This window comes from Serratia proteamaculans (genome assembly GCF_004684015.1).
In the GTDB taxonomy this organism is placed as follows: Bacteria; Pseudomonadota; Gammaproteobacteria; order Enterobacterales; family Enterobacteriaceae; genus Serratia; species Serratia proteamaculans_F.
Map to the genome: position 1 here is coordinate 1 of NZ_SRIA01000015.1, position 56,914 is coordinate 56,914.

Annotated in this window: 50 protein-coding genes; 19 read left to right on the top strand and 31 right to left on the bottom strand. The window is 57.2% G+C overall.

Features of this window, described 5'->3' with window-relative positions; all coding sequences use genetic code 11:
- Positions 1 to 123 precede the first annotated feature (123 nt).
- The 3 genes from E5C26_RS10330 (at position 124) to cspE (ending at position 2,166) form a co-directional block, all read left to right on the top strand.
- Positions 124 to 867 carry a DUF3658 domain-containing protein gene (locus tag E5C26_RS10330; RefSeq protein WP_135316216.1) on the top strand — a complete coding sequence of 248 codons (744 nt, stop codon included), beginning with the start codon at positions 124 to 126 and terminating at the stop codon, positions 865 to 867.
- A 125-nt stretch (positions 868 to 992) separates the two neighbouring features.
- Positions 993 to 1,637 carry a Qnr family pentapeptide repeat protein gene (locus tag E5C26_RS10335; RefSeq protein WP_135316217.1) on the top strand — a complete coding sequence of 215 codons (645 nt, stop codon included), beginning with the start codon at positions 993 to 995 and terminating at the stop codon, positions 1,635 to 1,637.
- A 316-nt stretch (positions 1,638 to 1,953) separates the two neighbouring features.
- Positions 1,954 to 2,166: a transcription antiterminator/RNA stability regulator CspE gene (gene cspE / locus E5C26_RS10340; RefSeq protein ID WP_012006483.1), complete on the top strand. Its 213-nt coding sequence runs from the start codon at positions 1,954 to 1,956 to the stop codon at positions 2,164 to 2,166.
- A gap of 393 nt (positions 2,167 to 2,559) precedes the next feature.
- Here the strand turns inward: cspE and E5C26_RS10345 are convergent, their stop codons facing one another.
- Positions 2,560 to 3,237 carry an isochorismatase family protein gene (locus E5C26_RS10345; RefSeq protein WP_135316218.1) on the bottom strand — a complete coding sequence of 226 codons (678 nt, stop codon included), beginning with the start codon at positions 3,235 to 3,237 and terminating at the stop codon, positions 2,560 to 2,562.
- A gap of 268 nt (positions 3,238 to 3,505) precedes the next feature.
- Between E5C26_RS10345 and E5C26_RS10350 the strand changes: the two genes are divergently transcribed.
- Positions 3,506 to 3,934 carry a universal stress protein gene (locus E5C26_RS10350; protein ID WP_135316219.1) on the top strand — a complete coding sequence of 143 codons (429 nt, stop codon included), beginning with the start codon at positions 3,506 to 3,508 and terminating at the stop codon, positions 3,932 to 3,934.
- A gap of 324 nt (positions 3,935 to 4,258) precedes the next feature.
- Positions 4,259 to 5,014, top strand: coding sequence for an SDR family NAD(P)-dependent oxidoreductase (locus E5C26_RS10355; RefSeq protein ID WP_012006485.1), 756 nt, complete (start codon positions 4,259 to 4,261; stop codon positions 5,012 to 5,014).
- A gap of 47 nt (positions 5,015 to 5,061) precedes the next feature.
- On the opposite strand, the gene E5C26_RS10360 is transcribed toward E5C26_RS10355, so the two are convergent.
- Genes E5C26_RS10360 through puuD form a run of 4 tightly spaced genes read right to left on the bottom strand, consistent with a single transcriptional unit; the run spans position 5,062 to position 9,181 of the window.
- A complete protein-coding gene (locus E5C26_RS10360) occupies positions 5,062 to 6,342 on the bottom strand; it encodes an NAD(P)/FAD-dependent oxidoreductase (RefSeq protein ID WP_135316220.1) in 1,281 nt (426 codons plus the stop codon).
- A gap of 11 nt (positions 6,343 to 6,353) precedes the next feature.
- Positions 6,354 to 7,850 carry an aldehyde dehydrogenase PuuC gene (puuC, locus tag E5C26_RS10365; RefSeq protein WP_135316221.1) on the bottom strand — a complete coding sequence of 499 codons (1,497 nt, stop codon included), beginning with the start codon at positions 7,848 to 7,850 and terminating at the stop codon, positions 6,354 to 6,356.
- 15 nt (positions 7,851 to 7,865) lie between these two features.
- Entirely contained in the window at positions 7,866 to 8,423 is a 558-nt protein-coding gene (gene puuR / locus E5C26_RS10370; protein WP_085116363.1) for an HTH-type transcriptional regulator PuuR, read from the bottom strand.
- Positions 8,420 to 9,181, bottom strand: a complete 762-nt coding sequence (gene puuD / locus E5C26_RS10375) for a gamma-glutamyl-gamma-aminobutyrate hydrolase (RefSeq protein ID WP_135316222.1) — start codon at positions 9,179 to 9,181, stop codon at positions 8,420 to 8,422. Before puuD ends, puuR begins: the two co-directional genes overlap by 4 nt.
- Positions 9,182 to 9,424: 243 nt before the next feature.
- Between puuD and E5C26_RS10380 the strand changes: the two genes are divergently transcribed.
- From E5C26_RS10380 to E5C26_RS10405, 5 genes are all read left to right on the top strand, one after another.
- A complete protein-coding gene (locus E5C26_RS10380; RefSeq protein ID WP_135316223.1) occupies positions 9,425 to 10,843 on the top strand; it encodes a glutamine synthetase family protein in 1,419 nt (472 codons plus the stop codon).
- Positions 10,844 to 11,159: 316 nt separating this feature from the next.
- Positions 11,160 to 12,530, top strand: a complete 1,371-nt coding sequence (locus E5C26_RS10390; protein WP_135316225.1) for an APC family permease — start codon at positions 11,160 to 11,162, stop codon at positions 12,528 to 12,530.
- A gap of 223 nt (positions 12,531 to 12,753) precedes the next feature.
- Entirely contained in the window at positions 12,754 to 13,647 is an 894-nt protein-coding gene (yddG, locus tag E5C26_RS10395; RefSeq protein ID WP_135316226.1) for an aromatic amino acid DMT transporter YddG, read from the top strand.
- A gap of 72 nt (positions 13,648 to 13,719) precedes the next feature.
- Positions 13,720 to 13,992, top strand: coding sequence for a hypothetical protein (locus tag E5C26_RS10400; protein ID WP_135316227.1), 273 nt, complete (start codon positions 13,720 to 13,722; stop codon positions 13,990 to 13,992).
- Between the two features lie 395 nt (positions 13,993 to 14,387).
- Complete coding sequence (locus E5C26_RS10405; protein ID WP_135316228.1) at positions 14,388 to 15,269, top strand: nucleoside-specific channel-forming protein Tsx; 882 nt, start codon at positions 14,388 to 14,390, stop codon at positions 15,267 to 15,269.
- A 55-nt stretch (positions 15,270 to 15,324) separates the two neighbouring features.
- Here the strand turns inward: E5C26_RS10405 and E5C26_RS10410 are convergent, their stop codons facing one another.
- Positions 15,325 to 15,504, bottom strand: a complete 180-nt coding sequence (locus E5C26_RS10410; RefSeq protein ID WP_017892577.1) for a hypothetical protein — start codon at positions 15,502 to 15,504, stop codon at positions 15,325 to 15,327.
- 438 nt (positions 15,505 to 15,942) lie between these two features.
- On the opposite strand from E5C26_RS10410, the gene E5C26_RS10415 reads away from it, so the two are divergent.
- Positions 15,943 to 16,473, top strand: coding sequence for a chorismate mutase (locus tag E5C26_RS10415; protein ID WP_135316229.1), 531 nt, complete (start codon positions 15,943 to 15,945; stop codon positions 16,471 to 16,473).
- A 9-nt stretch (positions 16,474 to 16,482) separates the two neighbouring features.
- On the opposite strand, the gene E5C26_RS10420 is transcribed toward E5C26_RS10415, so the two are convergent.
- The 4 genes from E5C26_RS10420 to hutC form a co-directional block, all read right to left on the bottom strand.
- The gene (locus E5C26_RS10420) at positions 16,483 to 18,018 is read right to left on the bottom strand and encodes a serine hydrolase domain-containing protein (RefSeq protein WP_135316230.1); all 1,536 of its coding nucleotides are present in this window, start codon (positions 18,016 to 18,018) and stop codon (positions 16,483 to 16,485) included.
- Between the two features lie 272 nt (positions 18,019 to 18,290).
- Complete coding sequence (gene hutG / locus E5C26_RS10425; RefSeq protein WP_135316231.1) at positions 18,291 to 19,094, bottom strand: N-formylglutamate deformylase; 804 nt, start codon at positions 19,092 to 19,094, stop codon at positions 18,291 to 18,293.
- A complete protein-coding gene (hutI, locus tag E5C26_RS10430; RefSeq protein ID WP_135316232.1) occupies positions 19,091 to 20,314 on the bottom strand; it encodes an imidazolonepropionase in 1,224 nt (407 codons plus the stop codon). The genes hutG and hutI overlap by 4 nt, the downstream gene beginning before the upstream one ends.
- A 158-nt stretch (positions 20,315 to 20,472) precedes the next feature.
- The gene (gene hutC, locus E5C26_RS10435; RefSeq protein WP_135316233.1) at positions 20,473 to 21,228 is read right to left on the bottom strand and encodes a histidine utilization repressor; all 756 of its coding nucleotides are present in this window, start codon (positions 21,226 to 21,228) and stop codon (positions 20,473 to 20,475) included.
- 177 nt (positions 21,229 to 21,405) lie between these two features.
- Between hutC and E5C26_RS10440 the strand changes: the two genes are divergently transcribed.
- The 3 genes from E5C26_RS10440 to E5C26_RS10450 all read left to right on the top strand — a co-directional run bounded on the left by E5C26_RS10440 (position 21,406) and on the right by E5C26_RS10450 (position 24,408).
- Positions 21,406 to 22,776: a formimidoylglutamate deiminase gene (locus E5C26_RS10440; RefSeq protein ID WP_135316234.1), complete on the top strand. Its 1,371-nt coding sequence runs from the start codon at positions 21,406 to 21,408 to the stop codon at positions 22,774 to 22,776.
- Complete coding sequence (locus E5C26_RS10445) at positions 22,776 to 23,339, top strand: HutD/Ves family protein (RefSeq protein WP_135316326.1); 564 nt, start codon at positions 22,776 to 22,778, stop codon at positions 23,337 to 23,339. Before E5C26_RS10440 ends, E5C26_RS10445 begins: the two co-directional genes overlap by 1 nt.
- A 67-nt stretch (positions 23,340 to 23,406) precedes the next feature.
- Positions 23,407 to 24,408, top strand: coding sequence for a LacI family DNA-binding transcriptional regulator (locus tag E5C26_RS10450; protein ID WP_135316235.1), 1,002 nt, complete (start codon positions 23,407 to 23,409; stop codon positions 24,406 to 24,408).
- A 52-nt stretch (positions 24,409 to 24,460) separates the two neighbouring features.
- Here the strand turns inward: E5C26_RS10450 and E5C26_RS10455 are convergent, their stop codons facing one another.
- The 11 genes from E5C26_RS10455 to galB all read right to left on the bottom strand — a co-directional run bounded on the left by E5C26_RS10455 (position 24,461) and on the right by galB (position 36,286).
- Positions 24,461 to 25,903: a glycoside hydrolase family 32 protein gene (locus tag E5C26_RS10455; protein WP_135316236.1), complete on the bottom strand. Its 1,443-nt coding sequence runs from the start codon at positions 25,901 to 25,903 to the stop codon at positions 24,461 to 24,463.
- The gene (locus E5C26_RS10460; protein ID WP_135316237.1) at positions 25,900 to 27,159 is read right to left on the bottom strand and encodes an MFS transporter; all 1,260 of its coding nucleotides are present in this window, start codon (positions 27,157 to 27,159) and stop codon (positions 25,900 to 25,902) included. The genes E5C26_RS10455 and E5C26_RS10460 overlap by 4 nt, the downstream gene beginning before the upstream one ends.
- A gap of 173 nt (positions 27,160 to 27,332) precedes the next feature.
- Positions 27,333 to 28,643: an MFS transporter gene (locus E5C26_RS10465; protein WP_135316238.1), complete on the bottom strand. Its 1,311-nt coding sequence runs from the start codon at positions 28,641 to 28,643 to the stop codon at positions 27,333 to 27,335.
- 140 nt (positions 28,644 to 28,783) lie between these two features.
- Positions 28,784 to 30,082 carry a c-type cytochrome gene (locus E5C26_RS10470; RefSeq protein ID WP_135316239.1) on the bottom strand — a complete coding sequence of 433 codons (1,299 nt, stop codon included), beginning with the start codon at positions 30,080 to 30,082 and terminating at the stop codon, positions 28,784 to 28,786.
- Positions 30,079 to 31,695: a GMC family oxidoreductase gene (locus tag E5C26_RS10475; protein WP_135316240.1), complete on the bottom strand. Its 1,617-nt coding sequence runs from the start codon at positions 31,693 to 31,695 to the stop codon at positions 30,079 to 30,081. Before E5C26_RS10475 ends, E5C26_RS10470 begins: the two co-directional genes overlap by 4 nt.
- On the bottom strand, positions 31,688 to 32,209 hold the full coding sequence (locus E5C26_RS10480; RefSeq protein WP_135316241.1) for a sugar dehydrogenase complex small subunit: 522 nt from the start codon (positions 32,207 to 32,209) through the stop codon (positions 31,688 to 31,690). Before E5C26_RS10480 ends, E5C26_RS10475 begins: the two co-directional genes overlap by 8 nt.
- Before the next feature lie 33 nt (positions 32,210 to 32,242).
- Complete coding sequence (locus tag E5C26_RS10485) at positions 32,243 to 32,698, bottom strand: GlcG/HbpS family heme-binding protein (RefSeq protein ID WP_409513904.1); 456 nt, start codon at positions 32,696 to 32,698, stop codon at positions 32,243 to 32,245.
- Positions 32,699 to 32,841: 143 nt separating this feature from the next.
- Positions 32,842 to 33,729, bottom strand: a complete 888-nt coding sequence (locus tag E5C26_RS10490) for a DUF1932 domain-containing protein (protein ID WP_135316242.1) — start codon at positions 33,727 to 33,729, stop codon at positions 32,842 to 32,844.
- 13 nt (positions 33,730 to 33,742) lie between these two features.
- The gene (locus tag E5C26_RS10495; RefSeq protein ID WP_135316243.1) at positions 33,743 to 34,834 is read right to left on the bottom strand and encodes a 4-oxalomesaconate tautomerase; all 1,092 of its coding nucleotides are present in this window, start codon (positions 34,832 to 34,834) and stop codon (positions 33,743 to 33,745) included.
- Between the two features lies 1 nt (position 34,835).
- Positions 34,836 to 35,549 carry a 4-carboxy-4-hydroxy-2-oxoadipate aldolase/oxaloacetate decarboxylase gene (locus E5C26_RS10500; protein WP_135316244.1) on the bottom strand — a complete coding sequence of 238 codons (714 nt, stop codon included), beginning with the start codon at positions 35,547 to 35,549 and terminating at the stop codon, positions 34,836 to 34,838.
- Positions 35,546 to 36,286: a 4-oxalmesaconate hydratase gene (gene galB, locus E5C26_RS10505; RefSeq protein ID WP_135316245.1), complete on the bottom strand. Its 741-nt coding sequence runs from the start codon at positions 36,284 to 36,286 to the stop codon at positions 35,546 to 35,548. Before galB ends, E5C26_RS10500 begins: the two co-directional genes overlap by 4 nt.
- Positions 36,287 to 36,414: 128 nt before the next feature.
- Between galB and E5C26_RS10510 the strand changes: the two genes are divergently transcribed.
- Complete coding sequence (locus tag E5C26_RS10510) at positions 36,415 to 37,635, top strand: LysR family transcriptional regulator (protein ID WP_135316246.1); 1,221 nt, start codon at positions 36,415 to 36,417, stop codon at positions 37,633 to 37,635.
- On the opposite strand, the gene aroQ is transcribed toward E5C26_RS10510, so the two are convergent.
- From aroQ to E5C26_RS10555, 9 genes are all read right to left on the bottom strand, one after another.
- The gene (gene aroQ / locus E5C26_RS10515) at positions 37,632 to 38,060 is read right to left on the bottom strand and encodes a type II 3-dehydroquinate dehydratase (protein WP_135316328.1); all 429 of its coding nucleotides are present in this window, start codon (positions 38,058 to 38,060) and stop codon (positions 37,632 to 37,634) included. The two genes, E5C26_RS10510 and aroQ, sit on opposite strands and share 4 nt — an antisense overlap.
- Positions 38,023 to 38,901: an amidohydrolase family protein gene (locus E5C26_RS10520; protein ID WP_135316247.1), complete on the bottom strand. Its 879-nt coding sequence runs from the start codon at positions 38,899 to 38,901 to the stop codon at positions 38,023 to 38,025. The genes aroQ and E5C26_RS10520 overlap by 38 nt, the downstream gene beginning before the upstream one ends.
- Entirely contained in the window at positions 38,898 to 40,160 is a 1,263-nt protein-coding gene (locus E5C26_RS10525; RefSeq protein ID WP_135316248.1) for a gallate dioxygenase, read from the bottom strand. The genes E5C26_RS10520 and E5C26_RS10525 overlap by 4 nt, the downstream gene beginning before the upstream one ends.
- Before the next feature lie 24 nt (positions 40,161 to 40,184).
- Positions 40,185 to 41,564, bottom strand: a complete 1,380-nt coding sequence (locus E5C26_RS10530) for an MFS transporter (RefSeq protein WP_135316249.1) — start codon at positions 41,562 to 41,564, stop codon at positions 40,185 to 40,187.
- Between the two features lie 298 nt (positions 41,565 to 41,862).
- The gene (locus E5C26_RS10535; RefSeq protein ID WP_135316250.1) at positions 41,863 to 43,509 is read right to left on the bottom strand and encodes an HAL/PAL/TAL family ammonia-lyase; all 1,647 of its coding nucleotides are present in this window, start codon (positions 43,507 to 43,509) and stop codon (positions 41,863 to 41,865) included.
- A 50-nt stretch (positions 43,510 to 43,559) separates the two neighbouring features.
- Positions 43,560 to 44,903 carry an MFS transporter gene (locus tag E5C26_RS10540; RefSeq protein ID WP_206194257.1) on the bottom strand — a complete coding sequence of 448 codons (1,344 nt, stop codon included), beginning with the start codon at positions 44,901 to 44,903 and terminating at the stop codon, positions 43,560 to 43,562.
- Positions 44,903 to 46,555: a urocanate hydratase gene (locus E5C26_RS10545; protein WP_135316251.1), complete on the bottom strand. Its 1,653-nt coding sequence runs from the start codon at positions 46,553 to 46,555 to the stop codon at positions 44,903 to 44,905. Before E5C26_RS10545 ends, E5C26_RS10540 begins: the two co-directional genes overlap by 1 nt.
- The gene (locus E5C26_RS10550; protein ID WP_135316252.1) at positions 46,552 to 47,643 is read right to left on the bottom strand and encodes a DUF917 domain-containing protein; all 1,092 of its coding nucleotides are present in this window, start codon (positions 47,641 to 47,643) and stop codon (positions 46,552 to 46,554) included. Before E5C26_RS10550 ends, E5C26_RS10545 begins: the two co-directional genes overlap by 4 nt.
- A 214-nt stretch (positions 47,644 to 47,857) precedes the next feature.
- Positions 47,858 to 48,754 (bottom strand): LysR family transcriptional regulator, encoded by an 897-nt coding sequence (locus tag E5C26_RS10555; protein ID WP_135316253.1) that lies wholly within the window; start codon positions 48,752 to 48,754, stop codon positions 47,858 to 47,860.
- A 174-nt stretch (positions 48,755 to 48,928) separates the two neighbouring features.
- Between E5C26_RS10555 and E5C26_RS10560 the strand changes: the two genes are divergently transcribed.
- On the top strand, positions 48,929 to 50,308 hold the full coding sequence (locus E5C26_RS10560; RefSeq protein ID WP_135316254.1) for a dihydroorotase: 1,380 nt from the start codon (positions 48,929 to 48,931) through the stop codon (positions 50,306 to 50,308).
- Positions 50,305 to 51,555, top strand: coding sequence for a Zn-dependent hydrolase (locus E5C26_RS10565; RefSeq protein ID WP_135316255.1), 1,251 nt, complete (start codon positions 50,305 to 50,307; stop codon positions 51,553 to 51,555). Before E5C26_RS10560 ends, E5C26_RS10565 begins: the two co-directional genes overlap by 4 nt.
- A 124-nt stretch (positions 51,556 to 51,679) precedes the next feature.
- Here the strand turns inward: E5C26_RS10565 and pckA are convergent, their stop codons facing one another.
- Positions 51,680 to 53,299 carry a phosphoenolpyruvate carboxykinase (ATP) gene (gene pckA, locus E5C26_RS10570; protein ID WP_135316256.1) on the bottom strand — a complete coding sequence of 540 codons (1,620 nt, stop codon included), beginning with the start codon at positions 53,297 to 53,299 and terminating at the stop codon, positions 51,680 to 51,682.
- A gap of 489 nt (positions 53,300 to 53,788) precedes the next feature.
- On the opposite strand from pckA, the gene E5C26_RS10575 reads away from it, so the two are divergent.
- Positions 53,789 to 55,132: a 2-hydroxycarboxylate transporter family protein gene (locus E5C26_RS10575; RefSeq protein WP_135316257.1), complete on the top strand. Its 1,344-nt coding sequence runs from the start codon at positions 53,789 to 53,791 to the stop codon at positions 55,130 to 55,132.
- Between the two features lie 297 nt (positions 55,133 to 55,429).
- Positions 55,430 to 56,860 carry a serralysin family metalloprotease gene (locus tag E5C26_RS10580; protein ID WP_135316258.1) on the top strand — a complete coding sequence of 477 codons (1,431 nt, stop codon included), beginning with the start codon at positions 55,430 to 55,432 and terminating at the stop codon, positions 56,858 to 56,860.
- Positions 56,861 to 56,914 lie beyond the last annotated feature (54 nt).

The window sequence follows — 56,914 nt, forward strand, 5'->3', positions numbered from 1 at the left end:
CCAGGGCGGTTTTTTTGTGCCCTTCATCCGGACAAATTCGGATTTTTTGTCTAGTGAGCGTGTGGAAAAGTTGGCAAAATTCACCTCAGGATTATTTTAGGGAATAGGCGGAGGAGAGCATTGATGAAGGATGTGCATATCGCACTTTCGGGCGGCTGCGTGCGGTTGGCTTACCCAGGAGAAAACGTTCTGGATTTCACCGATAACCTGTCATTTGGGCCGTTGTGCTCACTGGATGACGCGCAAGGTCTGCAGGATCGAACTCGTTGGTTCCAAGAGCTGCATCACTCTGTTCACGCCCCCGAATGGGACACTTCATCACAGCGTCTGACGGCGATGGAAAACCTGAAAATGCAACTGGCCACGGTCAGTGGGCAGGTAACCCTGTGGGTTGGTGACAATCCCGATGAACAATTGATGTTGCGCGCGCTGTTGCCTTTGCTGGCTGAAAGTGCTGTTTTTGTGGTTAACGTCACCGAACTTGCCGGACGTGATGCCACCGGCTGTTGCCCGATTGAAACGCTCGAACCTTTGTGGATCCGGCGGCGTGAATTGACAGCGGAAGACAGAGCGACGCTCATCGCCGATTGGCACCGTTTGTTGAAGGACAACGCGCCGGTGCGTATCTATACGCAGGGAGAAATACAGGGGAAAACCCAGGATTTCCACGACCCGCTATTATTGCAGCATTGCCCGAGCGACTATACCCAAGGTTCCAGAGTGGTGGGCAACGCGATGGCGAATTCGCCCTACGGAGTCGGCGATACCTTTCTGAACTTCCGGCTGTACGCGCTAATAGAACAGGGCGTATTGCAGGCGCAGACTGGCGGGGTAAACATGAACCGCCTTCAGGTGCGGCAGGCTTGACTACGCTTACCCCTGATGTGTTTTTTGTGCTGTGAGCCGGAAAAAAGCGGGCAAAGCGTTTTTCTCCGGCCGCCAGATCTGCTTATAATGCGTCACTGACTGTACAAATACACAGGTGTGTCGCGATGGGACTGATGTTGGATGGCGAAAAGATTGCTCGTAACCGCTTCACCGGCGAAAAAATTGAAAAAGGCAGCTTTATCAACTGCGATTTTTCGGGCACCGACCTGACCGGTACCGAATTTATCGACTGTCAGTTTTACGACCGCGAGAGCCGGCAGGGGGGGGATTTCAGCCGTGCGCTGCTGAAGGATGCCAGTTTCAGAAACTGTGACCTGTCGATGGCGGACTTCAGAAACGCCGATGCATTAGGGATCGAAATCCGTGAGTGTCGCGCGCAGGGCGCAGATTTTCGCGGCACCAGCTTTATGAATATGATCACCCCGCGCACCTGGTTTTGCAGCGCGTACATCACCAAAAGCAATCTGAGCTACGCCAATTTTTCGAAAGTGGTGCTGGAGAAGTGCGAGTTGTGGGAAAACCGCTGGAACAGTGCGCAGATCCTGGGGGCGACTTTTAGCGGTTCAGATCTCTCCGGTGGAGAGTTTGCGTCGTTTGATTGGCGTGCCGCCAACTTTACCCACTGTGACCTGACCAACTCCGAACTGGGTGAGCTGGATTTGCGCAGCACCGATCTGCAGGGTGTGAAGCTGGATAGCGACCAGGTGTTTCAGATGATGGAGCGGCTGGGTATTGCGATTATCGGCTAAGCTTTTTAGCACTATGGGGCCGTTAGGCCCTTACAGGGCGCGGCGAAGGAGACTGCGGTGGTTAAATAATAAATGATGTGTATAAATATAATAATAAATATTCCTTGCTTAAATAAATCCCTCGTGTATAAATAGCGTCATCGGTTTGTAGTACAGACCTTATGAAAGCAGTTTTAGTAAAGCAGTTCTCAGTATTAGTGATATCCCATAGATACCTCTTCTTCCGCGAATTTCCTTCTCTAGTGCCCAAGTAAGTTTCCAATAAAAACAGACCTCAATCGCCTAATGGCGTCTCAAAAATATAAAGGAAATATCTATGTCTACTAAAATGACTGGTTTGGTAAAATGGTTTGATGCAGGTAAAGGTTTTGGCTTTATCTCCCCGGCAGACGGCAGCAAAGACGTGTTCGTGCACTTCTCCGCTATCCAGAGCAATGATTTCAAAACGCTTGATGAAGGTCAGCGCGTTGAATTCACTATCGAAAACGGTCAGAAGGGTCCTTCTGCCGGCAACGTAGTAGTTTTATAATTTATAGGTAGTGTTTTATTTCTTACGATAGCGAAGAAGGTGTAAACCGGAGCAGATAAGAAATAAAAGAATCACCTGAATAAACTCCGGGGTGACCCGGAGTTTATTTGAAAATATTTAAATCTGGTAAGTTTCAATAATGGATATTATTGGCAACAGCAAAAGAGATTGGCGTCGTAATAATAACGGCTGCGATTGAGTCTATTTTTCTGTTGTGAAAAAGTTGTGCTTAGGCTGCGTAAGGTTGGAGTGTTGGACGGACGCTTACGCCATAACATGGCAGTCGGGAAAGTGACCGACAAACATTGATGACCCTGGCCTGTGCCGGGGTTTTTTTATGCCTGCCATTCAACAGACCCAAGGGGAAACTGGCCTGTTGAACGGTTGTCGTTATCAGCGTTGGGAATCCAGCACCTCATTATTTTTCACGACGTCTTGCGCTTTTACATAGCTTTCAATCAGTAATTGATACGCCGGGAAAATTTTAGTATAGACCTCGGCCCATTGTTGCGCATCTTCGCGATTCCAGCTGCCCTGAAGTTCAGAGGCTACGCCGGCGGTATCGATCGGCACTATGCCGGCCTGCACGACACGGGCCAGAGTAATTTCCTGCGCCATTTTTGAATAGGTGCCTGAGGCATCGATGACGGCAAAGACCTTATAGCCCTCGGCGACGGCACTGATTGACGGGAAAGCCATGCAGACGCTGGTAATGGTACCGGCGATAATCAAAGTTTTACGCCCGGTCGCCTTGACCGCTGCGACGAAATCCGGGTTATCCCAGGCATTGATTTCCCCTTTGCGGGCAACATACTGTGCGTGCGGCGCATTCTGATGGATCTCTGGGATCAGCGGGCCGTTGGGGCCCTGTGGCACCGAGGCCGTAGTAATCACCGGCAATTTGCTTAGGGTAGCGATACTGGCCAGTGCGGCAGCACGGGCGCGAAGTTCGGTCATTGGCATATCAGCGACGGTCTGGAATAGGCCGCTCTGGTGGTCGATCAACAGCATGACGGCGTCATTAGCATCAATAACAGGACGCTGACCATTGAAGTTTGCGGGAGTGCTCATCGTTATATTCCTCTGTCATCGCTAGGTGTGGGTATCAAGTAAGGTTTAAGAACCAAGAATTAACCCCGGTTATGGCCTTTAGTTTAGGGAGCGTGGGAATTTCCGGTAGATGGGAAAGACAGGATGCATCGTTCCATCTGCGGAACGCTGGTACAGGTAGGCGATAATTTCACCGCTGAACTAAACTTAAGTTGCCTGATATACAGGCGAATCGCCCCTGGCAGGGAACGCTATCCTGTTTACTGGCTCGACGCGGAGGGCCGTCATCATGACTTATCAACATATCGTGGTTGCCACCGATCTCGGTGAAGATGCCGAGTTGCTGCTGGACAAAGGCGCCGAGTTGGCCAGGGCGCTGAATGCCCGGTTATCCCTGATCTATATCGATATTCACCATACCGGCTATTACGCTGATTTGGGCGTGGGTGAATACAGCTACACCGACCGTACTTTTTCCGAACGCGTGAAAAATATGCTCAATGCCATCAAAGACCAATCGTCCTACCCGGTTGAAGAGGTGATTATCGGGCGTGGCGAACTGATGGAGGAATTAAACCGAACGGCAAAAGACAAAGGCTTCGACCTGATTGTCTTCGGCCATCATCATGATATCTGGAGCCGGTGGGTGTCGTCGGCACGGCAGGCGATCAATAACCTGCAGGTCGATCTGCTGGTGGTTCCGATTGAGAAAAAATAAGCCTGCCCGCGGCTGCATCACTCGGTGGCCCGGATTTTGATCCTCGTGGCTAATCGGTAAACGGTGATACAGGCCAGTGACTGAACTTATTGAATGCTGATAGTACGGTCGGTAAATAGTTACCTTAATGAATTTTATCATTCTCATCAAAGAGTTGGCCTAATTCCGATAAAGCCTGTCCTGACACATTGAATTTGCAGTGAATACCTCTTTTTGATTAGTAAACCGCACATTTTGACTGTCCCTCTGTGTCCATGAGTTTTATTCTCAGACTCAATTAGTATTTGTATGATTTATAAAATACATTCACATGGAGGAGTTCTTATGCGTTTCGACAATAAAGTGGTCATCATCACCGGGGCAGGCAATGGGATGGGGGAAGCGGCAGCACGCCGGTTTTCCGCTGAGGGCGCTACCGTGGTGCTGGCAGACTGGGCGAAAGAAGCGGTAGACAAAGTGGCGGCCTCGCTGCCGAAAGGCAAGGCACTGGCGGTGCATATCGACGTTTCTGACCACGTCGCGGTTGAGAAAATGATGAATGAAGTGGCGGAAAAACTGGGCCGCATCGACGTGCTGTTGAACAATGCCGGCGTACACGTGGCGGGCAGCGTGCTGGAAACCAGCGTGGCTGACTGGCGCCGCATCGCTGGGGTAGACATCGACGGCGTGGTGTTCTGTTCCAAGTTTGCCATGCCCTATCTGCTGAAAACCAAAGGCTGCATCGTTAACACCGCTTCGGTTTCTGGCCTGGGTGGCGACTGGGGCGCGGCATATTACTGCGCGGCGAAAGGGGCGGTGGTAAACCTGACGCGTGCCATGGCGCTGGATCACGGCGGTGACGGCGTGCGGGTCAACTCGGTGTGCCCGAGCCTGGTGAAAACCAATATGACCAATGGCTGGCCGCAGGAGATCCGCGACAAATTCAACGAACGCATTGCGCTGGGGCGTGCGGCAGAGCCGGAAGAAGTGGCTGCGGTGATGGCGTTCCTGGCCAGCGACGACGCCAGCTTTATCAACGGTGCCAATATCCCGGTTGACGGTGGGGCGACCGCCTCAGACGGCCAACCGAAGATTGTTTAAGCGTTAATCATCAGGCCCGGCAAGGCTAAGCGCCGGGCCTGTCACGGTTACACCCCAATCCGATCGCGCAGTTGGTAGTAAGCTGCGCCAATGGCGGTAAACGGGATTTGCAGGTTGCGGCCGCCAAAGAACGGCAGGTGCGGCAGCTTGGCAAAGGCATCGAAGCGTTCCGCATCGCCCTGCATCAACTCGGCAATCAACTTGCCCGCCAGGTGGGTACAGGTCACGCCGTGGCCACTGTAGCCCTGCATGTAATAGACGTTATTTTCCAGTCGGCCGAACTGTGGCATGCGCGACAGCGTCAGCAGGAAATTGCCGGTCCAGCGATAGTCGATATTCACCCCTTTCAACTGTGGGAAGGTTTTCAGCAGTTTGGGGCGGATCAGGTTGTCAATATCATCCGGATCGCGGGCGCCGTACACCACGCCACCGCCGTACAGCAGGCGGTTATCGCCGGTGATACGGTAATAATCCAGCAGATAGTTACAGTCTTCGACGCAGTAATTCTTTGGGATTAGCGATTGTGCCACTTCCGCTGCCAGCGGCTCGGTGGCCACCACCTGAGTGCCGCACGGCATGCTGCGTCTGGCCAGCCTTGGCTCCAGCTTATCACCCAGATAGGCGTTACCGGCCACAATCACATAGCGTGCCTTCACCTGGCCCTTGGCGGTACTGACGATGGCCGGTTCGCCATGGCGAATATTAGTGACGGCAGATTGTTCGAATATCTGCCCACCTTGCTGGCGAATGGCTTCGGCTTCACCGAGTGCCAGATTCAACGGATGTATATGGCCGCCGCTGTTGTCCAGCAGTGCCCCGACGTAGCGCTCGCTGTTGACCTCCTGACGGATGCGCCCGGCGTCCAGCAGTTCAAGCTGAGTATTGCCGTAGCGTTCCCAGTTTTGTTTTTGTTCTATCAGCGCATGAAATTGCCGGTTGTTTAGCGCGGCGAAAATACCGCCAGGGCGATAGTCACATTCGATGGCGTACTTTTGGATACGGCTGCGAATGATCTCTGCGCCTTCAAACATCATGCTGCCCAGAACGCGGGCGCTTTCGGCCCCGTAGCGTTGTTCAATCACGTCAATATCGCGGCTGTAGGAGTTGACCAGTTGGCCGCCATTACGGCCGCTGGCGCCGAAACCGATGCGTGCAGACTCCAGCAGCACCACGTTATAGCCGGCCTCCACCAGGAACAGCGCGGAAGACAAACCGGTGTAACCACCGCCGACAATGCAGACGTCGCATTCGATAGAGTCATTTAACTGCGGGTAGGGCGCGTGGCTGTTGGCCGAGGCCGCATAATAGCTTTTTACATGTTCAGTCATGATATCTGCCCTTATTCCAGCGAAATCCAGGTGGTTTTCAGTTCGGTGAATTTTTCCAGCGCGTGAAGCGATTTGTCGCGGCCGTTGCCACTTTGCTTGTAGCCGCCGAAAGGCACCGTCATATCGCCGTCGTTGTAGTTATTGACGAACACCGTCCCGGCTTTTAAGCGGCGAGCCAGCCGGTGGGCACGAGACAGGTCACGCGTCCAGATGGCGGCGCCCAGACCGTAGTCGCTGTCGTTGGCCAACTGCATCGCCTGTTGTTCACCGCTAAAACTGGTGACGGCCAATACCGGGCCGAATATCTCATCGCGCGCTACGCCCATGGTGTTATCCACCTGGGTAAGAATGGTCGGGCCGAGATAACCCGCGTGGCCGCCCTGCGGATGCTCACGGCCGTCGAGGAACAGCGCAGCGCCCTGGCTCAGGCCCTGTTCGATATAGTCAGCCACTTTCTCGCAGTGACCCTGATCGATCAGCGTGCCCATCACCGTCGCCGGATCGAGCGGATCGCCTGGGGTGAAAGCCGCCGCATGTCGCCGCAGCGCCTGTAAGAACTCTTGCTGAATACTCTCTTCCACCAACAATCGGGTGCCGGCAATGCACACCTGGCCCTGGTTATAGAAGATGCCGGCGGCGGCACTCTGCGCGGCCTTGTCCAGATCCGGGCAGTCGGCAAAGATAATATTGGCGCTCTTGCCGCCGGCCTCCAGCCACACCCGTTTCATATTGGATTGACCGGCGTAGATCATCAGTTGCTTGGCGACCTGGGTCGAACCGGTAAAGGTCAGGGCGTCGACGTCGTTGTGCAGCGCCAGCGCCTTGCCGGCATCGTGACCGTAGCCAGGGACAATATTCAGCACGCCGTCCGGCAACCCGGCCAACTGCGCCAGTTTGCCCAGATAGATGGCGGTCAGCGGAGACTTTTCAGAGGGTTTAAGGATCACGCTGTTACCGCTAGCCAGCGCCGGGCCGAGTTTCCAGCAGGCCAATAACAGCGGGAAGTTCCATGGCACGATGGCGCCAACCACGCCGATAGGCTCGCGTTCAATCAGCGCCAGCGCATCACCGCCGGTGGGGGCGATTTCGCCATAAACCTTGTCGACCGCTTCGGCATACCAGCGCAGGCAGCGGATGGCACCGGGCACGTCGTCGCGCAGGCTATGGCGTATCGGTTTGCCGGTATCCAGCGTTTCCAGCAACGCCAGTTCTTCGTGATGTTGCTCCATCAGGTTGGCCAATTGCAGCAGGGTGGCTTTGCGCTGCGCCGGGGCCGCTCTGGACCAGTCGCCGCGCTCAAACACTTCACGCGCCGCGCTGACCGCCAGATCGATATCGACGCTGCAGCCCCGAGCCACCTGAGTCAACTCACGTTGTCCGGCAGGATCCTCCACGGCAAAGGTTTGGCCTTCGGCGGCCTGCTGATAGCGGCCATTGATAAACAGTCGGTTCTCAATCTTCAGGGCTTGCGCCCGGTGTTGCCAATACTGCAAATGGTGGAAGTCCATACCTTGCTCCGTTGATCAGAATGTCGTCGGCGTATGGGCGCTGATAATCCGGCAAATCCGCGCCGACGTGTTGCTGAAACTGTGGGGAATGCCGGTGTTGATGGCGTAGCTTTGGCCGGCCAGCAGGTGATAGGCCTGCCCGTTGACCTGCAGTACCACTTCGCCTTCCAGCAGGGTGCCGATCTCTTCCCCCTGATGCTTGATACGTTCGCCGGTAGTGGTACCCGGTTCATAGGTTTCGATCATCATCGCCAGGGTGCGATTAGGGTCGCCGTTGTGGATCAACTTCATCGACACCCCCTGGCTGCCAATCTCAATCAGATCCTGGCTGTCGATAACAATCTGTGGTTCATCCGGGATTTCCGGTTCGGCGAAAAATGCCGACAGTGACAGCCCATACACCGTCAGCAGTTTTTGCAGGGTACTGATGGCCGGGCTGACCTTGTCCTGCTCAATGGTGCTGATGGCGCTGTGGGTTAATCCAGACAGTTCGGCCGCGCGGCGCTGTGACAATCCCAGTTGCTGGCGGATTTGCGACAGACGTTTTCCCGGTGCCAAGCTGACATCGCTCATGGGCGTTTTTCCTTTTGATAGTTCCGGCAGGCACTGATAAAGCCTTCAAACAGCAGACGAGACAGGGCGTACTCTTCACTGTTCCATTCCGGGTGCCATTGCACACCCAGCGCAAAAGGCTGGTCGCGCAGACTGATGGCTTCCACCAATCCGTCGGCGGCGTGGGCCTCGATGCGTACGTCGGGGCCGAGGGTTTTCGCGCCCTGACCATGCAGTGAGTTGACCCAGAATCGGTTGCAATCCGGTATCAGTTGCGTGAGTAAGCCCCCTTCCTGAACGATGACTTCGTGAGCGGGGGCGTATTGTTGTTCCAGCGGCAGGTCGTGATCTTCACGGTGCTCCAGCAGCTCGGGTAACTCAAACAGCCGGCGGTGCAGGGTGCCCTGGCTGGCGACCACCATTTCCTGCATGCCGCGGCAAATGGCGAAAAGGGGAATGCGCCTGTCGAGCGAGTGGCGGATCAGCGCCAGGCTCAATTCATCTCGCCCAGGATCGGCGTCAGGCTCATCGCCGTTTTCACCATAAAGGTGCGGCTGCACATTACTGGGGCTACCCGGAAGCAAAATCCCGTCGAGGTGCCCCAGCAATTCTTCCAGCAGTTTCGGTTCCGCCAGCGCGTGTGGCAGGGCGATTGGCAACCCTCCTGCAGCGATGACGGCATTTAGGTACTTTTCTTGCAAGGTCTGAGTGAGGTGCTCGTTTAACCTATACCTGCACATCACTACGCCGACCACTGGTCTGTTAAATATATTGCCCATGCTATCCCCTTGGTATGTTCGAAATTATGAACGATAAGCTTCTCCACTGCCGTTTTCGTTCAATATTTTATAAATCTAGCAGTCAAATGGGCAATATTCAAACTCAAAGTAACACTTGCAAAACAATTTTGTTGCATCTATGTTTCATTGGTGGACATTATATTGAGCAAGATGGTCAAAAAACATCGACGGTAATCAATAAGTGTGAGAACCACAGACAAAAACATACATGGCGGGTGAATCATGCAGACCAACATAGTAGAAGTGGAAAACTTTGTTCAGCATCATGAAGAAAAGCGAAGTAGCGCGTTCCAGCGTGAAGTGAAGAACTACCTGGAGCGTTATCCATTAACTCAGCACGTTGACGTTCTGCTGACGGATCTTAACGGCAGCTTCCGCGGCAAGCGTATCCCGGTCGGCGGGCTGAGCAAGCTGGAGAAGGGCTGCTACTTCCCGGCGTCGGTGTTTGCGATGGATATTCTCGGCAATGTGGTTGAAGAGGCAGGGCTGGGGCAGGAGCTGGGTGAACCGGACCATATCTGCGTGCCGGTACTGGGCACCCTGACGCCGTCGGCGGCGGATCCGCAATATATCGGCCAGGTGTTGCTCACCATGCTCGATGAAGATGGTACTCCCTTTGACGTTGAACCGCGCAATGTGCTGAACCGAGTGTGGCAGCGTTTGCGTCAGCGCGGGCTATCCCCCGTAGTAGCGGTAGAGTTGGAGTTCTATCTCATCGATCGCCAGCGCGATGCGGAAGGCTATCTGCAGCCGCCGTGCGCCCCGGGCACTCAAGAGCGTAATACTCAGAGCCAGGTTTACTCGGTCGATAACCTTAACCACTTTGCCGATGTGCTGAGCGATATTGACGAACTGGCGCGCATGCAGGGCCTGCCGGCCGACGGTGCGGTGGCGGAAGCCTCGCCTGGCCAGTTTGAGGTCAACCTGCACCATACCGACAATGTCCTGCAGGCCTGTGACCATGCGCTGGCGTTAAAACGTCTGATCCGTATGGTGGCGGAAAACCACAACATGCAGGCCACCTTTATGGCCAAGCCGTATGAGGAGCACGCCGGTAGCGGTATGCACGTCCATATCAGCATGTTGGACAGAAAGGGTAACAACGTACTGGCAGACGACGACGGTGAAGACTCCGCGCTGCTGAAACAGGCGCTGGCCGGGATGATTGCCCTGATGCCTTCTTCTATTGCCTTACTGGCACCGAACGTTAATGCCTATCGTCGCTTCCAGCCGGGTATGTACGTGCCGACCCAGGCGTCCTGGGGCCATAACAACCGCACTGTAGCGCTGCGCATTCCCTGTGGCGACCGTGACAGTCATCGCGTGGAGTATCGCGTAGCCGGTGCGGACGCCAACCCTTATCTGGTGATGGCGACCATTCTGGCAGGTATTGTCTACGGCCTGGAAACCACGCTGCCGCTGCAAGAGCCGGTGACCGGCAACGGGCTGGAGCAGGAGGGGCTGCCGTTCCCGATCCGCCAAAGCGATGCGCTGTATGAATTTGAGCACCAGCCAGTACTGAACGCCTTGCTGGGCGAAAGATTCAGTCATGTTTACCTGGCTTGTAAAACGGATGAACTGGTGCAGTTTGAGCGCCTGATCACCGAAACCGAAATCGAGTGGATGCTGAAAAACGCCTGACCCGCTCGTGCCAATCCTACCGCGCGCGTTTAGCGCATTCCGCCGGCTATCCTGTGGCCAGCGAAGCTACGCGCAGCGGTAAAGCATTGCTTCCACTTTGGCGTACAGGACGCCGGTGAGGAAAGAACCATGACAGCTATAACTGTTTCATCCGTCTGTGCCGGCCGTGGCCTGCACCGCAGTGAATACGGGCCATCCACTGGCCAGGTTTTTTTGTCTTTACATCGAACTTCCCGCCGCCTGAGCAGCAGTTTCCCCGCGGCCTCTCTGAATGACGTTAAACGGTTACCAGCAGAGGACAAAGAGGGGAAGAGCCATGACGACTAATGTGACTGACGTTAATGAGGCGGCCAAGCCGCAACTGCGTAAAAGCCTGAAGCTGTGGCAGGTGGTGATGATGGGCCTGGCCTATCTGACGCCAATGACGGTGTTCGACACCTTTGGTATTGTTTCCGGGCTGACCGACGGCCACGTACCGGCCTCCTATATACTGGCGCTGGCCGGTGTGCTGTTTACCGCCATCAGCTACGGCAAGCTGGTGCGCCAGTTCCCGACTGCCGGTTCAGCCTACACCTACGCACAGAAAGCCATTAATCCGCACGTCGGTTTTCTGGTGGGCTGGTCTTCGCTGCTCGACTACCTGTTTTTGCCGATGATCAACACCCTGTTGGCGAAGATTTACCTGACCGCGCTGTTCCCTGAAGTGGCGCCGTGGATATGGGTGGTGGGCTTTGTGATTATCATTACCGCCATCAACCTGAAAAGCGTCAATCTGGTGGCCAACTTTAATACCCTGTTCGTACTGGCCCAGGTGGCGATCATTGTGGTGTTTATCTACCTGGTGGTGCGCGGCCTGCACAACGGTGAAGGCCTGGGGACGGTGTGGAGCCTGCAACCCTTCGTCAGTGAGAATGCACATTTGCTGCCGATTATCACCGGCGCGACTATTTTGTGTTTCTCGTTCCTCGGTTTTGACGCGGTGACCACACTGTGCGAGGAAACGCCCGATGCCGCCAGGGTGATCCCGCGCGCTATCTTCCTGACCGCGCTGTACGGTGGGGTGATTTTCATCAGTGTGTCGTTCTTTATCCAACTGTTTTTCCCTTCTATTCAACGCTTTCATCAGCCGGATGCGGCACTGCCGGAAATTGCGCTGTACGTGGGCGGCAAGCTGTTCCAGTCGATTTTCCTGTGCGTCACCTTTATCAACACCCTGGCATCGGGCCTGGCGTCGCATGCCAGCGTTTCACGGCTGTTGTATGTGATGGGGCGCGATAACGTGTTCCCGGAAAAGTATTTCGGCTATATCCACCCGAAATGGCGCACGCCATCACTTAACGTGTTGTTGGTGGGGCTGGTGGCACTGTCTGCGTTGTCTTTCGACCTGGTCACGGCGACCGCATTGATCAACTTTGGTGCGCTGGTGGCTTTCACCTTCGTTAATCTGTCGGTGATCAGTCATTTCTATATTCGCGAGGGGCGTAACAAGAGCTGGAAGGATCGCTTCAACTACCTGTTCCTGCCATTGGTCGGGGCGTTAACGGTCGGCGTGTTGTGGTTAAACCTGGAAAAAAGCTCGCTGACCATGGGGCTGATCTGGGCGGTAATGGGCTTTGGTTACCTGGCGTATCTCACCCGGCGTTTCCGCCAGCCGCCACCGCAGCTGGAAAGACAACCGCAGCAATAAGGCTATTGATAAACCCACGCAAGAGATAAATCGGTAGGGGTCGAACATGTTCGACCCGATTTAACCCATTGATTATGTTATAGGGCGTAGCATGCAGCGCCCCTACCATGAAACAACGGCGTATATTGTCAGCCGTCTGAGGCGGGGTTTCCCGCCTTTCTTTTTTTCCTTTCGGGCAGTAGAGTGAAAATCCTGATAAAAAATAACCGATTGGATCACCTCCATGTCTTCACTGCCCGTTTCGTATAAAGCCACCTTGCTCGGTCTGCTGGCGATCCTGCTGTGGAGCAGTGTGGTTGGCCTGATCCGTAGCGTCAGCGAAGGGTTGGGGCCGATTGGCGGGGCCGCGATGATCTACAGCGTCAGCGCGGTTTTTCTGTTGCTGGCGTTACGGTTGCCGAATCTGCGTCATTTTCCGCGCGCCTACCTGATCCTCGGCAGTCTGTTGTTTGTCAGCTATGAGATCTGCCTGTCGCTGTCGTTGGGCTATGCCAACACCCGCTTGCAGGCCATCGAAGTAGGGATGATCAACTACCTCTGGCCCTGTTTCACCGTGCTGATGGCGCTGGTGTTCAACGGACAAAAGGCCAAATGGTGGCTACTGCCCGGACTATTACTGTCGTTGTTCGGTATTGGCTGGATCATGAGCGGCGAGGGCGGCTGGTCACCGGCGCAAATGCTGGCGAATGTGCACAGCAATCCACTGAGTTATTCGCTGGCCTTCGGCGGCGCGATCATTTGGGCGTTATATTGCAACTTGACCAAGAAAATTGCCCAGGGCCATAACGGCGTGGTGGTGTTTATTACCCTGACCGCCGTCGCGCTGTGGGTTAAGTATGCCTTCAGCAGCGAAAGCGGTATGCAATTCACCCTGCCAGTGACGCTGACGTTACTCTGTGCCGGCATGGCGATGGGGGCGGGGTACGCGGCGTGGAATGTGGGTATTTTGCACGGCAATATGACGCTGCTGGCAACGGTGTCTTACTTTACGCCGGTGCTGTCGGCGGTGTTTGCCGCCCTGGTATTGAATACCGCACTGACCGCCAGCTTCTGGCAGGGTGTGCTGATGGTGACTCTGGGGTCGTTAATCTGTTGGCGGGCAACCCGAGGAAACTAACGGAAATTATCCGCCGGCTGCGCAATGTTGAACTAGAATCTAACTAGCGATTATGCATGAAGGAACATACCCATGAGAGACGATATCCAATTCATTCAGCAGCCGGTAATAGACGACGAAAGTTTTATGCGCGGTGATACCGTGCGTCTGACCACCGCCAATCTGCGCCATGAATACCAGCTTGATGTCAACATTCTGCGCCGGGAAGGCAAACTGATTTTCGGCTCGGTGATCGCCGCCGCGCCGAAGGTGGATATTCCACCGAAAGAGTGGGAGATTGAGCCGGGGCAAGAGGTGGTATTCCGTCAGGAAAATATCGCCAAAGCGATACCTTCGATTAGCTGAATCCTGGCAAGCGTTCCGCCGTATCCTCCGTTTTCCTCAGCAGCATTCATAAGAAATGCCGGTGCTTAAAACACCGGCTTTTTCATTTCTGCGACAAACCCGGTAACTTTTTGTGTTGAGCACAATTGGCACAGAAACTGCTTTAAAAATCACCGTGCATGACAAAAATCACAGCGAACGTGAATTTTCATGAAACATAATTTGACAAATGTGAACGCAATCGATTACCTATTCGCGAAATGCATAACTGGATCACAGATTCTTACACCCAGTGATTTCTATAATGCGCGCGTCGCCGAAGAAGTTTGTAAGCGGAGGCAACGCCAGGTGTCGTCAGACTCATTGTCATCTTTTCTAACGGGCAGGAAATGGCCCTTTAAGCATGTGGTAATAAAATGAAAAAAATAGCTCTCGCAGCAGGTATCCTGCTCGCAGCGTCATACAGCGCATCTTCAATGGCTGATAGCAAAGACAGCCAATACGTCTCGGATTGGTGGCACCAGAGCGTTAACGTGGTGGGCAGCTACCACACTCGTTTCGGACCTCAGTTGAACAACGATGTTTACCTGGAGTACGAAGCCTTCGCTAAAAAAGATTGGTTTGATTTCTACGGCTACGTCGATGTGCCTAAATTCTTCGGCGTGGGCAACACCCCGGACCGCGGTATCTGGGACAAGGGCTCACCGATGTTTATGGAGATTGAACCTCGTTTCTCCATCGACAAACTGACCGGTACCGATCTGAGCTTTGGTCCATTTAAAGAATGGTACTTCGCCAACAACTACATCTATGACCTGGGCCACGACACCGACGGCCGTCAGAACACCTGGTACATGGGTCTGGGCACCGATATCGAGACCGGCCTGCCGATGAGCCTGTCGATGAACATCTATGCCAAATACCAGTGGGAAAACTACCAGGCTGCCAACGAAAACAGCTGGGATGGTTACCGCTTCAAGGTGAAATACTTTGTGCCGCTGACCCAACTGTGGGGCGGCAATCTGAGCTACATTGGCTTTACCAACTTTGATTTTGGTTCCGATCTGGGCAAAGACAGCAACTGGACTGACGGCACTGGCAAACAGGTTCGCACCAGCAACTCGATCGCTTCCAGCCATATTCTGGCGCTGAACTACGATCACTGGCACTACTCCTTCGTGGCGCGTTATTTCCATAACGGTGGTCAATGGCAGGATGGGGCAGATATTGGTACTCCACAGGGTCCAATCAAATCTACCGGCTGGGGCTACTACCTGGTCGCCGGTTATAACTTCTGATTTTCCGTGGTATCAGAAACAGAAAACCCCGCTTTGGCGGGGTTTTTTTTCGTCATCACTGCGCTTGTTCACCGGGTAAATGTCGCACCGGCATAAATAATCGTCCTTTGATTACGTGGCATTCATTATCAATCCAACTGATGATTTGTTCACGGCTCACGCCTTCGGATTGCGCGTAGCGGTGAAGATCGCCATTAAAGTGCTGCGTGATATATTCCATGAGGGTCATTTGCATGTCTTTTGCTCCTGAACGCCCACCCGTCGCCAACTGGCTACCGCGGGAGGTTAAGGTTTCTCAGACGCTGAATTTAAAGTATTGGCAACCAAAGCTCAACAAAAAGCAACGTTTTGGTGTATTTGATGTCTACTTTGTAGCAAAAAAGAGTCCCGCACGGAAAGGCGGGAAATAGTCCGAATTATCATTCTTAATGATAATAAATGATTTGAGGTGCGACGAAAAAGAGCAAGCTAACTCTTTTTTGCGACACAGCCAAACTACTGCAAGGCTTATTTCGCTGCAAGAAAAATCTTAGCTAAAAATTCGGTTTTATCGAATAGTTTTGCGCTGGAATAATTTTTCGACGGGTTGGTTAACCCCAGGGGTTGTTGTCTGCGTTATCGGTGAACTATATTTGCCGTTTGCCGAGTTTTTCGCAGAGATAAGGAAATTGTCATGTTCAGGACGTTATTGATTGCCTGTTGTCTGGTCAGCTTTTCCGCGCTGGCAGACGGCGGTGCCACTCTCGGTGAGTTGGTTAATCAGCGGTTGGCTTATATGAAGGACGTTGCCGGGTACAAGGCGCAACAGCATTTGCCGATCGAGGATTTGGCTCAGGAATCTAAAGTGTTGGCCAGCACGCAAGCCGAGGCAGAACGCCTGGGGTTGGATCCGCTTTCGGTGCGGCCGTTTATTGTGGCGCAAATGGATGCCGCCAAGGCGATTCAGTACCGTTTTCGCGCAGACTGGCTGGCACAACCGGAAAGTGGCTGGCAGCCACGTCCGCTCGATAGTGTGCGGCCGCAAATTGCCGAACTCAGCAGCCGCATTTTACAGCGGCTGGCGCAGCAGTTGAAAACCGGCCCACTGACCGAAACCGCCCGCGACAGTTTCATTGATGCCCTAACGCAGACTAACCTCAGTGATGCCGACAAGCAGCGTCTGTTTACTGCCTTACTGGCCGTTCGGGCCGGTAAAACGGGGTGACCACCTGAATTAGTCGCCACCGGCCCCGCTACGCTGAAAGGTCAGCACCCGGCTACGATTGGCGATCAAGTCCACGCTGTAACCGCGAAAATACAGGCAAAAACGTTTCTGCCACGGGCCGTCACTGCTTTCGACCAGCATGCGGCCCTGACCCAGTGAGCTGATAGTACCGTGCTGCGCTGCGGGGCCAACGCCGATGTGTACCTGGTCACCGCAAATTTCAAAGGCGGTGCGGTATTGCGGGTGATACCACAAGCCCTGCACATGTTTCAGGCACTCGCGGTTGGCCGTAACCGGCAGGAAACGGCGCTCCACGTGGCAGACTTCCCCCTCAACCGCTTCACCGGTCCATTTCAGCCGTATCGGCATATGGGCGGAAAGCGAGACTGCGTAGCCGTCATCGGCCTGATACAGCGGTTCATCGCTCCCCATATAGGCGACATTGCCATCTTTCACTTCCAGCCAGTAGGGATCGGCCACCGTGGTGTAAATGCCATCGGGAATGGTGTTGCTGCGTTGCGGCAGTGTTTCGCCCAGCAAAGCGGCCATCACCTGTAATGCCATGCCAAAACTGTCGCAGTCCTCACGGTTAGCCACCAGCGCGACGCCGGCTTGTCGATCGGGCGCCAGCAGGAAATAGGTCTTGTAACCGGCGTGGGAACCGCCGTGCCCCAGCAGACGATGTTTGCCGAGTGGGGTTTGCGCCAGCCCCAAGCCGTAAGCGCTGAGTTGGCCCTGATTGAGATGACGTGGGGCGCTCAGTTGCGCCAGTACGCCGCGCCCCGGCCCCCGATCGGCCAGCAGCGTTTGCAACCAGCGGGTGAGGGCATTGGCGCTGCCGGTCAGACTGCCGGAGGCGGAGAGATGCAGGCCGGCGCTGGCCAGTTGCCAACCCTGTTTTGAACGCCAGTAACCGGGGGTTAACCCCGGCACCACGTCAAACCAGCTCTCTGGCGCCCGTAGTTGCACTTTAAGCGGCTGGGCGATGTGTTGCTGCACCAGTTGGTCAAAGTCATACCCCTTGGCTTGCAGTGCCGCCTCAACCAACCGGTAGCCGGTATTGGTATAGGTTATTTCGCTGCCGGCCGGATAGTTCAGCCCGCCAAGCCCCTGAAGGAACTGCATCACCGGCTGCGCTTCGCTGCGGGCATGTACCGAAATGCCCAGCAGCCCGAGGGTTTCACGCACGTCAGGCAGCCCACTGGTCATGTCCAGCGCCTGACCGACGGTAACGTCCGCCAGCGGGGCCTGTAGCTCAGGCAGCAAGTCGCCAAGGCGGTCATCCAGGCTCAGGGCGTTGTCGGTGGCGTTCAGTGCCAGCGCGGCGAAAATATGCTTGGTCACCGATGCGTAACGCACCACGCTGTCGGCGGTAAAAGGGGTGTTTTGTGCCAGATCGGCCAGACCGGCGCTGGCGCACGCCTGGATTTGTGTGGCGTCAAACAGGGTAATCGCGCCACCGGGTGCGCCGTCGTGCTGCCAGTCAGCCAGCAGCCGCTCGGCGACTGCCTGTGCGGCGCGCCAGTTTAGTGGGATTTCAGACATACATCGCCTCCAGAGTGAGTTTCTGATTGGTGCCTCAGCGGGCTTTTCGCCAGATTGTCGCGTACCGCGAAATCCATGGGCCGCTGTTTCGTGCGCTGTTCCGACCAGATTGAGGCATTTTTCGTCAAAACTGCGATGCAGTACGCAAATCGAAATGACAGCAGAAAAGAAGGCAAGATGTATGCCACAAAATTAGCGGACTAATGAGCGTATTTCGGCAGGCGTGGCGATGACGGGGCAGTGGTGCTGCCCCGTATCGGGAAAGAACAGGTCTAGCGGGACTGACCGCCCCAGGAAAGCAGGCTGTCGATCATTTGTTTCAGCAGGCGTTGCAGTGAGGCGGCGCGCTGCGGATCAAAGGCAAAGGGGTACTGCTCGGACATGTAGTTCACCTGCGCCAACTCCAGTTGGATCGCGTGCTGCTGCTGGTGTGGTTGACCATAAGCGCGGGTGATATAACCGCCCTTGAAACGGCCGTTAAGCACGTGGGTGAACTGCTGCTGTTGTTCACAACAGGCAACCAGACGATCGCTCAGCGCCGGGGCGCAGCTTTCGCCGCCGTTGGTGCCCAGATTGAGATCCGGCAGTTTACCGTCGAATAAACGTGGGATCACCGAGGCGATAGAGTGCGCGTCAAACAGCAGCGCGTAGCCGTGTTTAGCCTTTAACCGCGCCAGTTCGTCTTGCAGCTGCTGGTGGTACGGCTGCCAGATCTGCTGCAGATAGCCGGCCCGCTCCTGGTCAGAAGGCGCCTTGCCCGGCAGAAAGCTCGGGCGGCCGTCAAACAGCACGTCCGGATAAAGGCCGGTGGTGGCGGTGGTATACAGCGGCTTATCGTCTGCCGGGCGGTTCAGGTCAATGACAAAGCGCGAATAATTGCCGACCAGCACGCTGGCACCCATCACACGGGCAAAGTCATATAACTGCGGGATATGCCAGTCGGTATCGGGCAGAGGTCGTGCATCCTCGGTTAAACCGGCCTCAACCGCCGGAGTAAGCCGGGTTCCGGCGTGGGGTATGCTGATCAGCAGCGGCAGGCTGCCGGCGTGGAAATCAAAAGGATCGCGAATGGTCATTGACGTATGTCTCCTCGGAAAATCACCGTACAGGGCAGTTGTCCACCCAACCAATAAGCCAGTTCAGCCGGTCGCGACAGCGGCCAGTGAATAAAGTCGGCCACCTTGCCGGTTTCCAGCGTACCGTGGCTCGCCTGCAGGCCGAGCGCTTTCGCCGCGTGGATGGTTACGCCCGCCAGAGCTTCTTCCGGCGTCAGGCGGAACAGCGTGCAGGCCATGTTGATCATCAGGCGCAGCGACAGTGCCGGAGAGGTGCCAGGGTTGGCGTCGCTGGCAATCGCCATCGCCACGTTGTGTTTACGGAATAAATCAATCGGTGGGCATTGGGTTTCGCGCAACAGGTAGTAAGCGCCCGGCAGCAGCACCGCAACGGTACCGGCGTCGCCCATCGCCCGGGCATCCTGTTCGGTGGCATATTCCAGGTGATCGGCGGAAAGCGCATGGTGCTGCGCCGCCAATTCGCTGCCTCCCAGAGCGGAAAGCTGTTCGGCATGCAGTTTCACCGGCAGTCCGGCGGCTTCTGCGGCGGCAAACACTCGCGCCACCTGTGCCGGTGAGAACGCCAGATGTTCACAAAAGGCGTCAACCGCGTCAGCCAGCCCGGCGGCGGCAGCCTGAGGAATAATGGTGTTGCACACCAAATCGATATAGTCGTCGGCCCGGTTGGCATATTCCGGCGGCAGTGCGTGCGCCGCCAGGCAGGTGGTTTTCACCTCTACCGGCAGCAGTTCGCCCAGTCGACGCGCTACGCGCAGCATTTTCAGTTCGCTTTCCGGCGTCAGTCCATAACCGGATTTGATCTCCACGCAGGTCACGCCTTCTGCCAGCAGAGGGCGTAGCCGGAACAGCGCCTGTTCCAGCAACTGCTCTTCGTCCGCGTCGCGGGTGGCTTTGACCGTGGAGATGATGCCGCCGCCTTGAGCTGCGATCTCGGCATAGCTCACGCCGTTCAGGCGTTGTTCGAACTCTGCGCTGCGGTTGCCGCCGAACACCAGGTGGGTATGGCAGTCGACAAAGCCCGGCGTGATGATGCCGCCGTCGAATTTTACCTTTTCATCTGCGGTCAGCGTTGCCGGCAGCTCCGCATACTCACCCAGCCAGACGATTTTGCCGTCACGCACGGCGATCGCGCCGTTGCTGAGGGTGTGATACTTGCCGTCGCGCATGGTGACGATGTCGGCCCCGTGCCACAGGCTGTCGCAATGGATCTCAGAAGTCATGGCTATTCTCCGCCGGAGCCTTGGCTCCCACATGGTTGTATATACAATTAAAAACAACCTAGCGCATTCATCGAGTTGTCACAAGAGGCGGGATAAAAATTTGTTATCGGGATGTGATCGTTGTGGAAGGACGGGTGCCAAAGCAGCACCCGCAGGGCTCAGACTTCGCTGGTGAAACGGCCAAACAGCTGATAGCGACTGCCGGGGTACAGCAGGCGCGCCGAGGTCACCACGGTTTTGCCGGACCAGGTGCGGCGATGGATCAGCAGGCCGGGTTCGTGGTCTTCCAGTTGCAGCAGTTCGCGCTCCTGGTGGGTTGGCACCACGGCTTCCACGATGTGCTCGCCTGCGGTCAGCGGGGCGGCCTGCGTCAGGTAGATATAAGGCGTGACGCGATCGAAATCCTGCAGCATGTAGTCGGGGGCTATCAGGGGATTGACGCAGCGGTCTTCCACCTGCACCGGCAGGTCGTTTTCATAATGCACGATTTGCGAATAAAACAGCAGCTGGCCGGGTTGAATGCCCAGCGCCAGCGCTTCTTCTTCACTGGCCGGACGGGCCTTTAACTGTAGGATCTTGCTGCTGTGACGGTGGCCACGGGCGGCGATTTCGTCGGCGATATTATGCACTTCCAGCAGGGCGGTGTGCGCTTTGGCTTCGGCGACAAAGGTGCCCACGCCCTGCATGCGGATCAGGAAACCTTCGGTGGTCAGTTCGCGCAGCGCACGGTTGATGGTCATGCGACTGACGCCAAGCTCGGCCACCAGTTCACTTTCCGAGGGGACACGTTGGTGCGGCAACCAGTGGCCGGCACGGATTTGGTTTACGATCGCCTGCTTGACCCGTTGATAGATCGGGGCGGGGGTATCGCTCATTGCGGCAGCCAGTTGCAGCACGGTCTGTTGATCAACCAAGACGTTAACCTCGTCAAATAAAAAAATAATAACACCAGTTTACTGTTGGTGTCGGCGTATGTATATGTATATACAACTAAGGGCCGGTTCGCCACAGCAATGCGATGGACCAGTGCATTTTTCGGATGCGCGATTATCGCGCGTTATTAGCCGTTACACTAACAGTGGAATACTGCCATGCCTGCTTATTTTGCCTCACGCGCTCTGCTCCCTGAAGGCTGGACGCATAACGTTCGGCTGGACGTTAATGCGCAAGGTCACCTGACCCAGGTGACTGCCGATGCCGATCCTGAAGGCTGCACCCGACTGCACGGTGACGTAGTGCCGGGTATGCCGAACCTTCACTCTCACGCCTTTCAGCGTGCGATGGCCGGGCTGGCGGAGGTGGCGGGCAATCCGCAGGACAGTTTCTGGACCTGGCGCGATCTGATGTACCGTCTGGTACAGCGGCTGACGCCGGAGCAGGTCGAGGTGATCGCCCGCCAACTGTATATCGAAATGCTGAAAGGCGGATACACCCAGGTGGCGGAGTTCCACTATCTGCATCACGGTGCTGACGGCAATCCTTATGCCGATCGCGGCGAAATGACCGGGCGGCTCAGTCAGGCGGCGGCGCAGGCGGGGATCGGTATGACGCTGTTGCCGGTGCTGTACAGTTACGCCGGGTTCGGCGGTCAGCCCGCCCAGCCAGGGCAAAAACGTTTTATTCAGGATGCGGACAGCTATCTGGAACAGCAGCAGGTGATCGCGCGGCAGTTGGTAGAGCAGCCCCTGCAGAACCAGGGCTTGTGCTTTCACTCGCTGCGTGCGGTGGAACTGGGCCAGATGCAGCAGATCCTGGCGGCATCCGATCAAGCGCTGCCGGTGCATATCCATATCGCCGAGCAGCAAAAAGAGGTCAACGACTGCCTGGCCTGGAGCGGTCGCCGGCCGGTGGCCTGGTTGTATGAGCATCTGCCGGTGGATAGCCGCTGGTGTCTGGTGCATGCGACCCATCTTGACCGCGACGAGCTCGAGCAGTTGGCGCGCAGCAAGGCAGTGGCGGGCCTGTGCCTGACCACCGAAGCCAATCTGGGTGACGGTATTTTCCCCGGTGACGCCTATCTGCAGCATCAGGGGCGTTGGGGCATAGGTTCCGACAGCCATGTGTCGCTCAATGTGGTAGAGGAGCTGCGCTGGTTCGAATACGGTCAGCGCCTGCGTGACCAGCGTCGTAACCGCCTGACCACGCCGGAGCAGCCTGCGGTGGCTGACGTGCTTTACCAGCAAGCTTTGCAGGGTGGGGCGCAGGCCTGTGGCGCACCGATCGGTCGTTTGCAAAGCGGCTACCGTGCCGACTGGCTGGTGCTGGACGGTGACGATCCTTACCTGGCCGCCGCGCCGGATGCCTCCATTCTCAATCGCTGGTTGTTTGCCGGGGGTAAAGAACAAATTCGCGACGTGTTTGTCGGTGGTCGTCAGGTCATTGACCAGGGGCGCCACGCATTGCAGCAACAGAGCAGTGCCGAGTTCCTGCAGGTGCTGAAAACCTTCCAGCAGGAGGCATGATGAGCCTGACGCGTTTTGATTTTGCTGCGCTGCCGGTCACGCCGTGGCGCAATGGCGGCGGGGAAACCCGCGAAATCGCCTGCTGGCCGTCGGGGGCAGAGGATTTTGACTGGCGTGCCAGCATCGCCACCATCGCGCAGGACGGCCCGTTTTCGGCGTTCAGCGGCATAGATCGCTCTATCACGCTGCTGGAAGGTGACGGTGTCCACCTGTTCAGCGAAGGGCAGATTGATCATCAGCTGTCACAGGTCGGCAAGCCGTTCGCTTTCTCCGGCGATGTGACGTTGCAGGCGACTCTGTTGGGCGGCAGTAGTCAGGATTTCAATATCATGACCCGGCGTGGGCGCTGGGCGGCCAGGGTGCAACGCGTGACGACGGTGAGCACGTTGTTGGCGCAAAATGCGGGCGTTTTGTATGTGTTACAGGGAAGTTGGTTACTGGGTGACGGTGTCACTTTGGCGGTGCGTGACGGTGGCTGGTGGGCGGCAGGTGAGCACGCCGGTTCGCTGACGCCGCTGACGGAGGATAGCGTTATTCTGTGGGCCGACATCACACCCGGCTAAAGCGGGCTAGAGTCCGGCGCTAAGTTGTGGGATTATCTGGTTTTCTATTCCACACAGAGAAGGGCGCATGGCCTCGCTGAAAGACGTTGCCAAACTTGCCGGGGTATCGTTAATGACGGTATCCCGCGCCATCAACGAGCCCGACAAGCTGCGGCCGGACACCTACCAACGCGTTAAGCTGGCGATTGACCAACTCGATTACGTGCCCGATCTCGCGGCGCGGCGTATTCGCGGTGACAGCAGCCGGGTGCAAACGCTCGGCGTGCTGGCGCTGGATACTGCGACCACGCCTTTCTCGGTGGACATGATCCTGTCGATTGAAAAAACCGCGCGTGAACACGGCTGGAACAGTTTTGTGGTCAACTTGTTCGCCGATGACAGCGCGGAGCACACCATTGATTTGCTGTTGGCGCATCGGCCGGATGGGGTGATTTTCACCACCATGGGGCTGCGACAGGTGAGCCTGCCTGCCAAGTTGCTGGATAAAAAACTGGTGCTGGCCAACTGCGTCAGCCCGGAACACCCGGTCGCCAGCTATATTCCCGATGATGAACAGGGGCAGTACGACGCTATGCGCACACTGATCGCCAAAGGGTATCGTGCGCCGCTGTGCATTCACCTGCCGGAGAATACCCTGGCGGCCGGATTGCGCCGCCGTGGACTGGAGCGAGCCTGGCGTGAAGCCGGTGGCGACGTTGAGCAGTTGCGGCAATATCATCTCGATCTGACCGACGGTGACGAGCATTACCGCGACAGCGTGGAACTGCTGCAACGACACTTCTCGCCGGGGCAGCGCGACTGCGATGTGGTGGTGTGCGGCAACGATCGGGTGGCGTTTATGGTCTACCAGGTGCTGTTGGCTCAGGGCTGGGAAATCCCTAAGCAGGTGGGGGTGCTGGGCTATGACAATATGGTCGGTATTGGTCAATTGTTCCTGCCGCCGCTGACCACGGTACAACTGCCGCACTACGAACTGGGCCGCCAGGCGGCGCTGCACCTGATTAATCAACTGGATCACCAGGAGACGCGAAAAGTGGCTTGCCCGCTGCTGCTGCGCGAGTCACTGTGACTCAGGGTGCGATGGGGCGCAGCATGCGGCGCCCCTACCATTAACCGGACGGTCAGTCCCAGATGCTTTCCAGCGCCCAGCCCTGTGATGCAGCAAACTGCGCCTGTCCGCTTTCGGCAAACAGGCTAACGCCGCGTTGGCCGTCGGCCGGGTAGATGCGGCTGGTCAGACAGGCCACGCCCTGATTGACGAACACCTCCAGCGATGAACGATCAATAAAGACTCGTAATGACAGTTCGTCCCCTTCCGGCAGGGGGATGCTGCGACAGCCGCACAGACCAGGCTCCTCACTAAACCGCTCCAACACCAGACGATGGGCCTGATTGTCGACGTACAGCCTTGCCGCGTTGCCGATGGCGATGCCATAGCGTTCGGCATCACTGTCGGCCAGGTTCAGGGTCAACGCCAATTCTTGCACTTCGCTGCCCAGAGCTTGCCGTTGGTTGCTCAATGTGACCGCAGCGAACGAATGTGGCTGACCGCGCAACGCCGTCAGTTCCCGCGCAGGGTTCATCAACACATTGCCATCGATTGCCAGCGTCAATTCGCGCGGCAGGGTAAGTGCGCCGGCCCAGCCGTGCGCTTTGCTCGGCATCGGGGATTCCCACATGTCCATCCAGGCGAACAGCATGCGGCGGCCATCGGCGGCGGTGAAGCTTTGCGGCGCATAGAAATCGTGCCCGTTGTCCAGTTCGCAGAAAGGTTGGGTGATGCCAAAATCCTCACCCGGCTGCCAGTGGCCGAGCAAATAGCCGCTCTGGAAGCGGTTCCGATTGCGGTAACCCTGGGCCGCCAGCCCCTGTGGTGAAAACAACAGAACCTGTTTTTCGCCCAGCGGGAAGAAGTCCGGGCACTCCCACATAAAGCCCTGACTCAGCGTCTGCGCTCCGCTCAGCACGCGGTCGAACTGCCAGTCGCGCAGGTCGCTGGAGCGATAAAGACGCGCCTGCCCCAGCCCGTTCTCTTTGGCACCGACTACCATCCACCAGTGGTCATTGGCTCGCCAAACTTTAGGATCGCGAAAGTGCTCAATACCTTCCGGCGGCAACAGCACCGGCCCGTGTTTAACAAAATGGATCCCGTCCTCGCTGGTGGCCAGGCACTGTACTTCGCGCACCTGGTCGTCATCACCGGCTTTGCCCAGCCAGACGTGACCGGTATAGAGCAGCGTCAGAACGCCGTTATCATCCACTGCGCAGCCGGAGAAACAGCCGTCTTTGTCATAGTCGTCGCCGGGGGCCAGAGCGATCGGCTGGTGTTGCCAGTGCGCCAGATCGCGGCTGGTGGCATGGCCCCAGTGCATCGGCCCCCAGTTCTGGTCGTAGGGATGGTGTTGGTAGAACGCGTGATAAACGCCATTAATACACACCAGGCCGTTGGGATCGTTGATCCAGCCGGCGGCCGGTGCCAGATGAAAGCGCGGGTAGTAGAGATCCTGACGTTGAGCGCGCAGGGCTTCGACCGCATGATCGGCTTGAGCTAAGGCATTTTTCATTGGGTAGGCTCACTTGATTTTAACGTGGATTGAAATTGAGGCGCACTGGCGACGGTCTCGCCGCGCAGCAGGAAGCAGGAAATCAGCGTGGTACCGGCTACCGCGCAGCCCATCAGCAAATAGGTGTCGGCAAAGCCGATGCGGTCGTAACCATAACCGGCCAGTGGGGCCAGAAAACCGGCGACAATTTGGCTGATAAACTGGAAACCCACCAGATACAGCGTGGAAGACAAACGGCTGTCGAAACGGGTAGTGATGTACTTGAACATCGCCACCAGCAGGATGGGCAATTCCACGGCGTGCAGCAGTTTCATGGCGGAAATCATCAGTGCGCCGCTGGCAAAACCGGAACCGACCATGCGCAGCGCCATCACGCTGCTGGCCAGCAACAGGCTTTGCTTTATGCCAATGCGGTTGACCAGCAGTGGGGCCAGGAACATGCCGCCGGCTTCCAGAAACACCTGCAGCGAATTAAGGAAACCGTACATGCGGTTGCCTTCCTCGTGGGTGGGGAACTGCGAGGCGAAATACACCGGGAACTGTTGGTCAAACACGCCATAGATGCTGGTGCCGAGCACGAACACCACCAGCGCCCAGAACCCCGGCAGGCGCAGCAGGGCCAGGGCGTCCTGCAGCTTGAGATTTTCCGGCTTGCCGTATTCCAGACCGGCCATGGCGTTGGGTTTCAGCTCGCGAACCTGCCACAGCAACAGCAGGAACACCGCCGCCGAGGCCGAGGCGATCCAGAAGTTGATATTGGGGTTGATATTGTAGTTAAAGCCGGCAAAGAAGGTCGCGCTGGCCCATCCCAATGACCCCCACATGCGCGCCCGGCCGAATTCGAAACCGACAATGCGGCTGACTCGTTCGGTATAGGATTCCAGCGCGCCGATACCGGCATTGAAAGCCAGGCTGACAAACACGCCGCCCACCAGTGCGCCGGCCACCAGATTGCTCTGCAGCAGCGGGGCGTAGACGTAGATAAAAAACGGGCCGGTGAGCAACAGCAGCACGCCGACAAACAGCAGCAGGTGCTTACGCAGCCCAAGCTTGTCCTGAATAAAGCCGTACAGCGGTTGGGCGCACAACGCCATGACTGACATTGCCGCGAAAATCAGCCCGGTTTCTGTCCCTTTCAGGCCGATTTTCTGGTTCAGCCAGATAGAGATCAGTGAAAAGCTGGACGACCAGGTAAAGAAGAAGAAAAACAACAGGCCGCTGAGGAGCACATAATATTTTTTTGTTTCGCGGTTCATGTGGGATGCCCTGATGGATGAAATTGGCTCCATTGTTAACGTTAACTTTGAACCAAATAAAGCCATCAAAGTGAGGGGTTGCGATGTTAATCACAAAAGTTAACGTTAACATTTTGCGGGTGTGATCAAAATCACCGAAGAGAAAACAGGGCGCGCAGGGCGCCCGACAGGGATTAACCTTCGTTAAGCGAACGCAGATGATCGTCGCGGCGCAGAGTCATCAGTGCGAACAGGCTGACCACTGAGGTCGCTACCACGTAGTAAGCCGGGATATCGAGGTTGCCGGTCTGCTTGATAAGCCCGGTGATGATTAGCCCGGCGGAGCCTGAGAACACCGCATTGGACAGTGAGTAGGCCAGCCCCAGACCGGTATAACGCACCTGGGTGGGGAACATTTCTGCCAACATGGCCGGGCCGGGACCGGCCAGCAAGCCGACCACCGCACCGGCAATCATCACCGCGATACCTTTGGTCAGCAGTGAACTTTGCGGGTCCTGCAACAGGTGCAGCAGCGGGAAGGTAAACAGAATAACCGCCACCACCGCCGTCAGCATCACCGTTTTGCGTCCCAGCTTATCGCTGAGGATACCGGCAGGCAAAATGGTCAGAGCGAAACCGACGTTGGCCAGTACCGTGGCAACCAGCGCCTGCTGGAAGGTGGCGTGCAGCGAGGTTTGCAGGTAGGAGGGCATCACCACCAAAAAGGTGTAACCGGCGGCGGACCAGCCCATCATGCGGCCAATACCCAGAACAATGGTTTTTGCTACGCCGCTCAGTTTTACTGCCGGTGGCTGCGTCGTCGCGCTACGGGTTTGCTGTGCCTGGGTAAAGGTGGGCGTTTCCTGCAGTTTCAACCGCAGCCACAATGCCACTGCGCCCATTGGCAGTGCCAACAGGAAGGGAATGCGCCAGCCCCAATCGTGCAGCTGTTCCGGCGTCAATAACGCGGCCAGCAGTGCCACCAACCCGGCACCAGCCAGTAGCCCGAACGCGACGGTCAGCGATTGCCAGGCGCCGAACAGACCGCGTTTGCCCTTGGGCGCGAATTCGGTCATCAGCGACACCGCGCCGCCGAACTCACCGCCGGCAAACAGCCCCTGGAACATGCGCAACAGCGTCAGCAGCAGTGGGGCGGCAACACCGATAGAGGCGTAGGTGGGCATTACACCAATCAACGCCGTGGCTACCGTCATCAGCAGCAATACCGCGATCAGCGTCGGTTTGCGACCAATGCGATCGCCGATGCGACCGAAAATCACCGCGCCGATCGGCCGACAGAAGAAAGCCAGCGCAAAGGCGGCGTAGGTGAGGATCAGGCTGGTGATTTCGCTTTCACCCTGCAGGCTGAAAAAGTTGGCGGCGATCACGGTGGCGAGAAAACCGTAAACGCCGAATTCATACCACTCGATAAAGTTGCCGACCGATCCGGCCAGTAATGCCTGCCGTGACTGACGTGCGTCAATCACCGTCGTTTGTGTGCTCATCCCCATCCCCAGCGTTTGAATTATTGTCAGTCAGTTCTAAATTCTTATGGCAAAACAATCAATTATTTTCAGCGGGAACTGTGAGTGGGGCTTCACCAGAGCAAGGGCATTGCCCTGGTGTGGTTGGACTGACGGTGCGATTAAGGCTTATCCCCCTGCAAAACCGTTGGTGGCTGGGGGAGTCCGGCATCGGCGCGCAGTTTCTGCACCTGTTTGGCACTGACGTTGGCCGCCGCAGGGTTACCGAACTGTGTGCTGATGTAGTTGCTCAACTGCGCAATCTGCGAGTCGCTGAGTTCGCTGGCGAATGACGGCATCAGGATCTCTCCTTGCTGCATGTCACGGTGCACGCCGCCCAGGATCACTGAAACCAGATTATTCCCCTCGGCCGCCCCGGTGCTGCCATGGTTAAACAACGAGGGATAGGCGTGGAACCCTTTGCCGATGCCGCCCCCTCCTGCACCATGGCAGGTGGCACAATTGCCGTTAAACAGCGCCGCACCGTCCTGCAAAGAGGGGCTTGCACCGCGTCGGTCAAGATAATCCTGTGATGCGTTGCCCCAACTGTCCCGTGGCCGGCTTTGCTGCGCATCGGCGATGGCCGGTACGCTGCGCAGATAAACCGCAATCGCCTGCAGATCCGTCTCCGGCAGGTACTGCAAACTGTGTTCGACCGCCTCGGCCATGGGGCCGGACGCCGACGCACGGCCCGGTGTATTGCCGGTTTTCAGGTAACCGACCAGATCCTGCTGTGACCAGTTGCCGATACCGGCGTTTTTGTCGGGCGTGATGTTATAGGCAGTCCAGGCTCCGAGATCGCCACCGGCGAAGGCTTTGTCGCTGTCCATGCCCATGGTCAGGTTACGCGGGGTATGGCAGGTGCCGCAGTGGGCCAGGGCTTCGACCAGATAACGGCCCTGATTCCACTGTGCACTCTGTGCCGGATCGGGTTTTAACTCACCCTGGCCAAAGTTGAACCATTTCCAGAAACGCATTCCCCAGCGCTGATTGAACGGGAAGGAGAGATCGGTTTTCGGCGTGGCCTGTTTTACCGCGGGTAGTGACAGCAGATAAGCCTTGATCGCCAGCACGTCGTTGCGGGTCATTTTGGTAAAGGCGTCGTAAGGCATCGCCGGGTAAAGTTGGCTGCCGTCTTTGCCGATGCCGTCGCGCACCGCCGCAACAAATTCATCGTCGCTCCAGTTGCCGATGCCGAACTGTTTATCGGCGGAAATATTGGTGCCATAAATCACGCCGAACGGAGTATTGACCGGATAGCCACCGCCAAACGCCGGGCCGCCCGGCGCGGTGTGGCAGGCGGTACAGTCGGCGGCACGCGCCAGATATTCGCCGCGGTTGATCTGTTCGTCGCCATTAGGCTGCGCCCAAAGAGGGCTGCTGACCAGCAACGGCAGCAACGCCAGTAAGGTTTTTTTCACGCCATGCCTCCTTTCAGGCTTTCCAGCACCCGGTCTGCCATCAGCAGTGCCAATGCGACGCCGGTCAACGTTGAGTTAACGGTCGAGGCGGAAGGCATCACGCCGGTACCGGCGATAAACAAATTGGGGTGATCGTGGCTGCGACAGTCGCCGTCCACCACCGAGTCGCTGCCGCTGTGGCCCATGATCATGGTGCCGGTAATGTGCTGGTTGTTGTCATATACGCCGCGCTTGCTGTAGACCGCTTCGCTGCCTCCCATTTGCTTGACGATGCGCTGAAAATCGAGCATCGATTGGTCATAGCCACGGTGAACGTAGTCCGGGAATTGGTAGTAAACCTCCAGTCTGGGAATACCCCAGGCGTCCTTCTCGGTTTTACTCAATTGGACACGGTTTTCCGGCTCCGGCAGCATTTCCAGCAGGCATTTCAGTTGCACGTAACGCTCGGACTGGAAGGCCAGCTTGTCGTTCAGTGCCTTGCCGTAGTAACCCTGGCGGATCAGGCGTTCGGTGAGGTAACGCACCGGGGAGGTATTGGACAGATCCACACGCAGCGCCGAGCGTTCCGCCCGGAAGGCACCATCACGCAGGTTATTGATGCTGCCGGGGCGCATGGGGCCACGGCCAAACCAGACTGGCTCATCAGCGTAGAACTCCACCGAACTGCCGGGGTGGTCCATCAGGTTGCGGCCCACCATACCGGAGCCGTTGGCGATGCCGTTCGGGTAGCGTTCGCTGCTGGAGATCAGCAGAATCTTTGGGCTTTCAATGCCGTTGGCGGTGAGCACGAAGCGTTTGCCGGTGACGCGGTGGCTGGCCTTGTTGCGGTCGAGATAATGCACCGCCACTATTTGGCCCTGTTCATTGGCCTCAATACGATGCACTACCGCATTGGCGATAATTCGCGCTCCGGCCGCTAACGCTTTACGCGCCGAAATGCCACCGTGATACTGTGCGTCGATCGGGCAGACCGGCATGCAGTTATTGTTGCCGCAGCAGGCCGGGCGACCGTCATAAGGCACACTGTTACGCGCCTGTGGGCCGATCCCCACCTGATAGCCCAACCCGGCGATACGTTGCTTGATCCGTTCAAAACCATAAGGCAGAGGAATGCCGGGCAGCGGATAGGGGCGTGAACGCGGTGAGTCCAATTCACTGTCGCCGGAGACGCCCATCTGGTATTCCGCTTCGCAATAATAAGGCTCCAGCTGTTCATAGCTGATTGGCCAGTCACGGCCCACGCCGTACCGGCTTTTCAGCCGCATATCGTTCGGTAGCAGGCGGAAAGCTTGCCCGGCCCAGTGCCAGGTGGTACCGCCAACACCACGTAAATATTGGGCACGGTACGGGTCCGGGCCTTTCTGGATCAGATAATTATTGTCGGTCGGGATAAATTTTGGCTGCGGTGCCCAGGGTTCTGGCGGATAGGGTTCGGTGAAATCGCCTTTGAACGGCGAGTTGCGAAACAGCTCGACGGCCTCGTCACGTTTGATTTCTGGCCCCGACTCCAGCATCAGCACCGAAGCTCCGGCCTGCACCATTTTCAAGGCTGCCAGCGAACCGGCAATGCCTGCACCAATCACCACCACGTCGGCGTTTAATGAATCAGACATGCGCAGTCTCCTTACGTGGGGGGTGAGTCCAGAAATTGGGTTCGCCGGGGCAATAGCTTGGTGGGCTTAAGGTGCCACGCACCTGTTGGTAGCTGACGATGTTTTCAAAGGCGATACAGCTCGGTTTGGCCGGATCGCCGACCACACCGAGATACCAACCGGTCATTAACGAGTGGTACAGCGCCGCGAGCGGTGCAGTTTGCTGTTGGAGCCATGCCTGGAAGGTTTCGCCGTTCAGATCGACATGTTGCGTCATCAGCTCGGCCAGTAGCCCAATCTGCCGTTCAATCTGCGGGAACAGGGGTTGTAACGCGGTATACAACCGTTGCGCCAACTGCGGATCCGGCAGCGGAATGCCGGTCAGCAGCCGAGAAATGGCCAGAAAATTGTCCGGTATGTCGGCCGGTTGCGACCGGGCAAAAGCGGTTTGGCTCAGTAGATTCTGGCTCATAACGCCTGCGACCAACAGCCCCGCAGACCCCAGCACCAGCCGACGGCGTGATATTGAAATCATAGTGTGCTCCTTGAGAGGGAGGTCAGTCCGTGGTTATTTCAATGCCTCAGCGGCAGTTTGTGATGCCTGGTTGTCAATCTCCTGCTTCGGCGTACTGACACCGACAGCACCAACAACTTCGCCGTTGAGCGTCAGTGGATAACCGCCGCCCAGTGCCACCACGTGCGGAATGCTCAGTACGGTGTTTTCACCGTTTTGCAGCCGCTGCATAAATTTTAAGGTGGGTGCACGATACAGCGCGGAGGTCCGCGCTTTACCGATGGAGGCATCGACGCAGCCCAACGGGGAACCATCGAAACGCTGGAAGGCCAGCAACGTGCCACTGCTGTCGACCACGGCTACGCAGCCGAAGCTGTTTTGCGATTTCAGGGTTGACTGCACGCTGGCGATCACCTGATTTGCCTGGGTGTTATTGAGTTGTGCGGCGGATGCCGTGCCGGCTAATGCCATCAGGGCCAGAGCGCCAAAGGAAGAGCAGAGATATTTCATCGCATTGTTTTCCAGTGAAAAGAGGGCAGTATAGCCCCCAAATAGGCAGATAATTAGCTTGCTATGAATCATTTGGTACAAAATACGCCGTTATGAGATTGTTAACAATCTTCGGCAGGTGAAATATTTTGGTTTTTTTGATGTTAATCACCGGTGGGGTAAATTTTGCCCAATGCGGTTTGCCAAACGAAAGGCGTCAGTTCCGAATAGGCCAGCCTTTGGGCGCTCATGGCGTCCACCAGTCCCTGCTGGCTGGCGACGGTCGCCAGGCTTTGGTGTGGCTCAATGCCAACGTCCCGCAGCGTTTGCACCACTTCGCGCATCTCCTCGGCACGGCGCTTACCGTGCTCCGCAATCCGGCTGATCAGGTAGTGGGGAAACTGCTGGTCCCAACCCAGTGACGGGAAGCTGGCGTGCAGGGAATCGAGTACCGGCTGTTCGACACCGTAACGCTGGGCGGCGAGCAGGCATTCGGTGGTCAGGGCTTCCAGCCCCTTGATCATGACGCTGCGACACATTTTGATTGCCGAGGCTTCCCCGATGTGAGAGCTGTAGACCTGGCTGTTGAACCCCAGGGCGTTGAGCTGGGCGCTAACCGGCATGGCCCCGGTTCCGCCCAGCAGCAGGGGCGTTTTCAAACGCTTGGGCGGAACCGGGGCCATCACCGCGACTTCCACGTAAACCGCGCCGCTGGCGCTGATTGCTTCGGCGGCGGCGCGTTTGGTATTGGGAGCCGCAGAGTTGAGGTCGAGAAAGGTTTGGCCCGGGTGCAGCAACGGCGCGCACTGCTGTGCAACCCGTAGCGTATTGGCGGCGGTGACGGCGGAAAACACCAGCGTTGCCCCTTCCAGCGCCTGTGGCAGCGTCGCGGCGAAGTGAGCCCCGCAGGCCTCCGCTTTTTCTGCCATTGCCAATGAGGCTTGCGGGTCAAAAGCACTGACGGTAATGTTTTGCGCGCGCAGCTCCTGCGCCAGAATGCCGCCGACTTCACCAAAGCCGACTAATGCTACGGAGGGGAGAGCTAAGCTCATGGATGCTCCTTGATTATTGAGGCCATACCGCGCCGGGAATACAGACTTCACCGCTAAAAATCAGCCGTGCACTGCGCAGTAAACCGGCACCGAGTAGTGAGGCCGCGCCGCTTTGGGTTGGATCGCGTTGGAGCAACACGCTGAACTCGCCGCTGGGGTGTTCAACGCTAAGACGCAGCTCTGCGCCATCGCTGACCTGGGCCAGACCCTCGGTGACGCTGCCGGGGATCAGGCAGGCGGTGGCAACGCTGACCGCGCCCAGCACACCGATTGAGGCATGACAGCGGTGGGGGATAAAGGTACGGCTGCTGAGGGTGCCACCGTGACGCGCTTCGGCAATCAGGGTCATTTTGGGCACCGTGCGACGGCTGACATCACCGAGGTTCATTTTTGGCCCGGCCTGCAGGCGGATGCTCTCCAGACGGGCTTTCAGTTGTTGATCGGCATCCAGTTGTTCGCGGGTTTCATAGCCACTGCGGCCGACATCCGCCGCACGCAGCAACACCACCGGCATACCGTTGTCGATACAGGTCACCGCCACGCCGTCAAAGCTGTCCTGCGGATTGCCTGTCGGCAGCAACGAGCCGCAGCTGGAACCGGCAATATCGCTGAAGGTCAGTACGATTTCCGCTGCGCGGCCCGGTACGCCATCAATGGCCAGATCCCCGTCGTATTGCACTTCACCTCCGGGCGTGGCGATGCGGGCCAGAGCAATCTGCCCGGTGTTCTGCATGAAGATCCGCACTTCGGTCGACGTCGGGCCGGGCTTAACCAACCCGCGTTCGATGGCGAACGGAGCCACCGCTGCCAGGATATTGCCGCAGTTCTGGCCGTAGTCCACCTGCGGTTGGTCAACGCTGACCTGGGCGAACAGGTAGTCGACATCGGCATCATCACGTTGTGAGCGGTTAACGATTGCCACCTTGCTGGTCAGCGGATCACCGCCGCCGAGGCCGTCAATCTGCCGCAGGTCGGGGGAACCCATCACCGCCAACAGGACTCGATCGCGTTGGTTCGGGTCGGTGGGCAAATCCCCGGCGAGAAAGAAGGCCCCTTTGGAGGTACCACCGCGCATCAGTAAACAGGGGATCCGGCGTTGGCGCATGTCAATCCTCCAGCAGATCCAGTGAGTCGTAATATGTCAGGCCTTTTTCCGCCAACCGTGGGCGCATCTGGTATATATCCAGCCCCAGTTCGCCACCGGCCATGCGCAGGCGTTTGCTCTCTTCCAGCTCGGCACGCTGACGGCTGGCTACCAGTACCTGTTCTGCTTCGGTTTGTCGCACTACCACCACGCCGTCATCATCGGCGATCATCGCATCGCCGGGATAAATCAGTTGTCCGGCGCAAATCAGCGGGACGTTGACTGAACCCAAAGTCTCTTTCACCGTGCCCTGGGCATACACCGCTCGTGACCAGACCGGAAAGCCCATTTCCCGCAGGGTGCGAGTATCACGCACGCCGAGGTCGGCGATCAGGCCGCGCACGCCGCGCGCTTTCAGTGAAGTGGCCAGCAGATCGCCGAAGTAGCCGTCACCGCACGGGGAAGTGGGGGCGACCACCAGAATGTCGCCGGGCTGACATTGCTCAACCGCCACGTGAAACATCCAGTTATCACCGGGGGCGACCAACACCGTCACCGCGCTGCCGGCAATCCCGCGATCCTGCTGGATGGGGCGGATTACCGGGTCCAGCAGGCCTTTGCGACCTTGCGCCTCATGCACCGTGGCTACACCAAATTCGGCCAGGGCGTCCAGAGTGTTGGCGTTTGCCCGTGGGATATTGCGGATCACCACGCCTTTTTTACCGATCAGGCTCATGCCAGTTCTCCTGTTACGCGCGGGAAGATGCTTTGGTAGCCTTCGCCGTAAACGATATTTTTGCTGCTGGTGATGCCAACGTTGCGTTTGGCCTGCACGCCGCGCTGCTGGGCGACGCGGGTATAGTATTCCCACAGGTGTTCCTGACCGGCCATGCACTGGATTGCCTGGTATTTTTTGTCCCAGACTTCGGTGATATCCAGCAGCACGTCCGGCTTCCATTCGCATTGTTCCGGCTGATGCGGTTCGAACAGATAGACCGGTGGCGCGCCGCCGATGGCTTCACCTGGGCGATAGCCTTCCGCCTGGGCGATAATGCGGGCTTCCTGAGTCAGGTGGCTGGCCAATGGGTGATCGTAGTTGTACGGATCTTTTTGCGAATGGGTCAGCACAAAGTGCGGCTGTACTTTTCGGAACACGTCGGCCAGGCGGAACAGCGCCTCTTTATCGGCCCGTAGCGGATAGTCACCCATGTCAAAGAATTCGATGCTGGCGCCCAGGATCTCGGCGGCGGCGTGGGCCTCGTCACGGCGGGATGTCTTTACTTTGTCTTCGGTCATCTGGCCTTTACGCCACAGCTTGGCGGACTCCCCCCTTTCGCCAAACGACAGGCAAACCACATGGACCTGATAGCCGAGCTGAGTATGCAGGGCGATGGCACCGCCGGCGCGCCAGACAAAATCGGCGGAATGGGCGCTGACTACCAGGGCGGTTTTGTTTGAAGCTACTGAGTTCATTATCGGATTCCTTGACTGGGTATAATGACCTCATGCTGTCAGCTCCGGCGGGCGGCGGATAATTCATTTGATTGCAGCAGGTATGCGTTTTATTTATATTGCCAGCCACGGGGAAAGGAGATGATGCGATGGACTATGATGAGAGCCTGCTGACAAACCTGATGCAAATCAGGGCATTCAGTCAGGTAGTGACCCAGGGTAGCGTCTCGCGCGCAGCCGATGAGCTATTCCGAACCCAGTCAGCGATCACCCGCTCGATCCGTGATTTGGAGCAGAAACTGGCGGCACCCTTGTTTGAACGCCACGCCAGCGGCATGCTGCTGACCGACTTTGGTAAATGCGTGCTGCCGCGAGCCCGGCGGGCGATTGATGAATTGCACCAGATACCGGCGCTGCTAAAGCGCTTGCAGGGCAAGGGTATGCAGACGCGGGGCGATCCTGAACCCTTGTACCTGTTCAATGTGCGGCGATTGCAGATTTTCGTCTGCCTGTGTGAAACCCGACATATGCAAACCGTCGCCACGCTGCTCGGACTTAGCCAGCCGGCGATCAGCGCCGCGCTCAAGGTGCTGGAAAACGGTGCCGGAGTGCCGTTGCTGGAGCGCACGCCACAGGGGATGGTGCCGTCGCTGGCCGGCCGTGAAATCGAAGCCAACATTCGCCGTGCGCTGAATGAACTGCAACATATTCCCGCTGATATCGCTGCCCGCCGCGGGGTGCTGGAGGGGCGAGTACGGGTGGGGGCATTACCGTTGGGGCGTACCCGGCTGTTGCCGCAGGCCATTATCCAACTGACCTCCCGCTATCCGGGGGTCAGCGTGGTGACCAACGAAAGTGCCTTTGAGGCCCTGGTCACCGAGCTGCGTTCCGGGGATATCGATTTTATTTTTGGCGCCCTGCGCGCCAGCGATTATGCCGCCGACGTGTACAGTGAAACGCTGTTTACCGAGGAAATGGTACTACTGGCACGTCGCGGCCATCCGCTGACGGTTCCGGGGTTAAGGCCTGAACAGTTGAGGTCGGCGCGCTGGATATTGCCACGCTCTGCCACTCCGGCGCGGCGCTTGCTGGACGGCTGCTTCCTGGCGATGAATATCCCGGCGCCCAGCCCGGTGGTGGAAACCGGTGATTTGGCGTTGGTGAGAGGCTTGCTGCTCAATTCAGACATGCTGGCGGCAGTATCCGCCCACCAGTTGGAATATGAGCTGGCCTCCGGCGAACTGGTTCAACTGTCAATGGCGCTGCCTGATACCGGTCGCGCCATTGGCCTGATCTGCCGTACGGGCAGCCTTCATTCCCCGGCGGCGCAAGCATTGATTGCCTGCTTGCGCGAGGTCTGTATGGACTAAAGCTGCGCCGCTTGCATCAGCGCGTAACGGTATCCCTGAATGCCAAAGCCGCAAATCACGCCGTTGGCCACGTCGGACAGGTAGGAATGGTGGCGAAACGGTTCGCGCTTGTGCACGTTGGTGATGTGCACCTCGAACAGTGGCAAGGCCACTGCCGTGACAGCGTCACGTATTGCCACCGAGGTGTGCGTCCAGGCTGCCGGATTGATCACCAGCGCATGTGCCTTGCCGTGCGTTTGCTGGATCCAGTCAATCATTTCACCTTCATGGTTGGTTTGGCGAAACTCCAGCCGACATTCCAGTTCGGTGGCGGTGCTGCGACACAGCTGTTCGATGGTCGCCAGCGTGTCGGTTCCGTAGGTCTCAGGCTCACGGGTGCCTAACAGGTTAAGGTTTGGGCCATTGAGCACGTAAATGGTTTTCATCATGACTCCGATCATCGCTAAAACCAAACAGCCGCTGCGGCGTCTGCCATAAAATTTGCCGGCGCGTCTGTGCGTCGGGGAACATCTGTTCGGCCAGCATCAGCAGCGTGCCCATATCCATGCGTTCGGTGGCGCGTAGGAAAGGCCAGTCCGACCCCCACATGCATTTCTCACCGCCGTAGGCCGCTAGCAGCGCCAACAGGTAAGGCTGAGCGTCGCTGAACGGATAGTGCCGACGTGAAAACTTGGCCAGGCCGGAAAGCTTGACGTAGGTGTGCTCACGCTGTGCCAACGACAACAGGGCCTGAAACGCCGGTTGTTGAAGACCTGCGCTGATGTCCGGCCGACCAGAATGGTCGAACAGCAGCCGGGTACGAGTGCGTGCCAGCAACGGCATTAGCGCCGGTAACTGGTCGTCCTGCACCTGGATTTGCGCGAACATTTCCAGTTCTGCCAGTTGACCCATTAGCCGATCCAGCTGCAAGAAAGGTTCGACGCCGAGCATCGCCACGTTAAGCGCGATGCCGACCACGCCCTGCGCCTGCAATCCGGCAAGCGTTTGGCTGTCCACCTCACGCGGCACCACGGCAATACCTTTGTGACGGCCTTTGCCAGCGGCCAGTGCCGCCAGCAGGCAGCGGTTATCGGTGTTGTAAGCCGACGTCGGGCCGACAATCAATGAGTGGCGGATACCGTAGGCCTGCATCACCGCGCGGTAGTGTTCCAGCGTCGCCAGCTCGTGGCCTTCCGGGTTGTAACCGCTGTCCGCCACGTAGGGAAAACGCTGAGGGTCGAAAATATGGTGGTGGCAGTCAATTTTCGGTTGGTCAAAAATAGTCATTTTGGCGCTTTCCCCGCGACGGAATACAACACTTGCTGATTGCGGGTTTGTTGGAATTCTTCCAGCGTCTGGCCACGCATCGCCGAGTAGATATGCAGGTTGGATACCCCGACCACTGCCCCGAGCTTTTCCAACAGGAAGAAACTGACGCCATAATGGATCAGTCCGCGCCAGTCGAGTTCGCGCAACAGTTGTTGTTCCTCAGGGGTGAGCTGTGCTTCGTCGAACAGCGCCTGCTGGGCGTTATTGAAACGTTCGCGCCAGGCCGGCAGGATCAGCCGGTGCAGGAAACGGTTGATACGGATGGCTTTCAGGCTGCGCGCATGGGTAAAGGGATAGGTACCCGGCAGTTTCTCAACCCCCGCCAGTTGCAGGTTGATTTTGTCGCGCTGGCGCTGATGGACATCTACCGGTGCTTCACGCGTCTGGTTTTCCAGGATCAGCGTGGCGATGCCGGTCATGGAAGGCAGATAATAGGCCTGATGCAGTTTTTCGACGTTGGCCGACAGGGCACCGCGCATAATCAGCCACATGATCACCTCCGCGCCCTCCAGCCCACCCAGGGTGGCGTACTCCGCCAGCGTGATTTCGGTCAGGCGCTGCGGATCATTAACCAGCAAGTCGACAAACTGTTCATCCCACTGCGGGTTATTAAAACCGCAACGTTCGCCATGCACCTGATGCGAGACGCCGCCGGTGGCTACCACCGCGACGCGCAAGTCTTCCGGGAAGCTTTCGATCGCCCGGCGCAGCGCCTGACCGAGCTTGTAGCAGCGGCGGGCTGAAGGGATCGGGAACTGCAGCACCCCGACCTGCAGCGGCACTACCTGCATTGGCCAGCCGTTCTGCCACGGCAGCAGGGCGGACAACGGGGAGAATAATCCATGGTCGAGAGGTTTATCCTGGAAGAACGACATATCAAACTCGTCGGCCATCAGGCTGGCTCCAATATGTTGCGACAGCGCCGCATGGCCTCGAATCGGCGGCAAATCACGCGGGCCACCGCCTTCATCGGCTACCGCGTAGCTGTCGTCAATGCCAAGCACGAATGCCGAATAGTGATCGAAGAAAAACGAGGTCACGTGATCGTTGAAGACATACAGCAACACGTCCGGTTTTTTCTCTTCCAGCCATTGCTGCATCGGGGCGAAACCGTCAAAAATCGGCGCCCAGGCCGTTTCGTTCTGTTTGTTGTGGTCTACTGCAAAACCGATGGTTGGGGTGTGTGACACCGCCAGTCCGCCAATGATCTTAGCCATCGTCTACCTCTGTATTAATAAGAATTACCGGTTATTCATGGTGCGTGACAACGCAGGCAGATCGGTAATATCGATGCCTTTAACCATTTCAGCCGGATGTGCCTTTTGATGATTAATGATAGTGATCGCCGCCAGTAACGCCGGGATCGCCAGAATGATAAATATGCTGGTGGCACCGGGGAAAATCCCCAGTAACACGCCGCCCATTGACGAGCTGATAATGGCGCCGCTACGGCCGATGCCGTGCATCCAGCTGACGCCAGTGGCCCGCATTTCGGTGGGATAAAATGCCGGTGAGAAGGCCTGCAGACCGGTTTGTGCCCCGTTAATACAGATACCGCTAACAAAGACCAACACTGCCAGCGGCGTTGGGCCAAAGCCCCAGATACCCTGTGACAGCAGGCAGATCATGCCCATCAGATAAAACAGTCCGATCACCCGTTTGGCGACGAAGCGGTCCATCAGGTAACCCACCAGCAGGCCACCCAGGGTGCCGCCCAGTTGGAACAGACCGGCGATTATCGCGGCCCGCTCCAGTGAGAAACCGGCGCCGCGCACAATGGTCGGCAGCCAGCCGTTGAGCAGGTAAATCACGAACAGCCCCATGAAATAGGTCAGCCACAGCACCAGGGTGCCCCTGGCATAACCATGACTGAACAGTTGGAGTACGCGGGCTTTTTTGGGGATCACAGGGGTTTTCAGTATGAAGGTGGTTCCGGCGCTGAACACACCGCCGGCGCGGCGCAGGATTTTAGCGATTTTGTCCTTGTGATGGTTGCGTACCACCATATATAGCGTCGATTCCGGCAGGATCCAGACCAGCAGTGGCAGCAATACCAGCGGCATGATACCGCCGAAGAACAACACGGCCTTCCAGCCATAATGCGGCAGCATGCCGGCGGCAATGAATCCACCCGCACCGGAGCCGATATTAAAGCCACTGTACATCAGGGTAATCATCAGGCCACGGCAGCGTTCCGGCATATATTCCGACACCAGAGTAACGCAGTTGGGCATCACTGCACCCAGACCCAGGCCGGTAAGAAAGCGCAACAACGCCATTTCCAGCGGAGTGCGGGCGAAGGTGCTCAGCAGGCTGAACAGCGCAAAGCACAGAATTGACAGCAGCAGCACCTTCTTGCGGCCAAAACGGTCGGAATAGGGGCCGGCGATCAGCGCGCCCAAAGCGACGCCAAACATTGCAGCCCCGAGGATGGGGCCCATTTCGGCACGTGAAATACCCCAGTCTTCAATTAGTGCAGGGGCGATAAAACCCATCACTGCGGCGTCATAACCATCAAACATGATGATCATGAAACACAGAATTAATACCAGCCACTGATAGCCGGAAATGGGGCGGGAATCAATCCACGCTTTGACGTCGACAATGTTGCGGTTGCTCATCGGGTACGCTCTCTGTTTTTTTTATTAATATGTGATCGGATTAAAACTTTGGTTGCAGGTCGGAAACGTATTGAATGAGCGTCAGTGGGCATTGTCAGAATATTTATATCATTTATTTTATAAAAAACAGCTAATTGTATGATTTATGGCTGACGACTCAGTTACCACGTTAGGGACTGTGGCTGCCGGTGTCTGCCGGAAAATGATTAACGAGGTATGAGTTTTGTTTATTTGAACCCAAAATACGCAGGGCGCCGTGGGGCGCCCTGCGTTCAGGATGGGAGATGAAAATCAGGGACTATTTGTCGTATTGGCGCAGCACCAGCTCTGCGGCGGCGAAGTCGGGTGCCAGTGGGCGATCGGTTTCGATAAACGGCACCCGTTGGCGTACCGCCGCGTAAAGTGCCGCTGTCGGCGCGGAGAGAGTAAAGCCGTTGTGCCGCTGCTGGCGCAGGCTCACCGCCTGGGCGTCGTGCACCAGCAAGATACCCAGCAGTTGATAGGCGTTATCCACCTGCTGCTGAACGCGCTCGACCACCGACGGGGCGTTAGTGGCAATGTCTTCGATATCACCGGCCACCGGGAAGTAATCGAGCGACACCGGCATCGCCAGCTCTTTATTGCGCATCGCCAGCAGCATCACCGGTTTTTCCATCGCACCGAAGGCATGCACGGTGTGGTCGGTGCCAAGAAAGCGGGTCAGGCCGGTAAACGCCGGGTTATTCAGTTTCACCACCTGTTGGGCGCTGGCCAGCGAGTTGTGCGCCAGTGCCAGCCCCAATTGCTCGAAGGCCAGCACCCAGGGCAGTGGCTCAAAATTGGCGCTTGGCAGTACGGCACCCTGCAGGTTGCCTTCACTGACGTAGCCGACGGCTTCCTGGGGACGTTGTGATGGCGGTGTGATCCCCAGCGCCACGCCTGGGTTATCGTCGGAGCTGTTCAACTGCACCAGCAGCTGGTCATAGGCCAATTGATAGCTGCGCTGCAGTTCCGCTAACAAATAGACGCCGGAGCGGAAGCTGAGCGGATCCTGCAATGGGCGACTGTCGTCGTGCTGCCACAGGCTGGAGCCGACCAGCAGTTCGCGCAGGTTTTTCCCCATTGCCGCGACTTCCGGATAGGGCCGCAGCGCCAGGGCATTGGCCAGAAACGGCGATACGTTGCCGTTCAGTGCCTGCAGGCTAAGCGCATAGGTCAGGGTATTGACCTGCATCAGATGGGCCAGCGAATCCAGTGCCAGCGCGCCACTGGCCGCGGAATAGGCATTGGAACTGAGGATCGCCAGTGCGTCTTTGGCGTAAGGCGTGATGGCCGCTGTTTGGCTGTTTTGCAGTGCTGCTCTGGCGGCCATTTTGTTGCCTTGGTAATACACCTCGCCTTCGCCGAGCATCGCCAGCCCGACATGGCTGATCACCGTGATATCGCCTTCACCCACCGAACCGCCCGCCGGGATCACCGGAGTAATCCCTTTGTTGAGGAAGGCGACATAGGCGTCGACAATCGCCGGTTGAACGCCGCCGCCACCGCTCAGCAAGCCATTGAGCCGGGTGACCAGGGTGGCTCGTGCTACGCGGATGCTCATGGGGGCACCGATACCGCCAGCGTGGGCATGCAGCAGACCGACGTTGAATTTTTTCGACGCCTCAATGACCTCCTGCGTCAGCTTGCCATGCACGTCGACCATAGGCCGGTCTTTATTTAACCCGACACCGACCGTCAGGCCATAGATTTTCAAACCGTTCTGTGCCGCCTCGATCAGCACTTGACGTGACAATGTCACGCGTTTCAGGGCGGCAGGAGCGACGGCCACCGCTTCGCCATCGGCGACGTTGGCGATCATCTGTGGGGTAATCGAGTGGCCGTCGAGCGTGACGGTGGCCACTCCAAGCTGGCTATAACCGAACGTCAGCACGGCAAGCAGCGATAAGGCGAATTTTCCTGGCATGATAAATTAACCCTTGTTATTGATTATTATGATGTTGTATGACGCGGTGTTCAGGGCTGCCGTACCGGGTGGCGGGCGATCAAATACAGGGTGATCAATGCCAGCAGGCTGGCGATCATCACGTACCAGGCCGGTGCGAAACGGGTACCGGTATTCTGGGTCAGCCAGGTGAGGACAGCCGGAGCAAAGCCGCCGAACACCGTCACCGCCAGGTTATAGGACACCGACATACCGCTGGCTCGCACCTGGGTGGGAAAGAGTTCAGACAACGCCGCAGGTGCCACGCCGACGAACAGCGACACCAGTATGCAAAACAGCGTTTGCACCAGGATCAGCATCGCGGTGGTGTGATAGGCATCGAGCAACAACAACAGGGGGTAGCTGGCCACCAGCAGTAACAGCGCCCCGACCTGCAGGATTTTCAGGGTGCCAATCCGGTCTGACCAGGCCCCGGCTGCCACGCAGCACACCACCATAAAGCAGTTGCCGATCAGCGCGGCCAAAAACGCCTGGTGGCTCTCAAAGTGCATCACTCGTTGAACATAAATAGGCATGTAGATAATCAGCGCATAAATGCTTACTGCCCACAGAATAGACAGCCCGGTGCCGAGCAGCACCGCGCGGCGGTGGGTGCGGAACAGCAGCAACAACGGCATTTCCTGTTTCTGTGGCTCTCGCTGTTGCCGCGCCTGCTCTTCGGCAAACAGCGGCGTTTCTTCCAGCGTTTTACGCATCCACAGGCCAATCGGCGCGATCGACAGGCCGATGATGAACGGAATACGCCAGCCCCAGTCACCGACCTGTTCGTGGCTGAGCGTCAGCGTGACCGCCGTTGCCACCAGCGCGCCGAGGATATTGGAGATGCCCATGCTGGCCTGTAGCCATGAAGCGTATTGGCCTTTCTGATGCGCCGGGGCGTGTTCGATCAAAAATGCCGCTGCGCCACCCACTTCGCCACCGGCGGAAAAGCCCTGCAACACCCGGCCGCACAGGATCAGCAGCGGCGCACCGATACCGATAGCGCTGTACGGCGGCGCAAAGGCAATGATGGCGGTGCCGACCGCCATGGTCATGATGGTGAGCGTCAGGGCTGCCTTACGGCCGACCCGGTCACCATAAGCGCCGATCACCAAAGCGCCGAGCGGGCGAATAACAAAGCCGAGGCCGAAGGCCAGGAAGGCTTCAAACAGTTGGGTGCCCGCATCGTTCTGGTGGAAGAAGTTCTGCGCGATATACACCGCGAAGAAGGCGTATACCGAAAAGTCATACCATTCCAGCGCGTTGCCGATAGAGGCGGCAGCAATCGCTTTGCGCCCGCTGCGTTTGCGTGGCGTGACGGCGGCATCGGCGACCAGCAGGGGGGCGATGGGCGGAACCGTGCTTTTATTCATCATTATTCTCCGCGAGGCAGTGAGATATAGGGCAAGGACTTGTCAGCGATCTCGTCCAGAGACTCCTGATAACCGGCATCGGCGTAACGCATTACGCCAGTGCTGGTGTCGTTGGTCATCGACAGTTGCAGGCGTTGTGCCGCCGCCTCACTGCCGTCGGCAATGGTGGTGACGCCGGAGCTGGTCATGTAACCGCTATAACCGCCGCCACCGGAGTGGATCGCCACCAGATCGGCCATTGAGGCGCAGTTGACCAGCGCGTTGAGCAGCGGCCAGTCGGCGATCGCATCGGAGCCGTCCTTCATTTTCTCGGTCATGATATTCGGATGGGTCATCGCCCCGGCGTCGAGGTGATCGCGGGTAAAGGCTATCGGGCCGGACAGGCGGCCGTCTGCCACCATGCGGTTGACTTCCAGCGCCAGCTCGGTGCGTTCACCGTGGCCGAGCCAGGCGATACGCGCCGGTAAGCCTTCAAAGGGCACATGCTGACGCGCCAGGGTGATCCAGTTGCTGACGATGCGGTTGTCGGCAAAGCGCTCGAGCAAGTAGTCATCGATAACCCGAATATCGTCACTGTTGTTGGACAGGGCGATCCAGCGGAACGGGCCGATGGCGCGGCAGAACAGTGGACGCAGGAAGGCCTCGGTGAAAATGGGGATCTCGAAGGCACGCTCAACACCGCCCTGATGGGCGTGAGTGCGGATCAGATTGCCGTTGTCGAACACCACCGCCCCGCGATCCATAAAACCGAGCATTGCCTGTACATGCTGAACGATAGAACGGCGACTGGCGTCCATCAGCGCATTAATGTCTTCCTCGCGTTGCCGCGCCACCTGCTCAAGGCTGTAACCGGCGGGAACGTAGCCGTACACCAGATCATGCGCTGCGGTTTGGTCGGTCACGATGTCCGGGATCACACCACGCGCCAGGATCGCCGGATAGACTTCGGCGGCATTGCCCAGCAACGCGACCGAAAGGGATTCTTTACGCTGTTGAGCGCTGGCGATCATTGCCAGCGCCTGGTCGAGATCGGCCGCCTGGTACTGCAAAAATCCGTTTTTCAGCCGTTTGTCGATGCTGGCCTGGTTAACCTCGATGGTCAGGATCGCCGCGTTGGCCAGGGTGCCTGCCAGCGGCTGCGCGCCACCCATGCCACCCAGACCAGCGGTAAGAATAAAGCGCCCGCGCAGGTCGTTGTCGAAATGCCGTTCGGCAATGCGCGAGAAAATCTCATAGGTGCCCTGGATCACCCCTTGTGAACCGATATATTGCCAGTCTCCGGCGGTCAGGCCGCCCCAGCAGATCAGGTTCTCTTTTTCCCAGCGATAGAAGTTTTCCGCCTTTGCCCATTGGCCGACCATATTGCAGTTGGCCATGATCACCAGTGGGGCGTTGGCGTGGGTTTGCAACAGGCCAATCGGCTTGCCGGACTGCACCAGCAGAGTTTGGTCTTCACGCATGGTTTTTAACGCGTGAACGATGGCATCGTGTGACGGCCAGTCGCGCGCGGCGCGGCCCAGCGCGGCGTATACCACCAATTCATCCGGGTTTTCACCGACCGCCAGCACGTTTTCCAGCAGGCGCAGCAGCGCTTCTTGCCGCCAGCCAAGGCAGCGCAGCTGGCTGCCAGAGGTCACCTCAAAGGTTCTTTTCATGCGGCATCTCCTGCTGGCAGGTAACTGCGCAAATCGATCCCCAGGGTTTTCTCCACCGGAGGATAGACCGCCGGATCGGTGACCGATGACGAGAGGGGGAACTGCGAGTGATGCATATGGAAAATCACCACTTCCATGCCGGGTTTCAATTGGCCGGCGCTGATCGGGTTACCGGCGCCGTCGAGCGTGGTGATCACGTCCGGGTAGCTGGCGATCCGTTCACCGTGTGCATCTTCCACCGCCATGTGTTCGTTCATGATATGGATACGGCGCAGATCCTTACCCTGACCGAGGGTCACGATGCCGACGTCAAACGCCTCTTCGGTATAACGCAGGCTGTTGGCTGTGACCACGCCACTGCCAATAATCTGGCCACCGGTATGACGGCAGATAGCATCCACCACGCCGTTGCCCCGTGCTGCCAGAATGCTTTCACCCAATGAGATCGCCTGGCTGATGCCCCCCAGCGCCGCGTGTTGACGTACATAGGCGGCCGGTATCGGGTTGCGACAGCTGGCGATAAAACCACCGGACATGTCGGCCGCCTTGCGCAGCACCGGCGATACTTTGGCCGTGGCGCCTTTCACCACCAGTTCGATATAGGCATTATTGGCGCGGTTGCCGCCGACGGCGGCCTGGATCATCGGCTGCGGGCTGGAAGCCAGGCCGATGGAGCCCATATCGCCGGTCGGATGGGCACGCAGATCGCCGACCGCATCGACTACCTTGCAACCGAGCACGGCGGCAGGCAGCCAGCCGTTGAGGGTGCTGGACATACCGTTCTGGCCGACTATCAGCCCGGCGATCGGGGCGCCCAGCTCTTGCTGCACCAGTTGCACCGCCTTGACGTAGTCGACGCCGAGCATCTGCCAGTCAGTCAGGCCGCCGGGGGCCCCAATGGCTGCTGCGGTGGCTATCCAGGCGTCATCGGCCAATTCGTCGAGGCTGACCAGCTCCGGGCGGCCGATGGTGACTGCCAGCCGCCCCAGCTCCAGGCCGTGGGCTACCCAACCGCCACCGCCGCAGGCAAATACCGAACCGCCTTTTACCGCGGCCTCCACATCATTAAGTGTTAAAACACGCCCCATGGTCTGTGCTCCTGAAAGTATCGGTGAGATTGCGCTTGAATGAATAATCTATGAATAGTTGCGCTACCGGAATTCGATACTAGGGGGCGGCCTGGTAAAATGTCGCATTACTTTTTATCACCAGCGTATAACAAAATGTTAACCCATTTGGCGGGTGAATGAATTAAACCGCCATCATCCTGGATAGCGGCGTCAGAGAGAGCGGTAAAAAGACTTAGCGTGACCAGTGGATCTGCACCGACTCCAGGGTGGCGATAAACGCCTGGGCCAGGCGTGACAGGGGCTCGTACATGCCATGCACGATGCTGATGGGGGTTTTGGCGGTGGGTTCTATTGGCCGGAAAACCACTTTGGTCCACACCGGGCCGTTGGCGGTGATTTCGTCGATCAGCGCGATGCCCACCCCGGCCTGTACCAGCGCACAGGCTACGTGGATCTGCTGCACCTCGACGGTAGGGCGCAGGATCATATCGGCGTCATCCAGTAGTTTGCGTACCAGTTGGCCAATCGGGATCTCGGTGCCGTAGCCGATAAACGGCTGGTCGATCAAATCCTCGATGCTAATCACATTTTTGGCGGTCAGCGGGTGGGTGGCAGGCAGCGCCACCACCAGCCGGTTTTCGTAGAGCTGGCGCGAATGCACATTCGGATGGCCTTCATGCAGAAAGGCGACGCCCAGTTCGACCTGTTGCGTCAGTACCGCCTGCAGCAACACGTCCGGGATCATGGTGTGTAAAATCACCCGCGCCTCGGGCAACTGTGCATGGAACCTGGCGATGGCGCTGGGGATCAGGCCCTGGCCCAGGCTCGGGCTGCAGGCGATGCGCAGGTGACCCATGCGGTTTTGGATCAAATCTTCGGCCACTTCGTTGACCCGCTGTACCCCCTGATACACCGAGTTGACTTCGACAAACAGATGGCGTGCTTCTGGCGTTGGGTACAGCCGCCCCTTGATACGTTCAAACAAGGTCAGGCCTAACCGTTGCTCGGTATAGGCGATCAACCGTGATACCGCGGGCTGCGACACATGCAGCAATTTGGCGGCGCCGCTGATGGAACCGGTCAGCATGATGGCGCGGAACACTTCGATTTGTTTGAGGTTTAAACGCACAAGCCCTCCACAATGGTTAACATTTTGTTATGCATGAGTGATAAACAAGCATAAGACAGAATAGACAGCCTCACCCTACACTGGCCTTGGTATCGGCACAATCGGCCGATTGAAAAGCTGAGAACCGTGCATTTTTATGCAGCTATCGGGCGAATTAAAATAAGGGGAGGCGCTATGAATTTAAGTCAACGGCCAGAGCTGGTGGTCAGGGGCAACCTGGTGGATGCCGAACGGGTGACGCCTGACGGCTGGCTGGCGATCGCCGGCGGTAAAATCATTGGCAGCGGCAGCGGGCAGGCTCCTGAGGCCGAACAGGTGCTCGACGCCAGCGGCAAGTGGATCTTGCCGGGGGTGATTGACGGGCAGGTGCATTCGGGTAGTCAGGCCAACCAGGAAGGCCTGGGTTGGGCATCGCGGGCGGCGGCGGCGGGCGGCATCACGGTGATGGTCGATATGCCTTATGACGATCCGCAGCCGGTGGCCTGCCGCGCCTTGCTGGAGGCCAAAATTGCAGAGGTAGAGCGTGACTGCCATGTCGACGTGGCGCTATTTGGCACCCTGAACCCCACCTACGGCTTTGACGCCGCTGCGGGTCTGATCGAGGGCGGGGTCTGCGCCTTCAAGTTCTCTACCTTTGAAGCCACGCCGGGCCGTTTTCCTCGCGTAGATGAAGATGACCTGATGCACGCCTTTCAGCTGATAGCCCCGACCGGACTGGCCTGCGCGGTGCACAACCAGATGCAGGAACTGACGCGCAAGAATATCCAGCGGATGACGGAAGCGGGTGACACCGGCTGGGATGCCTTTATGCGCGCCCACACACCACTGATCGAAAATCTGGCGACGGCGCTGATTTATGAGATGGGGGCAGAAAGTGGTGCGCGCGCCCATGCGGTTCACGTTTCCACCTCACGCGGTTTTGAGTTGTACCGCATGTATCAGCAAGCCGGCTATCCGGTCAGCATTGAGACCTGCGTGCAATATCTGATGCTGAACCACGAACAGCACACGCGCCAGTTTGGTGCCAAGACCAAGCACTACCCGCCGATCCGCCCGAAAGCCGAAACCGAACTGCTGTGGAGCCATATTGCACAGGGCAACTGCACTTTTGTTTCTTCCGACCATGTCAGTTGGGGGCTGGAACGCAAAGGGGATGCCAACGTGTTCAAAAATGCCTCCGGCGGACCGGGGCTGGAGACGTTGTTACCGGCCCTGTGGACCGGGTGCGAGCAACATGGCATCGCGCCGACGACCGTGGCGCAATTGCTGTGTCGCAATCCGGCACGTCATTTTTTGCTCGACGATCGCAAAGGGGGCTTTGATAGCGGTATGGATGCCGACTTCGTTATTTTGAAACCCGAACATTACCGCTTTGACCCGGCCAATAGCCTGTCGGCGGTGAAGTGGAGCGCCTTTGAGGGGATGGAATTCAGCGTGCGGGTGGAAACCACCTATTGTCGCGGCCAGGCGGTATTCGCCAACGGCCAGATTGTTAATTCGCCGGGTGCCGGTCAGTTTTTGCGCCCGCATACCGCTCAAGGGGAAGGCCAATGACCGAATTAATCAATAGCGAGCGTTTGTGGGCCAGGGTTAATCATCTGGCGCAGATGACGCTGCCGGAGGTGCCCTGGACGCGTCGCGCCTTTACACCGTTGTTCAGCGAGGCGCGAGTCTGGCTGGCGGAACAAATGAAGCAGGCCGGACTGACGGTAACGCTGGACGAGGGGGGCAATCTGATCGGCCGTCGCGCCGGGCTGCGTCAGGATTTGGCTCCGATAGTGACCGGTTCGCATTGCGATACCGTGGTTGGCGGTGGCCGCTACGACGGTATTATCGGCGTGCTGGCGGGCATCGAGATCGCCCACTGCCTGCATCAGCAGGCGATCAGTTTGCAGCATCCGTTTGAGGTGATCGATTTTCTGTCCGAGGAGCCGAGTGATTACGGCATTTCCTGCGTCGGCAGCCGAGCGCTTTGTGGTGAACTGGACAGCGGCATGCTGGCGGCGAAGAACGCGCAGGGAGAAACGCTGGCGGCAGCGATGACGCGAATCGGCGCTCAGCCGGAAAAACTGAACCAGCCACTGCGCTTGCCCGGTGGCACTGCCGCTTACGTTGAGTTGCATATCGAACAGGGGCCGGTGCTGGAGCGTCAGCAATTGCCGATTGGCGTAGTGACGCACATTGTCGGCATTCGCCGGGTGTTGGTGACGGTGATTGGCCAGCCGGATCACTCCGGTACCACGCCAATGGATATTCGTCGCGACGCGCTGGTGGGGGCGGCGCAGGTGATCGAACAGGCGCATGCGGCAGCCTCGCAGCAGAGTGGTAATCCGCATTATGTGGTGGCGACCGTGGGGCGGATTGCCATGACGCCCAATGTGCCCAACGCGGTTCCGGGCCGGGTGGAGCTGATGCTTGAGGTGCGCAGCGATAGCCAGCAGGTGCTGGACAGTTTCCCTGAAATACTGCTGGAAAGTTGTCAGCAACGTTTGCAGAGTCTGGGATTGCAGGCGGAGTTGCAGCATGTCAGTCGGGCACGGCCCACGGCCTGTGCGGAAAAGGTGATGCAGGCGATCGATGCTGCGGCGCAGTCGCTCGGGCTGGCCAGCCGTCGTTTGCCAAGCGGTGCCGGACATGACGCGGTGTATATGGCGCCCACCGGGCCGGTAGGAATGGTGTTTATTCCCTGTCTGAACGGGCGCAGCCATTGCCCGGAAGAGTCGATTACCGAGCAACAGTTGGCTGACGGTGCCAGGGTGCTGGCCCAGGCGCTGATCAATCTGGATCAGCAACTGGCGTAAAAAGGGGGCCGATTGGCCCCTTGAGTGCTGAAAACCTGCTGTAGGGGACGAACATGTTCGTCCCAATACGCAAGTGGGCGCAGCATGCGGCGCCCCTACCATTTAACCACCAGCTCTTGCAGCCTTAGAGTTTAGGACCGGCGCTGACCAGCTTTTCACCCGCCGGTGTCACGGTGTATTTGGCAAAGTTATCGATAAAGCGCTGTGCCAGATCCTGAGCTTTCTCTTGCCACAAGGATTCGTCGGCGTAAGTTTTACGCGGGTCGAGGATCGAAGGGTCAACTCCCGGCAGCGCGGTCGGGACTTCCAGGCCAAAGATAGGCAGGGTGAAGGTCTCGGCGTGTTCAATCTCACCGTTCAAAATGGCGTCGATGATGCCGCGCGTGTCCTTGATGGAAATACGCTTGCCGCTGCCGTTCCAACCGGTATTCACCAGATAGGCCTGCGCTCCGGCCGCCTCCATACGTTTCACCAACACTTCGGCGTACTGCGTCGGGTGCAGCGTCAGGAATGCTGCGCCGAAACAGGCGGAGAAGGTTGGCGTTGGTGTGGTGATGCCGCGCTCGGTACCGGCCAGCTTGGCGGTAAAGCCAGACAGGAAATGGTACTGAGTCTGTTCCGGCGTCAGGCGTGATACCGGCGGCAATACCCCGAAGGCATCCGCAGTCAGGAAGATGATTTTTTTCGCATGGCCGGCCTTGGACACTGGCTTGACGATGTTTTCGATATGCTCAATCGGGTAGGAGACGCGGGTATTTTCAGTTTTGCTGGCGTCATCGAAATCAATGCTGCCGTCGGCCAGCACCTGCACGTTTTCCAGCAGCGCGTTACGACGGATAGCCTGATAGATCTCAGGTTCTGCCTGTGGCGACAGCTTGATGGTTTTGGCGTAGCAGCCGCCTTCAAAGTTGAACACGCCGTCATGGTCCCAGCCGTGTTCATCATCGCCGATCAACTGGCGCTTGGGATCGGTGGAGAGGGTGGTTTTCCCGGTGCCGGACAGGCCAAAGAACACCGCAACGTCACCCTGTTCGCCGACGTTGGCCGAACAGTGCATCGAGGCAATACCCTGCAACGGCAGCAGGTAGTTCATGATTGAGAACAGGCCCTTCTTCATTTCGCCGCCGTACCAGGTGCCGCCGATCAACTGAATACGCTCGGTCAGGTTAAAGGCAACGAAGTTCTCGGAATGCAGCCCCTGCTGTTGCCAGTCCGGGTTGGTGCATTTGGCCCCGTTCATCACCACGAAGTCCGGTTCGAAATTCTGCAGTTCTTCATCCGTCGGGCGGATAAACATGTTTTTGACAAAGTGCGCCTGCCAGGCCACCTCGGTGATGAAACGCACCTTCAGGCGGGTGTCGGCGTTGGCGCCGCAGAAAGCGTCCACCACAAACAGACGCTTGCCGGAAAGCTGATTACCTACCAGCGTTTTCAGATGCTGCCAGACTTCTGGCGACAGCGGCTGGTTATCGTTTTTGCCGGTGCCGTTATCGGACCACCAGACGGTATCGCGCGTGGTGTCGTCACGCACGATGTATTTATCTTTCGGTGAACGACCGGTGAATTCACCGGTATCGACGTTGACCGCACCCAGGCGGGTCAGCGTACCGCGTTCCAGCGCCGGCAGGTCGGCACGGGTTTCCTCGGTAAACAGCTGTTCGTAGCTTGGATTATGGACGATTTCGGTAGCCTGATGGATGCCGTAACGGGCCAGTGTTTGTGGGGTAATCGCGATTGAAGACATATCCTACTTCCTTATTAGTTCTATGCCTGCAGACTTTCGGCCTGTCGCGCTGTTGCGACAATCTGAAAGCCATGGAGCATATATTATTGCCTGTTTTCTGCACGGTGCCGCGTACAAAAGCAGGCTCGGGTACAGCTGACCGGATTCAGCTAATTACCGCTCCGGTTCTCATTAATAAACGCACGGATTTTTACTTCCATCTATAGCATAGCAGCGAATTTACGCCTGATTATTTTAATTACAAAATGCTGACGATAATTAATTAAAACCAACATCTGTGGGGGCTCACAATATTGAATTAATAAGGCGCCATTTTGTTTTGTATTTTTATTTTTTATCATATCTTCTGGGCTGTCCACTATTTTTATCATTATAAAAAATCAAATTTTCCATCGTGTCTATGATAATGATTTGAGTTAACTCCTTAAATTATTTCATATGTCTTTAGACGAGCCGCTCCACACTGAACACTGGTCAGCAGGGTGAATAATGAAACAGATAAATGCAGAAATTGCCTGTGAGAAAGAGACGTTGCAGCCTGATTCATCAGGATTAATTAACCAATTCCGGCAAATGAATATCGGTGCCGTGCCGGTGGCGTTGTTTATCACCATTTGTGCCATTGTCACCGTGTCGTCTTATGCCAATTTTTTACCCAAGAATATGATTGGCGGCCTGGCGGTAATTATGACGCTGGGTTTTGCATTGGCGCATTTGGGCAAAAGTATCCCGGTGTTGCGTGATATCGGTGGCCCGGCCATCCTGTGTCTGATGGTGCCTTCGGTGCTGGTCTATTTTAATTTCTTCCAGCCGAACGTGATGGGCACCGTCCATCTGCTGATGAAAGATGCCAACCTGCTGTATTTTGTTATCGCCAGCCTGGTGGTCGGCAGCATTCTTGGCATGAACCGGGTGATCCTGATCCAGGGCATGATCCGCATGTTCGTGCCTTTGGTGGTTGGCACGGTGACGGCGGTGGTGACCGGGTTGCTGGTGGGTAAGCTGTTTGGTTTTACCTTCTATCACACCTTCTTCTTTATCATTGTGCCGATTATCGGTGGCGGTATCGGCGAGGGCATCTTGCCGCTGTCGCTGGCCTATTCGGCGATCCTGGGATCGACGCCGGATGTTTACGTGGCGCAATTGGCACCGGCGGCGGTACTGGGCAATATCTTCGCCATTGTGGCGGCTGGCGTATTGGCCCGTCTGGGGATGAAGCGTAAGACGCTGAGCGGTGACGGCATGCTGATCCGTTCGGCGCAGGACAACGCGGTGTTTGCTATCAAGGAAACCAGTGGCAACGTTGATTTCCAACTGATGGGTGGCGGGTTGCTGGTGATCTGCGCGTTCTTTATTGTTGGCGGGTTGTTCGAACATATCGTCCATATTCCCGGTCCGGTGCTGATGATTCTGTTTGCGGTGCTGTGCAAATATTGCCGGGTGATCCCAACTTCAATGGAAACCGGTGCGCACAGTTTTTATAAGTTTGTTTCAACCGCGCTGGTGTGGCCGCTGATGATTGGCCTGGGCATGCTGTACGTACCGCTGGAAAGCGTGGTGGCGGTGTTCTCGGTAGGTTATGTGGTGGTCTGTGGTTCGGTGGTGCTGTCGATGGGGCTGGTGAGCTTCCTGATTGCGCCTTACCTGAAAATGTACCCGGTTGAAGCGGCCATCGTCACCTGCTGCCACAGTGGGTTAGGCGGGACCGGTGATGTGGCGATCCTTTCCGCGTCCAACCGTATGGGATTGATGCCGTTCGCGCAAATCGCCACGCGCATCGGCGGTGCGTCCACCGTGATTGGCGCCACGCTATTGTTGGGTTGGTTAATCTGAGGCCAGATTAAATAATGGATGCCGGGGTGAATTGTCCCGGTTTTTATTTTGCTAATAATAAGCACTCAAACAGGTTTGAAATCGGTGAGATTATTTTTTATCAGATAATTCTGTATTTTAATCAAAAGTGGCTATTCTTTTATTTAAGGGATTATCGTTCTCATTAAGAGTGCTCATGGAGGGCGCCAGCCGCATTACCGAAATCCCCGTATTTATCCAGCACCGGACCACGGCCATCAAGGCCATCCGTCAGTGATGTCTTCGGCACGCTGAAATGACAAATATGGAGATACAGGTATGTCATCAAATAATCAATCGGCTAACGCTTCCGCTGAAGCTATCAGCGTGTTGGCCCTGCAGGGGGCTTATAAACCCGATAGCGATCCGCTGCTGAATGTAATTCATCCCTCAAAAAGCTTCGAGAATGCGGGGCTGGAGCTGATTCGCGGCGACCGGAGTTGGCACGACAAAGGCGTGACCGACACCGCGGTTAACCTGAGTTACAGTTTTTGGGAACAGGCACCGGGCAATATGTCGAGCATGGCGATCAGTGGGTTCAGCAGCTTTAATCAGCAGCAACGCGAACAGGCGAAACTCTCACTGCAATCCTGGTCAGATGTTGCCAATATCACCTTTACCGAAACCAGCAACACTCAAAGCGCCAATATTAAGTTTGGCCTGTTCGATGTCAGCTCGCGTGGTTCTTATGCTTTCGCTTATAACCCGGATACTTCTGCCTCGGTGGCGGGGCAGACCTGGTATAACGCCAAAAGCAATGTGTTCGCCAATAACCTGATTAACGAAAACGAATATGGCCGTCAGACGTTAACCCATGAAATTGGCCATGCGCTGGGGTTGCAGCACCCTGGGGACTACAATGCTGCACCGGGCGTTAGCATCACTTACACCAAAGATGCGACCTATTTTGAGGACAGCCGCGCCCACAGCGTGATGAGTTATTTCAGCGAGAGCAGTACGGGCCAGGATTTTCAGGGGGCTTACTCTTCCGCTCCCTTGTTAAATGACATTACGGCCATCCAGCATTTCTACGGTGCCAACATGAGCACCCGCAGCGGGGATACGGTTTACGGTTTTAATTCCAACACCGATCGCGATTTCCTCACCGCCACCCATGCGCAGGACAAAATCGTGTTTAGCGCCTGGGATGCCGGTGGCACCGATACCTTCGATTTCTCCGGCTTTAGCCAAAATCAGCGTATCAACCTCAACGAAAAATCGTTCTCCGACGTAGGCGGGCTGAAGGGCAACGTTTCTATTGCTGCCGGCGTGACTATCGAAAACGCTTTTGGCGGTGCCGGAAACGATGTGCTGATCGGCAACGACACCAATAACATTTTGATGGGCGGCGCCGGTGACGACATTTTGTATGGCGGTGGCGAGTCGGATCATTTGTTTGGTAATGGGGGCAAAGACACCTTCGTTTATTTCACGGCCAACGAATCACGCGCTGATGCCCCAGACTGGATCGTGGATTTTGTCAGCGGTGAAGATAAAATTGATCTGTCGCTGTTTAACACCGGCAGCAAGAATGGCATCGAATTTGTCAGTCAGTTTAGCGGCAAGGCTGGTGAGGCAATGTTGAGCTACGACGCGCAGGCGCACGTCAGCGATTTGGCCATCAATCTGGGCGGCGGGTTTGACGCTAGCGATTTTCTGGTGAAAGTGGTGGGGCAGCCGCTGGAAACCAGTGATTTCGTGCTGGCCTGAGGCCAGATAGCAATAAAAATTCGGTATTAGGAGGAAAAACCCGACAATTCCTAT

Bases quoted from the DNA above. Each gene is read 5' to 3' on its own strand.
- E5C26_RS10330 (WP_135316216.1), top strand. From the start codon at position 124: ATGAAGGATGTGCATATCGCACTTTCGGGCGGCTGCGTGCGGTTGGCT.
- E5C26_RS10335 (WP_135316217.1), top strand. From the start codon at position 993: ATGGGACTGATGTTGGATGGCGAAAAGATTGCTCGTAACCGCTTCACC.
- cspE (WP_012006483.1), top strand. From the start codon at position 1,954: ATGTCTACTAAAATGACTGGTTTGGTAAAATGGTTTGATGCAGGTAAA.
- E5C26_RS10345 (WP_135316218.1), bottom strand. From the start codon at position 3,237: ATGAGCACTCCCGCAAACTTCAATGGTCAGCGTCCTGTTATTGATGCT.
- E5C26_RS10350 (WP_135316219.1), top strand. From the start codon at position 3,506: ATGACTTATCAACATATCGTGGTTGCCACCGATCTCGGTGAAGATGCC.
- E5C26_RS10355 (WP_012006485.1), top strand. From the start codon at position 4,259: ATGCGTTTCGACAATAAAGTGGTCATCATCACCGGGGCAGGCAATGGG.
- E5C26_RS10360 (WP_135316220.1), bottom strand. From the start codon at position 6,342: ATGACTGAACATGTAAAAAGCTATTATGCGGCCTCGGCCAACAGCCAC.
- puuC (WP_135316221.1), bottom strand. From the start codon at position 7,850: ATGGACTTCCACCATTTGCAGTATTGGCAACACCGGGCGCAAGCCCTG.
- puuR (WP_085116363.1), bottom strand. From the start codon at position 8,423: ATGAGCGATGTCAGCTTGGCACCGGGAAAACGTCTGTCGCAAATCCGC.
- puuD (WP_135316222.1), bottom strand. From the start codon at position 9,181: ATGGGCAATATATTTAACAGACCAGTGGTCGGCGTAGTGATGTGCAGG.
- E5C26_RS10380 (WP_135316223.1), top strand. From the start codon at position 9,425: ATGCAGACCAACATAGTAGAAGTGGAAAACTTTGTTCAGCATCATGAA.
- E5C26_RS10390 (WP_135316225.1), top strand. From the start codon at position 11,160: ATGACGACTAATGTGACTGACGTTAATGAGGCGGCCAAGCCGCAACTG.
- yddG (WP_135316226.1), top strand. From the start codon at position 12,754: ATGTCTTCACTGCCCGTTTCGTATAAAGCCACCTTGCTCGGTCTGCTG.
- E5C26_RS10400 (WP_135316227.1), top strand. From the start codon at position 13,720: ATGAGAGACGATATCCAATTCATTCAGCAGCCGGTAATAGACGACGAA.
- E5C26_RS10405 (WP_135316228.1), top strand. From the start codon at position 14,388: ATGAAAAAAATAGCTCTCGCAGCAGGTATCCTGCTCGCAGCGTCATAC.
- E5C26_RS10410 (WP_017892577.1), bottom strand. From the start codon at position 15,504: ATGCAAATGACCCTCATGGAATATATCACGCAGCACTTTAATGGCGAT.
- E5C26_RS10415 (WP_135316229.1), top strand. From the start codon at position 15,943: ATGTTCAGGACGTTATTGATTGCCTGTTGTCTGGTCAGCTTTTCCGCG.
- E5C26_RS10420 (WP_135316230.1), bottom strand. From the start codon at position 18,018: ATGTCTGAAATCCCACTAAACTGGCGCGCCGCACAGGCAGTCGCCGAG.
- hutG (WP_135316231.1), bottom strand. From the start codon at position 19,094: ATGACCATTCGCGATCCTTTTGATTTCCACGCCGGCAGCCTGCCGCTG.
- hutI (WP_135316232.1), bottom strand. From the start codon at position 20,314: ATGACTTCTGAGATCCATTGCGACAGCCTGTGGCACGGGGCCGACATC.
- E5C26_RS10440 (WP_135316234.1), top strand. From the start codon at position 21,406: ATGCCTGCTTATTTTGCCTCACGCGCTCTGCTCCCTGAAGGCTGGACG.
- E5C26_RS10445 (WP_135316326.1), top strand. From the start codon at position 22,776: ATGAGCCTGACGCGTTTTGATTTTGCTGCGCTGCCGGTCACGCCGTGG.
- E5C26_RS10450 (WP_135316235.1), top strand. From the start codon at position 23,407: ATGGCCTCGCTGAAAGACGTTGCCAAACTTGCCGGGGTATCGTTAATG.
- E5C26_RS10455 (WP_135316236.1), bottom strand. From the start codon at position 25,903: ATGAAAAATGCCTTAGCTCAAGCCGATCATGCGGTCGAAGCCCTGCGC.
- E5C26_RS10460 (WP_135316237.1), bottom strand. From the start codon at position 27,159: ATGAACCGCGAAACAAAAAAATATTATGTGCTCCTCAGCGGCCTGTTG.
- E5C26_RS10465 (WP_135316238.1), bottom strand. From the start codon at position 28,643: ATGAGCACACAAACGACGGTGATTGACGCACGTCAGTCACGGCAGGCA.
- E5C26_RS10475 (WP_135316240.1), bottom strand. From the start codon at position 31,695: ATGTCTGATTCATTAAACGCCGACGTGGTGGTGATTGGTGCAGGCATT.
- E5C26_RS10480 (WP_135316241.1), bottom strand. From the start codon at position 32,209: ATGATTTCAATATCACGCCGTCGGCTGGTGCTGGGGTCTGCGGGGCTG.
- E5C26_RS10485 (WP_409513904.1), bottom strand. From the start codon at position 32,698: ATGAAATATCTCTGCTCTTCCTTTGGCGCTCTGGCCCTGATGGCATTA.
- E5C26_RS10490 (WP_135316242.1), bottom strand. From the start codon at position 33,729: ATGAGCTTAGCTCTCCCCTCCGTAGCATTAGTCGGCTTTGGTGAAGTC.
- E5C26_RS10495 (WP_135316243.1), bottom strand. From the start codon at position 34,834: ATGCGCCAACGCCGGATCCCCTGTTTACTGATGCGCGGTGGTACCTCC.
- E5C26_RS10500 (WP_135316244.1), bottom strand. From the start codon at position 35,549: ATGAGCCTGATCGGTAAAAAAGGCGTGGTGATCCGCAATATCCCACGG.
- galB (WP_135316245.1), bottom strand. From the start codon at position 36,286: ATGAACTCAGTAGCTTCAAACAAAACCGCCCTGGTAGTCAGCGCCCAT.
- E5C26_RS10510 (WP_135316246.1), top strand. From the start codon at position 36,415: ATGGACTATGATGAGAGCCTGCTGACAAACCTGATGCAAATCAGGGCA.
- aroQ (WP_135316328.1), bottom strand. From the start codon at position 38,060: ATGAAAACCATTTACGTGCTCAATGGCCCAAACCTTAACCTGTTAGGC.
- E5C26_RS10520 (WP_135316247.1), bottom strand. From the start codon at position 38,901: ATGACTATTTTTGACCAACCGAAAATTGACTGCCACCACCATATTTTC.
- E5C26_RS10525 (WP_135316248.1), bottom strand. From the start codon at position 40,160: ATGGCTAAGATCATTGGCGGACTGGCGGTGTCACACACCCCAACCATC.
- E5C26_RS10530 (WP_135316249.1), bottom strand. From the start codon at position 41,564: ATGAGCAACCGCAACATTGTCGACGTCAAAGCGTGGATTGATTCCCGC.
- E5C26_RS10535 (WP_135316250.1), bottom strand. From the start codon at position 43,509: ATGCCAGGAAAATTCGCCTTATCGCTGCTTGCCGTGCTGACGTTCGGT.
- E5C26_RS10540 (WP_206194257.1), bottom strand. From the start codon at position 44,903: ATGATGAATAAAAGCACGGTTCCGCCCATCGCCCCCCTGCTGGTCGCC.
- E5C26_RS10545 (WP_135316251.1), bottom strand. From the start codon at position 46,555: ATGAAAAGAACCTTTGAGGTGACCTCTGGCAGCCAGCTGCGCTGCCTT.
- E5C26_RS10550 (WP_135316252.1), bottom strand. From the start codon at position 47,643: ATGGGGCGTGTTTTAACACTTAATGATGTGGAGGCCGCGGTAAAAGGC.
- E5C26_RS10560 (WP_135316254.1), top strand. From the start codon at position 48,929: ATGAATTTAAGTCAACGGCCAGAGCTGGTGGTCAGGGGCAACCTGGTG.
- E5C26_RS10565 (WP_135316255.1), top strand. From the start codon at position 50,305: ATGACCGAATTAATCAATAGCGAGCGTTTGTGGGCCAGGGTTAATCAT.
- pckA (WP_135316256.1), bottom strand. From the start codon at position 53,299: ATGTCTTCAATCGCGATTACCCCACAAACACTGGCCCGTTACGGCATC.
- E5C26_RS10575 (WP_135316257.1), top strand. From the start codon at position 53,789: ATGAAACAGATAAATGCAGAAATTGCCTGTGAGAAAGAGACGTTGCAG.
- E5C26_RS10580 (WP_135316258.1), top strand. From the start codon at position 55,430: ATGTCATCAAATAATCAATCGGCTAACGCTTCCGCTGAAGCTATCAGC.